General features: G+C 69.8%; 53 protein-coding genes and 3 pseudogenes. 28 read left to right on the forward strand and 28 right to left on the reverse strand.

Annotated features, from left to right (window positions below):
- Together ABTW64_RS15340 and ABTW64_RS13760 are read right to left on the reverse strand one after the other, a co-directional pair.
- Positions 1–93: pseudogene (locus ABTW64_RS15340) on the reverse strand (aminoacyl--tRNA ligase-related protein); the annotation flags it as partial.
- A 232-nt stretch (positions 94–325) separates the two neighbouring features.
- Complete coding sequence (locus ABTW64_RS13760) at positions 326–766, reverse strand: MarR family winged helix-turn-helix transcriptional regulator (protein ID WP_350623376.1); 441 nt, start codon at positions 764–766, stop codon at positions 326–328.
- A gap of 618 nt (positions 767–1,384) precedes the next feature.
- Here ABTW64_RS13760 and ABTW64_RS13765 point away from each other — a divergent pair.
- Positions 1,385–1,870: an MmyB family transcriptional regulator gene (locus ABTW64_RS13765; protein WP_350623378.1), complete on the forward strand. Its 486-nt coding sequence runs from the start codon at positions 1,385–1,387 to the stop codon at positions 1,868–1,870.
- A 57-nt stretch (positions 1,871–1,927) separates the two neighbouring features.
- Here ABTW64_RS13765 and ABTW64_RS13770 read toward each other — a convergent pair whose 3' ends face one another.
- The 6 genes and pseudogenes from ABTW64_RS13770 to ABTW64_RS13795 form a co-directional block, all read right to left on the reverse strand.
- The gene (locus tag ABTW64_RS13770; RefSeq protein WP_350623380.1) at positions 1,928–2,692 is read right to left on the reverse strand and encodes an SDR family NAD(P)-dependent oxidoreductase; all 765 of its coding nucleotides are present in this window, start codon (positions 2,690–2,692) and stop codon (positions 1,928–1,930) included.
- 75 nt (positions 2,693–2,767) lie between these two features.
- Positions 2,768–3,589 carry an alpha/beta hydrolase gene (locus ABTW64_RS13775; protein WP_350623382.1) on the reverse strand — a complete coding sequence of 274 codons (822 nt, stop codon included), beginning with the start codon at positions 3,587–3,589 and terminating at the stop codon, positions 2,768–2,770.
- Positions 3,586–3,762, reverse strand: coding sequence for a hypothetical protein (locus ABTW64_RS13780; RefSeq protein ID WP_350623384.1), 177 nt, complete (start codon positions 3,760–3,762; stop codon positions 3,586–3,588). The genes ABTW64_RS13775 and ABTW64_RS13780 overlap by 4 nt, the downstream gene beginning before the upstream one ends.
- 134 nt (positions 3,763–3,896) lie before the next feature.
- On the reverse strand, positions 3,897–4,922 hold the full coding sequence (locus ABTW64_RS13785) for a zinc-dependent alcohol dehydrogenase family protein (RefSeq protein WP_350623386.1): 1,026 nt from the start codon (positions 4,920–4,922) through the stop codon (positions 3,897–3,899).
- A 36-nt stretch (positions 4,923–4,958) separates the two neighbouring features.
- Positions 4,959–5,279, reverse strand: coding sequence for a carboxymuconolactone decarboxylase family protein (locus ABTW64_RS13790; RefSeq protein WP_350623476.1), 321 nt, complete (start codon positions 5,277–5,279; stop codon positions 4,959–4,961).
- Between the two features lie 45 nt (positions 5,280–5,324).
- Positions 5,325–5,720, reverse strand: a pseudogene (locus ABTW64_RS13795) ((R)-mandelonitrile lyase); the annotation flags it as partial.
- A 316-nt stretch (positions 5,721–6,036) separates the two neighbouring features.
- Between ABTW64_RS13795 and ABTW64_RS13800 the strand changes: the two are divergent.
- The 8 genes from ABTW64_RS13800 to ABTW64_RS13835 all read left to right on the forward strand — a co-directional run bounded on the left by ABTW64_RS13800 (position 6,037) and on the right by ABTW64_RS13835 (position 13,719).
- A complete protein-coding gene (locus tag ABTW64_RS13800) occupies positions 6,037–6,987 on the forward strand; it encodes an aldo/keto reductase (protein WP_350623388.1) in 951 nt (316 codons plus the stop codon).
- A 77-nt stretch (positions 6,988–7,064) separates the two neighbouring features.
- Positions 7,065–7,955, forward strand: a complete 891-nt coding sequence (locus ABTW64_RS13805) for a helix-turn-helix transcriptional regulator (RefSeq protein ID WP_350623478.1) — start codon at positions 7,065–7,067, stop codon at positions 7,953–7,955.
- Positions 7,956–8,030: 75 nt separating this feature from the next.
- On the forward strand, positions 8,031–8,696 hold the full coding sequence (locus ABTW64_RS13810) for an SDR family NAD(P)-dependent oxidoreductase (RefSeq protein ID WP_350623390.1): 666 nt from the start codon (positions 8,031–8,033) through the stop codon (positions 8,694–8,696).
- Positions 8,697–8,770: 74 nt separating this feature from the next.
- Positions 8,771–9,541, forward strand: coding sequence for an SDR family NAD(P)-dependent oxidoreductase (locus ABTW64_RS13815; protein WP_350623392.1), 771 nt, complete (start codon positions 8,771–8,773; stop codon positions 9,539–9,541).
- 540 nt (positions 9,542–10,081) lie between these two features.
- Positions 10,082–10,381 (forward strand): enolase C-terminal domain-like protein, encoded by a 300-nt coding sequence (locus tag ABTW64_RS13820; RefSeq protein WP_350623394.1) that lies wholly within the window; start codon positions 10,082–10,084, stop codon positions 10,379–10,381.
- 218 nt (positions 10,382–10,599) lie between these two features.
- A complete protein-coding gene (locus ABTW64_RS13825; protein WP_350623396.1) occupies positions 10,600–10,791 on the forward strand; it encodes a hypothetical protein in 192 nt (63 codons plus the stop codon).
- Between the two features lie 605 nt (positions 10,792–11,396).
- Positions 11,397–12,647 carry a hypothetical protein gene (locus ABTW64_RS13830; protein ID WP_350623398.1) on the forward strand — a complete coding sequence of 417 codons (1,251 nt, stop codon included), beginning with the start codon at positions 11,397–11,399 and terminating at the stop codon, positions 12,645–12,647.
- A gap of 373 nt (positions 12,648–13,020) precedes the next feature.
- Entirely contained in the window at positions 13,021–13,719 is a 699-nt protein-coding gene (locus ABTW64_RS13835) for a hypothetical protein (protein ID WP_350623400.1), read from the forward strand.
- Between the two features lie 131 nt (positions 13,720–13,850).
- Here ABTW64_RS13835 and ABTW64_RS13840 read toward each other — a convergent pair whose 3' ends face one another.
- Genes ABTW64_RS13840 through ABTW64_RS13855 form a run of 4 tightly spaced genes read right to left on the reverse strand, consistent with a single transcriptional unit; the run spans position 13,851 to position 18,162 of the window.
- The gene (locus tag ABTW64_RS13840; RefSeq protein ID WP_350623402.1) at positions 13,851–14,771 is read right to left on the reverse strand and encodes an anchored repeat-type ABC transporter permease subunit; all 921 of its coding nucleotides are present in this window, start codon (positions 14,769–14,771) and stop codon (positions 13,851–13,853) included.
- Entirely contained in the window at positions 14,768–15,532 is a 765-nt protein-coding gene (locus ABTW64_RS13845; RefSeq protein WP_350623404.1) for an anchored repeat-type ABC transporter ATP-binding subunit, read from the reverse strand. The genes ABTW64_RS13840 and ABTW64_RS13845 overlap by 4 nt, the downstream gene beginning before the upstream one ends.
- Positions 15,529–16,506 (reverse strand): choice-of-anchor M domain-containing protein, encoded by a 978-nt coding sequence (locus ABTW64_RS13850; RefSeq protein ID WP_350623406.1) that lies wholly within the window; start codon positions 16,504–16,506, stop codon positions 15,529–15,531. Before ABTW64_RS13850 ends, ABTW64_RS13845 begins: the two co-directional genes overlap by 4 nt.
- Before the next feature lie 60 nt (positions 16,507–16,566).
- Positions 16,567–18,162, reverse strand: a complete 1,596-nt coding sequence (locus ABTW64_RS13855) for an anchored repeat ABC transporter, substrate-binding protein (RefSeq protein ID WP_350623409.1) — start codon at positions 18,160–18,162, stop codon at positions 16,567–16,569.
- 231 nt (positions 18,163–18,393) lie between these two features.
- Between ABTW64_RS13855 and ABTW64_RS13860 the strand changes: the two genes are divergently transcribed.
- The 4 genes from ABTW64_RS13860 to ABTW64_RS13875 all read left to right on the forward strand — a co-directional run bounded on the left by ABTW64_RS13860 (position 18,394) and on the right by ABTW64_RS13875 (position 23,943).
- On the forward strand, positions 18,394–19,110 hold the full coding sequence (locus ABTW64_RS13860) for a CobW family GTP-binding protein (protein ID WP_350623411.1): 717 nt from the start codon (positions 18,394–18,396) through the stop codon (positions 19,108–19,110).
- Between the two features lie 72 nt (positions 19,111–19,182).
- The gene (locus tag ABTW64_RS13865) at positions 19,183–21,231 is read left to right on the forward strand and encodes a TIGR03773 family transporter-associated surface protein (protein WP_350623413.1); all 2,049 of its coding nucleotides are present in this window, start codon (positions 19,183–19,185) and stop codon (positions 21,229–21,231) included.
- A gap of 54 nt (positions 21,232–21,285) precedes the next feature.
- Complete coding sequence (locus ABTW64_RS13870) at positions 21,286–22,752, forward strand: choice-of-anchor M domain-containing protein (protein WP_350623415.1); 1,467 nt, start codon at positions 21,286–21,288, stop codon at positions 22,750–22,752.
- Positions 22,753–22,899: 147 nt separating this feature from the next.
- Positions 22,900–23,943, forward strand: a complete 1,044-nt coding sequence (locus tag ABTW64_RS13875; RefSeq protein WP_350623417.1) for a WxL protein peptidoglycan domain-containing protein — start codon at positions 22,900–22,902, stop codon at positions 23,941–23,943.
- A gap of 54 nt (positions 23,944–23,997) precedes the next feature.
- Here ABTW64_RS13875 and ykgO read toward each other — a convergent pair whose 3' ends face one another.
- The gene (ykgO, locus tag ABTW64_RS13880) at positions 23,998–24,120 is read right to left on the reverse strand and encodes a type B 50S ribosomal protein L36 (RefSeq protein ID WP_023951906.1); all 123 of its coding nucleotides are present in this window, start codon (positions 24,118–24,120) and stop codon (positions 23,998–24,000) included.
- A 73-nt stretch (positions 24,121–24,193) separates the two neighbouring features.
- On the opposite strand from ykgO, the gene ABTW64_RS13885 reads away from it, so the two are divergent.
- Positions 24,194–25,216 carry a GTP-binding protein gene (locus ABTW64_RS13885; protein WP_350623419.1) on the forward strand — a complete coding sequence of 341 codons (1,023 nt, stop codon included), beginning with the start codon at positions 24,194–24,196 and terminating at the stop codon, positions 25,214–25,216.
- A gap of 10 nt (positions 25,217–25,226) precedes the next feature.
- Positions 25,227–25,619, forward strand: a complete 393-nt coding sequence (locus ABTW64_RS13890) for a Fur family transcriptional regulator (RefSeq protein ID WP_350623421.1) — start codon at positions 25,227–25,229, stop codon at positions 25,617–25,619.
- Between the two features lie 180 nt (positions 25,620–25,799).
- Here the strand turns inward: ABTW64_RS13890 and ABTW64_RS13895 are convergent, their stop codons facing one another.
- Positions 25,800–26,000 carry a hypothetical protein gene (locus ABTW64_RS13895; protein WP_350623423.1) on the reverse strand — a complete coding sequence of 67 codons (201 nt, stop codon included), beginning with the start codon at positions 25,998–26,000 and terminating at the stop codon, positions 25,800–25,802.
- A 142-nt stretch (positions 26,001–26,142) separates the two neighbouring features.
- On the opposite strand from ABTW64_RS13895, the gene ABTW64_RS13900 reads away from it, so the two are divergent.
- Both ABTW64_RS13900 and ABTW64_RS13905 read left to right on the forward strand, forming a co-directional pair.
- Positions 26,143–26,907: an SDR family oxidoreductase gene (locus ABTW64_RS13900; protein WP_350623425.1), complete on the forward strand. Its 765-nt coding sequence runs from the start codon at positions 26,143–26,145 to the stop codon at positions 26,905–26,907.
- Positions 26,904–27,425, forward strand: a complete 522-nt coding sequence (locus tag ABTW64_RS13905; RefSeq protein WP_350623427.1) for a DUF2087 domain-containing protein — start codon at positions 26,904–26,906, stop codon at positions 27,423–27,425. The genes ABTW64_RS13900 and ABTW64_RS13905 overlap by 4 nt, the downstream gene beginning before the upstream one ends.
- Positions 27,426–27,431: 6 nt before the next feature.
- Here ABTW64_RS13905 and ABTW64_RS13910 read toward each other — a convergent pair whose 3' ends face one another.
- Both ABTW64_RS13910 and ABTW64_RS13915 read right to left on the reverse strand, forming a co-directional pair.
- Positions 27,432–27,986, reverse strand: coding sequence for a DnaJ family domain-containing protein (locus tag ABTW64_RS13910; protein WP_350623429.1), 555 nt, complete (start codon positions 27,984–27,986; stop codon positions 27,432–27,434).
- A gap of 58 nt (positions 27,987–28,044) precedes the next feature.
- A complete protein-coding gene (locus ABTW64_RS13915) occupies positions 28,045–28,761 on the reverse strand; it encodes an NRDE family protein (protein WP_350623431.1) in 717 nt (238 codons plus the stop codon).
- Between the two features lie 157 nt (positions 28,762–28,918).
- Between ABTW64_RS13915 and coaBC the strand changes: the two genes are divergently transcribed.
- The gene (gene coaBC, locus ABTW64_RS13920; RefSeq protein ID WP_350623433.1) at positions 28,919–30,130 is read left to right on the forward strand and encodes a bifunctional phosphopantothenoylcysteine decarboxylase/phosphopantothenate--cysteine ligase CoaBC; all 1,212 of its coding nucleotides are present in this window, start codon (positions 28,919–28,921) and stop codon (positions 30,128–30,130) included.
- Positions 30,131–30,168: 38 nt separating this feature from the next.
- Here the strand turns inward: coaBC and ABTW64_RS13925 are convergent, their stop codons facing one another.
- Entirely contained in the window at positions 30,169–32,418 is a 2,250-nt protein-coding gene (locus ABTW64_RS13925; RefSeq protein WP_350623435.1) for an LLM class flavin-dependent oxidoreductase, read from the reverse strand.
- A gap of 87 nt (positions 32,419–32,505) precedes the next feature.
- Here ABTW64_RS13925 and ABTW64_RS13930 point away from each other — a divergent pair, with 87 nt between their 5' ends.
- Both ABTW64_RS13930 and ABTW64_RS13935 read left to right on the forward strand, forming a co-directional pair.
- Positions 32,506–32,976, forward strand: coding sequence for a MarR family winged helix-turn-helix transcriptional regulator (locus ABTW64_RS13930; protein WP_350623437.1), 471 nt, complete (start codon positions 32,506–32,508; stop codon positions 32,974–32,976).
- A 60-nt stretch (positions 32,977–33,036) separates the two neighbouring features.
- Positions 33,037–33,876, forward strand: a complete 840-nt coding sequence (locus tag ABTW64_RS13935; protein WP_350623439.1) for an aldo/keto reductase — start codon at positions 33,037–33,039, stop codon at positions 33,874–33,876.
- A gap of 21 nt (positions 33,877–33,897) precedes the next feature.
- Here the strand turns inward: ABTW64_RS13935 and ABTW64_RS13940 are convergent, their stop codons facing one another.
- From ABTW64_RS13940 to ABTW64_RS13960, 5 genes are all read right to left on the reverse strand, one after another.
- The gene (locus ABTW64_RS13940) at positions 33,898–34,377 is read right to left on the reverse strand and encodes a VOC family protein (RefSeq protein ID WP_350623441.1); all 480 of its coding nucleotides are present in this window, start codon (positions 34,375–34,377) and stop codon (positions 33,898–33,900) included.
- Between the two features lie 128 nt (positions 34,378–34,505).
- Positions 34,506–36,008: an amino acid permease gene (locus ABTW64_RS13945; protein WP_350623443.1), complete on the reverse strand. Its 1,503-nt coding sequence runs from the start codon at positions 36,006–36,008 to the stop codon at positions 34,506–34,508.
- Positions 36,009–36,054: 46 nt separating this feature from the next.
- A complete protein-coding gene (locus tag ABTW64_RS13950) occupies positions 36,055–36,909 on the reverse strand; it encodes an NAD-dependent epimerase/dehydratase family protein (protein ID WP_350623445.1) in 855 nt (284 codons plus the stop codon).
- Positions 36,910–36,942: 33 nt separating this feature from the next.
- Complete coding sequence (locus ABTW64_RS13955; protein WP_350623446.1) at positions 36,943–37,185, reverse strand: hypothetical protein; 243 nt, start codon at positions 37,183–37,185, stop codon at positions 36,943–36,945.
- A 96-nt stretch (positions 37,186–37,281) separates the two neighbouring features.
- Complete coding sequence (locus ABTW64_RS13960) at positions 37,282–38,106, reverse strand: siderophore-interacting protein (RefSeq protein WP_350623448.1); 825 nt, start codon at positions 38,104–38,106, stop codon at positions 37,282–37,284.
- A 131-nt stretch (positions 38,107–38,237) separates the two neighbouring features.
- Here ABTW64_RS13960 and ABTW64_RS13965 point away from each other — a divergent pair, with 131 nt between their 5' ends.
- The 4 genes from ABTW64_RS13965 to ABTW64_RS13980 all read left to right on the forward strand — a co-directional run bounded on the left by ABTW64_RS13965 (position 38,238) and on the right by ABTW64_RS13980 (position 42,099).
- Positions 38,238–39,233: a siderophore ABC transporter substrate-binding protein gene (locus tag ABTW64_RS13965; RefSeq protein ID WP_350623450.1), complete on the forward strand. Its 996-nt coding sequence runs from the start codon at positions 38,238–38,240 to the stop codon at positions 39,231–39,233.
- 79 nt (positions 39,234–39,312) lie between these two features.
- Positions 39,313–40,299 carry an ABC transporter permease gene (locus tag ABTW64_RS13970; protein ID WP_350623452.1) on the forward strand — a complete coding sequence of 329 codons (987 nt, stop codon included), beginning with the start codon at positions 39,313–39,315 and terminating at the stop codon, positions 40,297–40,299.
- Complete coding sequence (locus ABTW64_RS13975) at positions 40,292–41,347, forward strand: iron chelate uptake ABC transporter family permease subunit (RefSeq protein WP_350623454.1); 1,056 nt, start codon at positions 40,292–40,294, stop codon at positions 41,345–41,347. The genes ABTW64_RS13970 and ABTW64_RS13975 overlap by 8 nt, the downstream gene beginning before the upstream one ends.
- Positions 41,344–42,099, forward strand: a complete 756-nt coding sequence (locus ABTW64_RS13980) for an iron ABC transporter ATP-binding protein (protein WP_350623456.1) — start codon at positions 41,344–41,346, stop codon at positions 42,097–42,099. Before ABTW64_RS13975 ends, ABTW64_RS13980 begins: the two co-directional genes overlap by 4 nt.
- A gap of 79 nt (positions 42,100–42,178) precedes the next feature.
- Here ABTW64_RS13980 and ABTW64_RS13985 read toward each other — a convergent pair whose 3' ends face one another.
- From ABTW64_RS13985 to ABTW64_RS14000, 4 genes are all read right to left on the reverse strand, one after another.
- Positions 42,179–42,367 (reverse strand): hypothetical protein, encoded by a 189-nt coding sequence (locus ABTW64_RS13985; protein ID WP_350623458.1) that lies wholly within the window; start codon positions 42,365–42,367, stop codon positions 42,179–42,181.
- Between the two features lie 56 nt (positions 42,368–42,423).
- Positions 42,424–43,407 (reverse strand): DNA-3-methyladenine glycosylase family protein, encoded by a 984-nt coding sequence (locus ABTW64_RS13990; RefSeq protein WP_350623460.1) that lies wholly within the window; start codon positions 43,405–43,407, stop codon positions 42,424–42,426.
- A gap of 49 nt (positions 43,408–43,456) precedes the next feature.
- The gene (locus ABTW64_RS13995; protein WP_350623462.1) at positions 43,457–44,170 is read right to left on the reverse strand and encodes a winged helix-turn-helix domain-containing protein; all 714 of its coding nucleotides are present in this window, start codon (positions 44,168–44,170) and stop codon (positions 43,457–43,459) included.
- 408 nt (positions 44,171–44,578) lie between these two features.
- Positions 44,579–45,139 carry a MarR family winged helix-turn-helix transcriptional regulator gene (locus ABTW64_RS14000; RefSeq protein ID WP_350623464.1) on the reverse strand — a complete coding sequence of 187 codons (561 nt, stop codon included), beginning with the start codon at positions 45,137–45,139 and terminating at the stop codon, positions 44,579–44,581.
- 91 nt (positions 45,140–45,230) lie between these two features.
- Here ABTW64_RS14000 and ABTW64_RS14005 point away from each other — a divergent pair, with 91 nt between their 5' ends.
- On the forward strand, positions 45,231–45,665 hold the full coding sequence (locus ABTW64_RS14005) for a pyrimidine dimer DNA glycosylase/endonuclease V (protein WP_350623466.1): 435 nt from the start codon (positions 45,231–45,233) through the stop codon (positions 45,663–45,665).
- A gap of 21 nt (positions 45,666–45,686) precedes the next feature.
- On the forward strand, positions 45,687–47,870 hold the full coding sequence (locus tag ABTW64_RS14010) for an MMPL family transporter (protein ID WP_350623468.1): 2,184 nt from the start codon (positions 45,687–45,689) through the stop codon (positions 47,868–47,870).
- A 57-nt stretch (positions 47,871–47,927) separates the two neighbouring features.
- Here ABTW64_RS14010 and ABTW64_RS14015 read toward each other — a convergent pair whose 3' ends face one another.
- Positions 47,928–48,446 (reverse strand): hypothetical protein, encoded by a 519-nt coding sequence (locus ABTW64_RS14015; protein ID WP_350623470.1) that lies wholly within the window; start codon positions 48,444–48,446, stop codon positions 47,928–47,930.
- Between the two features lie 103 nt (positions 48,447–48,549).
- Here ABTW64_RS14015 and ABTW64_RS14020 point away from each other — a divergent pair, with 103 nt between their 5' ends.
- Complete coding sequence (locus ABTW64_RS14020) at positions 48,550–48,849, forward strand: GNAT family N-acetyltransferase (protein ID WP_350623472.1); 300 nt, start codon at positions 48,550–48,552, stop codon at positions 48,847–48,849.
- Between the two features lie 53 nt (positions 48,850–48,902).
- Positions 48,903–49,871 carry an SDR family oxidoreductase gene (locus ABTW64_RS14025; RefSeq protein WP_350623474.1) on the forward strand — a complete coding sequence of 323 codons (969 nt, stop codon included), beginning with the start codon at positions 48,903–48,905 and terminating at the stop codon, positions 49,869–49,871.
- A gap of 30 nt (positions 49,872–49,901) precedes the next feature.
- Here ABTW64_RS14025 and ABTW64_RS14030 read toward each other — a convergent pair.
- Positions 49,902–50,155 (reverse strand): annotated as a pseudogene (locus tag ABTW64_RS14030) (hypothetical protein); the annotation flags it as partial.

Consider the following 50,155-nt stretch of genomic DNA (forward strand, 5'->3'; position numbering starts at 1 on the left):
CTGCGTGAACCCGCGCACGCGCGTGAGGCCGTGCAGGGCACCCGACAGCTCGTTGCGGTAGACCGTGCCGTTCTCCGCGAGGCGCAGCGGCAGGTGGTACATGCCGACGAGCAGCCCAGCCCACGTGAAGGCCTCGATGAACGCGATGGCGGCGAAGGCGCGGCCGATGGTGCTCGTGCGAGGGGCGGGCGCGGTGTGGGCGGGCGCGGTGTGGGCAGGGGCGGTCATGGGATGCTCCAGGGCGAGTGGGGGATGGGCGATCCCACACTCTCAGGCCACGGCTATGAGAACGCTCCGCGCCATCCGGAGCCCTGGGGCACGACGGTCAGCCGGTGGGCCTGCTGTGCCGCAGCTTCTGCGTGAGGTCGCGGAGCGTGCGCAGCTCGTCCTCGCTCAGCACCGACATCCGCTCGGCGATCGAACGACCGTGTGCGGTCGCGATGAGGCGGAATTCCTGCGCGCCCTTCTCGGTCGCGGTGACCAGCGCACCGCGCCCGTCTTCGGGATCCGAGCACTTCGTCACGAGCCCGCGCGAGACCATCCGGTCGACGAGGCGCGAGACGCTGGGCTGGCTGATGAGCATGTTCGCGGTGACGTCGCGCAGCCGGGCCGACATGCCGGGGGAGCGCGTGACGGTGAGCAGCACGTCGTACTCGGGCTGTGTCAGCGCCGTGTCGCTGAAGTCGGCCGCGACCTCCGAGAACACCTCGTACTGCGCACGGAACAGGCTCTCCCACGCCTCGACGGCGAGCCTGCGATCAGCCATGACTCCAGCGTATCCGGGAGCCACCTTTTCGTCTCTCATCAGGTGCGGGGACGCGAGGAGGGCGGCAGGGCGTGCGATCGTGCGCGCAGATCGCGAAGCCGGGTCGAGGGATCCGCGACTGGGGCGAAGGCGCTCCCCGCGGGGAGAGCCGCACGGTCCGACCGCAAGAAACCCCCGGCCGGAGAGGCATCCGACCGGGGGTTCTGTCCCTTGCACCAAGAGTGTCCTGCAATCACATGTCCGGCGTCCGCCACAGCAAAACGGCTGCCGGTGGAAGCACTCTATAACGGTGAGGTAACGGGACACAAGGGTTCGTCGTTACTTTTTCGTGATCGCCGAATATCGGCGTGCGCCCGTTCAGTGTCCCGTCTCACGGAAGTTGGCACAGTCTCACGTGGTTGGCACGAATCTCATCGACTTGGCAATTTCTCACGGTTGTTGGCATCGACGTCGGTGTGTCGCGCCGCTAGATCCGCAGAGCGCGCCCTAGCGTCGGTCACGAGTCGGGCATCAACTACTCTCGCCTCGGACGGGCTTCCGGACCGAGGGGCGCGGACCGCCTCACTTCGTCTCGGCCGCCAGGCGATCACCCTTTGGTGTTCGTCGATTGGTGTGCAGATGCTTCTCCTCAGTTCGATTTGGACTCCGCCCAGCGGTGCTGCTGACCACACGCCGCGACGCGTCGAGTACCAGCTCGGAGGTCAACGCGTTGAAGTAGACGCGGACTGGGAGAACGCGACCATCGATGCGATCGGCTCCTTCCGACACCTCGTGGGTGACGACATCACCGACGCCCGCGCTGTCGAGCTCGTGGGGGAGCTCTCGATGGCCAGTGCACGCTTCCGGTCCATCTGGGCTCGACAGGACGTGCGCCAGCTCGCCGGCAACTCCGCGGTCATCCACCACCCATTACTCGGGACGATGCGGTTGCACCGAGAGAAGTTGCCCGTGGACGGGCTGCTCCTGGTCTTGTACTACCCCGACGCCAGTGGCGACGAGGCAGAGAAGCTGCGTCTACTGGCCACCATGGCTGCCAACCATCCTGCAGAGACGGTCCCCGAGACGCCAGGTGCGGGTAACCGCAGCTCGAGCGTGAGGGACTGACGGTGCCAAGCGCCCACAGGGGCCTCGCTTGACACCGCCGGCGATTCCTCCAGCCAGTCAGGCGAGCTGACCACCGTCTACCAGCAGCGATGCTCCGGTGACGAAGCTCGCCCCGGGACTGCTGAGCCAAAGTGCTGCGGCGGCGATCTCCTCCGCTCGCCCCAGGCGCCCGAGGGGAATCGCGGCGACGGACGCGTCGTGATCGAGAGCGCCCGTGCGGACCATGTCCGTCACCATGGGCGTCTCGATGGTGCCAGGAAGGATGGCGTTCACGCGGATGCCGTAGGGGGCGAACTCCTTCGCGGCGCTGCGGGTGAGACCGATGACGGCGTGCTTCGTCGCGTGGTACGCGGCGCGTCCCGGGCCGCCCATGACGCCGCCGATCGAGGAAGTGTTGACGATGGAGCCGGATCCCTGCCCGCGCATGTGGCGCAGCTCGTGCTTCATCGCCGCCCACACGCCGAACTGGTTCACGCCCGTGAGGCGCTGCACATCGGAAAACTCCTCGTCCGCGAGGCCGGCGTAGGGGATCTGGATGCCCGCGTTGTTGAACGCGAAGTCGAGACGGCCAAGATCGGTGATCGTGCGGTGCACGGCGTCCGCCATCTGACTCTCATCCGAGACGTCGCAGGCGACGGTCAGTGCTCGGTGCCCGTGGTCGGCGAGCTCCTGCCCGATACTTTCCAGCGCCGCCGGATCGAGGTCGACGAGTGCCAACGAGGCGCCCGCCTCTGCCCAGGCCTTCGCAGCTGCGAGTCCCATCCCGGAGGCGGCGCCGGTGATCAGTGCGACGGAGCCGGTGAAGTCGTACGTCGGGTTCATGAGTGCTTCTTCCGTTCTGAGAGGGCGGAAAGAGAAGGCGCCGTCACCGAGCATCTCAGTGACGGCGCCTCGCGGTCAGTTCGTCTTGGCCAGCTGACCGGCGGGGTCGAGCGCTTCGGTGAAGAACGACTCGAGCTTGTCGAATGGGATGAGCGTGACATCGTCGTAGAGATCGATGTGACGCGCTCCGGGGACGACGACGAGCTCCTTCGGCTCCGCGGCCTGCTCGTGCACCTTCTCGCTGAACCAGGCGGAATGCGCCTGGTCGCCGGTGATCAGCAGGATCGGGCGAGGGGAGATGGTGTCGAGATAGCGCGCGGGACCGAAGTTGATGTGCGCGAGCCCGCTCGTCGCGGTGAAGGCGCCGATCGACCGCGGGTGCCATCCCCGGCCCTCCCCCTCGACATAGAACTCCCAGAACTCGCCGACGATGGGATTCGGCGCCCCTTCCGGGGGCACCTCGCTCGGGAAGAGCCCGCCATCGAGCGCGGGCTCGCCGGCGTCGACGTCCGCCCAGCGCTGCTGAGCGAGACCGTCCAGCGCCGCGCCGCGGTCCTCGTCGCTGCCCTGATAGAACCAGCCGTCACGGGCGACGCCGGAGATGTCGTACATCGCCGCCGTCGCCACCGCCTTGATGCGGCGATCCATCTGCGCAGCGTTAAGCGCGAAGCCTCCAGACCCGCAGATGCCAATCGCACCGATCTGCTCCCGGTCGACGTAGGGCAGCGTGCCGAGGAAGTCGACACCTGCGCTGAAGTCCTCCGCGAAGATCTCAGGGGACGTGACGTGGCGTGGGGTGCCGCCGCTTTCCCCGTTGTACGACGGGTCGATCGCGAGGGCGACGAACCCTCGCTGCGCGAGCTGGTTGGCGTAGACGCCGGGGCCCTGCTCCTTCACTCCGCCGTGCGGGGGCCGATGACGAGAGCCTTGTGCGTGGCGCTCTCATCGAAGTCCTTCGCACGGTAGAGGTCTGCGGCGATCTCGATCCCGTAGCGGTTGGTGAATCGCACGGCAGTGCGCTGCACCGAATCGGCGAGCGGGAAGATGTATCCGTCTTCTCCAAGAGGCATGTGAGTCCTTTCGCTTCCCCCTGTTGGGGGCTGATTCCAGGTTCGCCGCCGGCTGGGATGCCAGCCAGGGCTCTGCCGCGAGGGGTTTCGCGAGAACCCCTTCTGCTCGCCGCGAGAGCGCGCGAGCTCTCGCGTCAGAAGGTGAGCAGAGCTTTGATCGCGCGGCGCTCGTCCATGGCGCGGTAGGCGTCCGCGGCCTGTTCGATGGGGAGCGTGAGGTCGAAGACCTTTCCGGGGTCGATCTTGCGGTCCCAGATGAGCTGGATGAGCTCGGGAAGGAAGCGGCGCACGGGGGCCGGACCGCCATGCAGGTGCACGCCGGAAAAGAACAGGCTGAGGCCATCGAGGCTCACGTCGTGCGAGACGCCGACGTATCCGACGTGTCCGCCGGGGCGGGTGGACTGGATCGCCTGCATCATCGATTCCTGCGTGCCGACGGCTTCGATGACGCTGTGCGCCCCGAGGCCTCCGGTGAGCTCCTTGATCTTCGCCACGCCTTCGTCGCCGCGCTCGGTGACGATGTCCGTCGCGCCGAACTCGCGGGCGAGCTTCTGACGGTCTTCGTGGCGGCTCATGGCGATGATGCGCTCGGCGCCCAGCTGCTTGGCCGCGAGGATGCCGAGCAGTCCGACAGCGCCGTCACCGACCACCGCGACGGTCTTGCCCGGTCCGGCTTCGGCGGCGACCGCGGCGAACCAGCCCGTGCCGAGGACATCCGACGCGGCGAGCAGAGACGGGATGAGGTCGGCGTCGGGGACACCGGGGGTCTTCACCAGGGTGCCGTCGGCGAGAGGAATGCGGGCGTACTCGGACTGTGCTCCGGTCGGCGCGCCCGGCTGGCGATGGACGCAGTGCGTCTGGTAGCCGGCCTGGCAGATCTCGCAGGTGTTGTCGGAGGCGAAGAACGAGCCCACGACGAAGTCACCGACACGGAGATCCTTGACATCCGAGCCGATCTCCTCGACGACGCCGATGTACTCATGACCCATCGGCATGGGGTTCGTCGCCAGCGGCTCCAGACCTCGCCACGGCCAGAGGTCCGATCCGCACACGCACGCGGCGGCGACGCGGATCACGGCGTCGGTCGGCTCCTCGATGGCGGGGCGATCGCGCTGCTCTACGCGCACGTCGCCGGGGCCGTACATCAATGCTCCACGCATGGTTTCTCCTCTTGGTCAGGGGTGTGGAAGTGGTGGTCACTCGGCGAAGACGCGCTTGGCCACGTCGATCGCGGAGAGGGCTTTGGGCCATCCGGCGTAGAACGCCAGGTGGGTGAAGGCTTCGATGATCTCGGCTTCCGTCAGGCCGTTCTCCCGCCCGATGCGGATGTGCGACTCGAGCTGCACGAAGCTGCCGCCCGTGACGAGGGAAGAGAGGGTCAACAGGCTGCGGTCGCGCTTGGCGAGTTCCGGTCGCTCCCAGATGTCGCCGAACAACACGCTGTCGGTGACCTCGACGATCTTCGGAGCGAAGTCGCCGATCATCTCGCCCAATGCGCTTGGTCCGTTGTCGGTCATCGCTGATTCCTTCCGAATGTCAATCGCATCGGCAGGGCGGACGACGCCTTCGTACTCCGCGTCGGTAATGTGCTCTTTCCACACGGTGGTGGTCGAGGGGTCGTCGCCGCTTTCGAGCATGGCGATGTGCTCCATGAACGTCTCGCCTGCCGCGGCGTGCCAATGTTCCTGCCCAGGTGGCATGTAGAGGGTCTGCCCGGGATGAACTTCGAGGACGTTGCCCTCGCGGTCTCCGAATCGGGCGACGCCCTGGGTGACGCGTAAGTACTGGCCGCGCGCGTGCGAGTGCCAGGCTGTTCGGGCGCCGGGTGCGAACTTGACGATGGCGACCGACATTCGCTGGTCGGCTTCGTGGGGGACTGCGACCATGTCGACCCAGACATCGCCGGCGAACTGCTCGGGCGGGTTCTTCGCCGTTGGGCTTGCCGGTTCAACGTTCATGACTGCTTCCCTTCGCAGTGAGCTCAATGTCTCCCGTCGGACCCCTCGAAAGGGAGGGACAAGAGGTTCGCTCTCATCCACATTGAGCGCGCCTCCGTGCTCGATGGGAGTTCCTGGGTAGACGGGTACCGACAGGGCCCCCCTTCGCTCGACACGCGGCGGTGCAGAGTTGTCGTGACCGTAACGGGGCTGGGCGAGAGCTGCCAGGTTCTGCGAAAACCCGTCGCGACAGCACCCCTTTCGCGGCACTGAGAAGCGGCCGACGTGATCCGCGGCGCCCTAGCGTGAAAGGCGGCAACCGACGAATGGAGCAACCATGCGCACAGTGCCTTTCGGCAGCGACGCCCGACCGGTATCGAACATCATCGCGGGGATGATGCGCATCGCCGGCAGCAGCGACGAGGAGATCCGTGAGATCTACTCCACCGCCCGCGACGCCGGCATCGACTTCTTCGATCACGCGGATCTCTATGGCTTCAACCACCCCGGCGGCCGACCGCATCTCTGCGAGCAGCGCTTCGGCGAGGCGCTGCGGCTGACCGCGTCGGAGCGTGAGCAGATCGTTCTGCAGACGAAGACGACGATCGTCGATCAGGACTGGCACTACGACTCGTCCTACGAGCACATCGTCAACTCCGTCGAGGAGTCGCTGCGCTCACTGGGAACGGACTACATCGACGTGCTCCTGCTGCACCGGCCGGACGCCCTCGTCGAGCCGGAGGAAGTCGCCCGCGCGTTCACCGATCTCGAAAGCAGCGGAAAGGTGCGCTGCTTCGGAGTGTCGAACCACACGCCGCGACAGATCGATCTGCTGAAGACAGCGGTCACCCAGCCCATCGTCGTCAACCAGATCCAGCTCTCGGTGACGCACTCGACCATCGTCGCTCAGGGGTTGTCCTCGAACATGGCGGACGAGGATGACTCCGTCACTCGCGATGGCGGCGGCATCGTCGACTACTGCCGTATCGCGGGCATCCGGATGCAGGCATGGTCGCCCTTCCAGAAGGGGTTCCAGGATGGCGTCTTCCTCGATTCGCCGGAGTACCCGGAGCTGAACGCGCGGCTGCGGGAGCTGGCGGAGAAGTACGACGTCACGCCGACCGGCATCGCGACCGCATGGATCACCCGGCACCCGGCGCAGATCCAGGTCGTCCTCGGCACCACCACGCCCCAGCGGATCCAGGACGCCGCGGTCGGGTCGGATATCCCGCTCACGCGAGCCGAGTGGTACGGGCTCCTTCAGGCCGCCGGGCACAACGTCCCCTGACCCTCCCGGAGGGCTCAGGTCAGACGGGTTACGTCAGGCCCTCCCACCCTTCGCGGCGCAGACGTAGCGTGGAACGCATGGATAACCGATCCGAGGTGCGGGAGTTCCTCATGTCCCGCCGAGCACGCGTCACGCCGGAGCAGGCGGGCGTGGAGACGTTCGGTGACCGTCGACGGGTCAGCGGATTGCGTCGTGAGGAGGTGGCGCGGCTCGCGGGTGTGAGCATCGACTACTACACCCGACTCGAGCGCGGAAATCTGAAGGGCGTCTCCGACGCCGTTCTCGACGCGATCGCGCGAGCATTGAGCTTCACCGCTGCCGAGCGGGACCACCTGTTCGACCTGGCACGTACGGCCAACCCGGTCGGGGTGCAGCCGCAGCGCGCACAAAGGGATACCCCCTTGCGCCCTCAGCTGCAGTATCTGCTCGACGCCATCACCGCGGCGCCGGCCTTCGTGCAGAACAACCGCATGGATTTGCTCGCGGCCAACGCGCTCGGATACGCCATGTACGCTCCGATGTTCAAGGGCACCACCCGCCCGGCCAACTTCTCGCGCCACATCTTCCTCGACCCCTCCGCTCACGACTTCTACCCGGACTGGGATCGCGCGGCCTGGACGAATGTGACGATTCTCCGGCGTGAGGCAGGACGCAACCCGCACGACAAGCGCCTGCACGCGCTCATCGGCGAGCTCTCCACCCGGAGCGAACGCTTCCGCGAGCTCTGGGCGGCGCACGATGTGCGGCGACACTACGCCGGGCAGAAGGTTTTCCATCATCCGGTCGTCGGTGAGCTGGAGCTGCACTATCAGACCGTCGAGCTGGAAGGTGACCCCGGCCTAGGGCTGACGGTCTACCTCGCGGCACCGGGATCTCAGGCCGAGGAGTCGCTGCGCCTTCTCGCATCCTGGGCCGCGTCAGAACGCGTTGCGGACCAGGAAGCACCGGGGCGCCTCACCGCCTCCTGACTCCGCTTCGCGTGCACGTACTGCGCTTTGCGGAGCGTTGACTCCGGCCTCCACCGGCATATCGAAAGGATCCTCATGACCACTCTCGCCATCGTCGGGGCCGGACCCGGCCTCGGACTCGCAGTCGCTCGCCGATTCGGTCGTGAGGGCTTCTCCGTCGCCCTCATCGCGCGCAACCAGGAGAAGCTCGACGACCTCGCCGACAAGCTCGCCAGTGATGGCGTCCGGGCATCCGGCTTCTCGGCCGACGCGCGCGACCGCAGCGCCCTTCGCGCAGCGCTCGACCAGGCCGCCGAGGAGCTCGGGCCCATCGAGGTGCTGCAGTACAGCCCTGTTCCGGCGCGGGAGTTTATGAAGCCGGCTCTCGAGACGTCGCCCGACGATCTCCTCGGACCGATCGAGATGTCGATTCTCGGACCGGTGACGGCCGTCCAGCAGGTGCTGCCGGGTATGCGAGAACTCGGCCGAGGCACGATCCTGTTCCCGAACGGAGCCAGCGCCGTTCGGCCGCGCGGAGCAGTCACGGGAACGTCGGTCGCCTTCGCTGGGGAAAGCGCCTACGCGCACGTCCTTCACGACGCTCTGAAGCCTGAGAACGTCCATGTGGCTCAGCTCATCATCCCGCTCGGCATTGGCGGGGGCGAGCCGGACCACGAGCCGGCGGCGCTGGCGAACCGGCTCTTCACGCTGCACCAGGAGCGGGGCCAGTTCCGCACTTTCGTGCGTCCGCTGGAGAGCTAAGCCGACATCCCGGCGCGTCCTGTCGACGGCTCTCCCCGCGGACGCACCGCCACTGCAACCACAGGAGGATTGTCTTGTCCATCAGCTTCGACTTCACAGACAAGACCGTGTTCATCACCGGGGCGGGATCCGGCATTGGACGGGCGACCGCCGAGGCCTTCGCCCGCGCCGGTGCCGACGTCGCCGTGACCGGCACTGCCGAGGAGCCGTTGCGTGAGACTGCGCGGCTCGTCGAGAAGCACGGACGCCGTGCGCATGTCGTGCTCTGCGACGTCACCGACGGCGAGAGCGTCCAGAAGGCAGTGACCTCCACCGTCGACGCGCTCGGCCCGATCGACGTCGGTGTGAACAACGCGGGGATCGAGCAGCCTCCGAAGCCACTCGCCGAGACGAGCGACGACGAATGGGATCGGCTGATGGCCGTGGATCTCCGAGGCGTCTTCGTGTCGATGAAGCACGAAATTCTCGCTATGGGGGACTCGGGCGGATCGATCGTCAACATCTCCTCTGGAGCCGGTGTCGTGGGCATCAAGGGCCAAGCCGCCTACGCGGCGGCCAAGCACGGCATCTTGGGGCTCACCAAGTCGGCTGCGCTCGACTACGCCGACAAGGGCATACAGATCAACGCCATCTGTCCCGGAATCATCGAAACCCCGATGATGGATCGATTCTCCGGCGGCACTCCCGAGGGGCGCGCCCGCGTGATCGCTCAGGAGCCGATCGGACGGATGGGCACGCCCGAGGAGATCGCCTCAGCCGTCCTCTGGCTCTGCTCCGACCTGGGCGGCTTCACCATCGGCCACGCCTTGGTCGTGGACGGCGGTCAGACCGTCGGCATCAGTTGACCGCGCCCGAGCACGTGGTCGGCCGCTCCTCCGAGACGACCAGCTAGGGCGTGCCTTTCAACTGACCTGGCTGACATAGGGATGCCGGTTGGATGTCGTTTTTCCGGTTACTTTCGGACGACCAGTTCACGGTGATCGCTGACCTGCAGTCCAGCCCCACGGGGGCCGAAAGGGCGACCATTCGCGGACGGTGGAAGCATGGCCGGAGGCGTGAGCTACCGGTACCGGACGGCATCGAGTGGTGGGATCTGCCGCGCACGTTTCCGCCGCGGCAAACGGCGTGGGCATGGCATCGACGGCTTGCTGCCGCCGGCACGTGGGACGTCGTGCTCGATCGGCTGCTGACCGCGGCTGGCACGGTGGATTGGCCGGTGTCGCGGATTCCACGACCGCTCGGACGCATCAGCACGACGAGTACCATCCGCACCACAGGGGGCTTCAGCGAACAACTATAGGGCGCTTGTACGGAGTATGTCCGCTGTGAACGAGGGCGAACCGCGCGACAGGATCACCTCATGACCGGAACTTCTCGTCCGGAGAGTGACGGTTCGAGCACCTGTCTTGTACACGGGGTGTCGCGCTCCGCCCGTGGGCATGGCCGCAGCGATGCATCTTGGCCTAGCCATTCACAACTTCGGCATCCAGGAATACATGCGACACGGGGAGAATACAGACAGCGTCTTCCAGCAGAGCCTCACTTGGTCGGACGGCTACCTGCATCCAGGCGACGAGCCGGGACTCGGCGTCAACCTCGATGTGGACGCCGCGGGCAGGTACCCCTACGTCCGCGCCTACCTGCCCTACAGCCGGCTTGCCGACGGAACCGTCCATGACTGGTGACGCGCCCTTCTTTGCGTTCCGCACGATCGCAGAGTGTCTGCGCAAGCGCGATTCGCAACTGTGTGCTGTGCGACACCGTCCCTTGAGCTCGGAGTGAGGTCGGCTCGAACGGCGGCTGGCTGCTGGGAGAACCTGCGTGTGACAGTGAAAGCGGTGGAACGGGAAGAGCGCGGCGCTTCTGAAGGAGCGGATCTATCTCACCCTCACGGCTCTCGGTCGTGCTCACGCTGAACAGCCACGGGTCCCTGGACCCGGGGGAGGCAGCTCTGACGCTGCTGGTGACCGTCTTCGGAACCCTGTCGGTCGTTTTCACCGCGGATCTCATTTCGCACCTCGTGGCGCATGACCGGTTGATGACGGCAGCGGAGCTACGCCATGCCGCCGCGACGACGTTCGAAGCGTGCCATTGACCATTGAGCGCTCGACTGTCTATCGAGCCCTAGAGCGCCCAGACAACAAGCAGTACAGTCACCGTCATGACGACCGAGCCGCGCGCCGAGGGCTTACTGTCGGCTGCTGAGGCGGCATACCTGGTCGAGTAGAGAGAGGCCGCCATACCCCTTTCTCGGGTCTCCCGCTCTTGCCCGGCGAGTTCGCCACGCGCGACCGCCGCCAGCGTCTCGGCTAACTCCTCGGCCGTGAAGAGTCCCCTCCACCCCGCCGCGTACTGGCATCAGCGGTTAGCCGCGCGCGCGTTAGGCGCGATGCCGGTGTTCGCTTGAGCCCGGCGTTAGCGCGTTCCTCGCCTAGTAGCGGACGAGCGAACGCCGCTAGCTGCTAGCCGCTTGTTCCTGTCATTGGAGGCGCCGGCGGAGAGTCGCGGCGGCACAGCATTGCTCTCCGGCAATAGCATCGCGCTAACGAAAGGGCGCGCGGCAATGCAGAAGGAAATGTCTTTCCTCATCGACACGAATGTGTTATTGCTGCAGAGCCATTCGCCGGCAACCTGGAGTCGCTCCACTCGTCGGTCGGGCAGTTCCTTCGGACGGCCAGCGAGCACGGCCACAAGGTCTATGTGCACCCCGCAACGCTCGATGATCTTCGCGAGACGAAGGACGCTACACACCGTGCCCAAAACATCGCCGCATACGGGAAGTACGCCGCCCTCGCCGAAGTTGAGGTCCCTAAGATTGTGCGCGCCGTTTTTCCGGAGCAGCCGGGCCTCAACGATCGACGAGACGCGAGGATCCTCGCGGCGCTCCATGCGGATGCGGTTCGATTCCTAGTCACGAACGACGAAAAGCTTCGACGACGTGCGATTGCTCTAGGGCACGAGCCCCGGGTGCTGCGCCCCGGGGAAGCCGCGGCGCAACTTGCGGCATGGCATCCATCAGCACCACCTCCGCCGCCTTCGGTCGAAGAACTGAAGACTTACCAGCTCGACACGACGCAAGGCATCTTCGATTCGCTTCGCAAGGATTACGCCCCTCATTTCGACAGATGGATCGCGACGGTGAAGCAGGAATCCGCCGCGCGGCGCGCGTGGGTGGTCCGTGACGCGGAGGGAGCGTATGAAGCGATCGCGCTCGTCAAGATGCGCGACGCGCACCCGACCAAGCCGGGTTGGGACGCGATCAAGTTGTCCACCTTCAAGGTCGGCGAGCAAGCATCTGGGAGGCGGCTCGGTGAACTCCTGCTCAAAGCCGCGCTCCGCTGGGCCGCCGCGGAACCGGGGGCACCGAGCGAGATGTTTGTCGAGGTCAAGGACAAGCAGGACCGACTCGTCGAGTTCCTCGGCGATTTCGGGTTCGAACGCGCATCTGACAAGGCGGAGGATGAGGGTATTTACTTGAAGGCGCTCAGGCCCGGCAAGCCCACGGCCTCACTCGACGGACTCTCGCATCACATCGCATACGGCCCGCCTGCCATCCGCGCCGGTCAGCCGATCTTCGTCATCCCCATCACACCGCAGTGGTACGAGGATTTGTTCCCAGACGCGACGTATGTCAGTCCCTCTCGAACCGTCCTTCCGGGAACGTTCACGTCGCCGAAGGCCCATGGCAATGCGATCCGCAAGGCATACCTTTGTCACTCCCCGACGAAGCGCATCCCTCCGGGAGCGACGCTCCTCTTCTATCGCTCACAGGGCAACGTCCCTGGTGACGGAGCTGTGGTCGCCGTCGGCGTGGCAGAGCGGTCCCTACGCTCGGACGATCGGAGGCCACAGCCGAGGTCACGGTGTCCGGCTTCATGCGCACGGACGAGTACACGCAGGAGTACTCCGACGTCGTCGAATGGACGCACGGAGAACTCTACGAGCCGATGATCGGCGTCGACGTCACCGAGACTGTCCGTATCGAGGCCGAGGTGCTTCTGTCCGTTGACGGCGAGCAGGCCTGGGTTGAGACGTACACCCTCCAATGGGTGAATTAGCGGGCTTCGCGTAGCGCAATCTGACGAGGAGCTCCGAGCGTACATCCCCGACAAAAGCGAGCCCGAGTTCCTTCGAGACGCAGTCGAGTCAGAGCGCGTTGTGCACGACTTTCTGCGGGATCTGTGCACACTCGGGACCTGCACAAGCACTTAGCCCTCCGTGGGCGTCGATGCGCGGCGTTCGTTCAGTCGGAAGTGAGCGCGCGGGGATGTCGGTAGCTGCCGTTACCTTCAGGAGCCCGAGCTAAGGAGACGCCGTGTCGTCAGTGTCTTACAACTACCCGGTCGCGATCTCACGTCTCACGGACGGCGAGCTATCTCGTGAGCCGCAAAACGCTCGCGCAGTCCGTTGGCTGCTGGAGCAATCCGGCGGCGCGGTGGTCGTGGTGACTCCCCGGCGCGAGGTGGATAGCCCGGTTCTCCAGCAATTGATCGCTCAACCGAGCGTGCGGCACGTGACCTGGCGGGGATTCTCCATCGGCATGCTGTCGGGGCGAGTCCTCCACGCCTGGCCAAGTCGCGAGCACTTCCAGAAGCTCTGGGGTCACGACCTCGACGCGCTTGCCGTGATCGAGTGGAACGAGGACGAGGCTGCTGAGTGGATCGAAGATGCGAATCCCGTCCAGTTGTTCGCGGACCGGACCGTGGAGCCGGTCGCGAGGCGGGATGAGGTCGAGTGCGAACCGCTACCGAACGGCGTCGACGGCATCCTCGAGTACGTCGCGGCGATGGCGGCCGGATACTCGACCGGTCTCAAGTGGAACGAGGAGGACAAGCTGAAGGCGGACATGATGAACCGGCCCGATCGCTGGGTGCCGATCACCGTCGACCAGGTGCGCGCGAAGTGTCGTGCGCTGAAGATGCGTCCCGATGACATCGACACGATCGCCGGCTTCCTGCAGCGACGCAAGGAAGGGCGACGATTCAACGTCCGCAGTAGCTACAAGACGTTCTCGTTCAACTAGCTTGTGCGAGCCCCGAACACAGTTGCTGACATGTTTCGTGAGAAAAATCGCGGCGGGCCGCTGCCGTAGCGCCCGCGTGATTCCGCGCGCGATCCGTCTCACTCATTGCCAACCTCCTTGAGAAGGGACATTCAGGATGCCGGGCCGCTCATCGCCGGCACGGCGGCCCGGGCGGCCCCGGCGGGGGAGTGCTCCGCGGTGCGCGAGCGCTGGCGACGGGCGATCAGGCCCTGGCGCGGGCTGAGGAACCAGGCGGCCAGGAAGACGACCGTCAGCACCAGCACGATGGTGCCGCCGGTGGGCAGATCCCAGGACCACGACACGTAGAGACCGACCAGCGCGGCCAGGCCGCCGATCGCCGGGGCGAGCGCCATCATCACGCCGAGCCGATCCGTGAGCAGCCGCGCGGTCGCGGCGGGCGTGATCAGCAGCGCCAGCACGAGGATGTTGCCGATCGTCTGCACGGAGATCACGACGGCCAGCGTCACCAGCACGTACAGCACCAGGTCGAGCCAGAACACCGGCACGCCGAGCGCGCGCGCCGACTCGCGGTCCAGAGAGATCGTGACGAACTCCTTGTGCAGGCCCAGCACGGCCGCGATGACGACAAGGCCGGTCGCCGCGACGACGATCACGTCGGAGTCGGGGATGCCCGTGATCGCGCCGAACAGGAACTGCTGCAGGGAGCCGGCGTACCCGGGGGCCTGCGAGATGATCACGATGCTGAGGGCGAAGGCGGCGACGAAGAACACGCCGATGATCGAGTCCTCCTTCAGCCGCCGGTTCTGCGAGAACACGGCGATCAGGATCGCCGTCGCGATCCCCGCGACCGTGCCCCCGAGGACGAGGTTGCCCGAGACGACGAACGCCACGGCCAGGCCGGGGAACACCGCGTGCGCGACGGTGTCGCCGATGAAAGCCATGCCGCGCAGCACGACGTAGCTGCCGACCACGCCGCACACGATCGACGACATCACCGCGACCGCGAGCGCCTTGGGGAGGAAGGCCAGGTCGGGATTCAGCAGGTCGGCGAGGAAGTCCAGCGGGTTCATCGGGCCACCGCCGTCATCATGCGCACGAGCGCAGAGTCGGCGCCGACGCCGAACGCGGTCATCCAGGGCGACGGATCGGCGACGAGCTCGGCCGGGGTGCCGTCGGCGATCACGGTGCGGTTCAGCAGCACCATGCGGTCTGCGGAGTCGGCCGCGTTCAGCAGGTCGTGGGTGGTCATCAGCACGGCGCGTCCTTCGTGGGCGAGGTCGGCGAACAGGGCGGACAGCAGCTCCTGCGTCGGGATGTCGAGGCCGGTGAACGGCTCGTCCAGCAGCAGCACCGACGGGCGCAGGGCGAGGGCCCGTGCGACCAGGACGCGCTGGCGCTGCCCGCCCGACAGCTGCCCGACGGGGCGATCGGCGAGCGTCGTCATCCGCACTCGGTCGAGCGCGTCGGCGACGGCCTCCCAGTGCGCGGCGCCGGGACGGCGGAGGAGCCCGAGCCGGCCCGTCAGACCCGTCGCGATCACGTTCGCGACCGAGATCGGGAAGTCCCACGCGAACTCGTGGCGCTGGGGCACGTAGCCGACGGGCACGCGGCCCGGCCGGGCGGGGCGTCCCTCCACGAGCAGCCGGCCGCGCGCGGCGGCCTGCAGCCCCAGGATCGTGCGCAGCAGCGTGGTCTTGCCGGCGCCGTTCGGGCCGATCAGCGCCACGAGCTCGCCGCGGTCGACTGTGAGTTCGACGTCGTGCAGCACGCGCCGGCCGCCGAGATCGACCGCGACGTCCTCCACCCGCAGCGCGATCTCGGACGGGGTCATTCGCCGCCTCCGCCCGGGGCCTCGCGGATATCGCGGCTCCCGGCGGTGCGCTCTGCGAGCACGCGCCGCCGAAGGCGGCTGCCGCGCACCAGCGCCACCACGACGACCACGATGGCGGCGGATGCGACGACGATGGCGACGATCGCCACCGGGCCGAGCGCATCCTGCGACACGTCCCCCGTGCCGTGGCCGGTATCGCTGCCGGCTTCGGCCCCGGCGGACGGCGCATCCTGTGCGGTCTGGCCGCTCCAGCTCTCGGCGAGCGCGTCATCGGGCGACGTCGCGCTGCCGACCGCGAACCGGATCCGCTGCGCGTCGGAGACGTGGCTGCCGTCGATGAGATCGGCCTCGGCGGTGAGCTCGAGCAGGTAGACGCCCGGCTCGGTGAACACCCAGTTCGCGTGGGTGTGCGTGTTCACATCGACCCAGACCGGCTGCGGCTCCGTCACGCGGGAGTCCCACAGCAGCTGCGGGTCGCCGAACGAGCCGGACTGCAGGTACGTCGTCACGACGCCGGGTCCCTGCACGCCCGTGAGTGACAGGGTGATGCCGCGGTCGATCGTCTGCATGACCTCGGGGTCCTGCGTGTTCCATCCCAGCCAGACGACATCTGGATTCTGGGTCTGCGGCACGACGTACACCTCGCTGCCCGCGTCGGCGCCGATGAAGGCGTAGGCCGGATCATCCGGCACGGTCAGTCGCGCGGAGTCGATGACATGGAGCACGGTCTCGTCGGGGTAGCGCCAGACGCTGGTGGCGTCCGCATCGGCGCGCGCGACGTCGTCGTGGATGAGGAAGCGCCAGGCGCCGTCGTCGAACTTCGGCCCCATGTCCACGTGCCCGACGTCGAGCACGCGCTGGCCGTGCACGACCTCCAGCTCGTCGAGCGTCTGGTCCAGATCGGGCTCGTCGGTCGCGCCGAACGCGGCGGAGGGTGTGAGCAGGAGGGCGGCTGTCAGCGCAGCGGCTGCCATGGCGCGGCGGGATCGCGGTGGGCGGGTCATCGGGGCGGTGCTCCTCGGTCGTCGGGGCGTTCATCGGGGGTCGGTCTCGGTCAGGCAGTCGCGGAGCGAGTCGGCGTTGGCGCGCATCATCTGGACGTAGCCCGTCACGGCGGAGTCGAACGTGTCGCCGTAGATCGGGCAGACGGCGATGCCCTGCTCCTCGGCGACCTGCGTGAGCGTCGAGGAGCGAGCCGCGAGGTTCGGCTCGAGGAACACCGCCGGGATTCGCAGCGTGCGCAGCGTCTCGGTGAGCTTCTTCCGATCCGACAGCGACTCCTCGGCCGACGGGTTCGGGGTGACGAAGCCGGCGACGTCGAGGCCGTAGGCGTCGGCGAGATAGCCGAACGCGTCGTGCGTGGTCACCAGGCGGCGATCCTCCTCGGGGATCGCGGCGAGCGTGTCGCGCACATACGTGTCGGTGTCCTCGAGCTCGGCCAGGTAGGCCGCGGCGCCCGCCGCGTAGTCCCGCGCGCCGTCGGGGTCGGCGGCGATCAGCGTGTCTCGGATCAGCTGCACGTACGCCATGGCGTTGCGCACGTTCTGCCAGAGATGAGGATCGATCTCCCCGTGCACGTGCTTGCCGAGCACGGCCTGCGCGAGCTGGTACACCGGCTGGCCCGCTCGCCCGAGGAAGGAGAACTGTGTGCCGCCCGGGATCTCGGCGAGCGCCCTCGCCGGAACGTCGATCACGACCTCGTCGGCGGCGTACGCGTGCTGCGTGTGCTCGCCCCCGCCCTCGGGGTCGAAACGCACCTCGAGGCGGTCTTCATCGACGTTCGCCGTGAGATCCGCGTGTCCCTCGTCGAGGATCACCGCGTCGGCGATGCCCTGCTGCCTCGCGGCATCCGACGGGTCGACGCCGACGGCGAAGGTGAAGGTCGCTTCCGAGAGGTCGATCGGCCGCTCGGTCTCGGCGACCTGGAGCTGCGCTCGCAGGGTGAGCGTGTACACGCCCGGCTCGGTGAACGCCCAGGAGAGGTGCGTGTGCGCATCCGCGGGCAGCGACATCGTGTCGTCGCGGTAGCCGTTGGCTGCATCGAACCCGTCGGACGAGTCGAAGTAGACGTCGGTGTCGCCGAACGAGCCGGTGAGGTAGGCGTACACGTCGCCTGGACCTGTCGCGGAGGTGGCGGACAGCATCACCTCGGACGTGCGCGTCGCGCCGTGGCGGGCTCCGTCGCCGTGCGCGCGGAGGCCGAGCCAGACGGTGTCGAGGTTGACGTTCTCGACGAGCGGGATGATCTCGGCCGCGTACTTCACGGCTTCCTCCGCGAGCGACACGCTGACCGCGTCGTCGCGCAGGTTCGCATCGAGCGTCTTGATGACCGCCTGCTCCTCGAGCATCGCGTAGTTCGAGAAGGCGACGTCGGCGTACGCGACGTTGCGCGCGTCGCGCAGCGTCGGCTCGTAGGTGTGGGGATCGCCGTTGTCCGGCACGAGCGAAACGACGTCGATGCGATCCCCTCCCACGTTCTCGACGAGGTCGCGCAGGATGCCGGTCGTGGTCACAACGCGGACGCCGTGGGAGTGCGCGGGCAGCAGCGGCTTGGTGGCACAGCCCGCGAGGAGCAGGGCCGCGGCCGCGGCCGCGGCCGCGGTCGCGGCTCTGCGCGCACGCGGGGACATCCCACCACGGGTGGACGTGAGGGCGGATCGGATCATCGCGGCTTTCGGTGTCGGGCCGCCGGGCGCGTGGGCCCGGACGGATGTGCGGAACGTGCGGCCGCTCCGTCCGACCCCGACAGCAGGGCGGAGCGGCCGCTCCCCGGCGAAGGTCCCCACCTGTGCCGGCCCCGGGCGGTCGGGGCACGCAGAGGTCGGCCACCGAGGTCTAATGAGAATCATTATCATCTGGATGTGGCGATTCGGCAAATGCGGCAGGCCGCGCTCGAGGGGAGGCGGTTCATGCGCGCGGAACGGATTCCGGTGATCGGCGTGACCGGTTACCTCGGGGCGGGGAAGACGACGCTGCTGAATCACCTCCTGGCCCGGCCCGGAGCGCGCCTCGGGGTCGTCGTGAACGACTTCGGGGAGATCAATGTCGACGCCGCGCTCGTGACCGGGCAGATCGACGAGGCCGCGTCGATCGCGGGCGGATGCATCTGCTGCCTGCCGGATGCGGGGGGCCTCGACGATGCTCTCGCGCGGCTCACGGACCCCCGGCTGGGCCTGGATGCGGTTCTCGTGGAGGCCAGCGGGGCCGCCGACCCGCTGGCCCTGGCGCGTCTCATCCGATTCAGCGGCGTGGAGCGGGTGCGCCCGGGCGGCCTCATCGACGTGGTCGACGCGCGCGAGCATGAGCGAGCCGTCGACACCGGCGCGGTCGCTCCCGCGCGGTTCGCGGCGGCGACGCTCGTCGTCGTCAACAAGCTCGACTGCGTGCCGGCAGCGCGGGCTCGTCGCGATCGGACTGCGACTGGACCAGGCGCAGGTGCACGCGCGCCTGCAGGCGGTCCTGCGCCCCGTGGGCTCGAATGCCGTCGGCGTGCAGGAGGGGGTGCGGCGCCTCGAGAGGCACCGTCGGCTGAGCGAGTGGGCCGCGCTCGGGGACTTGCTTACGGCGGCTGCAACTGATAATCATTATCAATAACGTTTGCGTTCCCTGGCAATCGTGTGCGTCCGATCGATGACTAGAGAGACCCGTGCATGTCCGTGGTGAGTCGCCCATCCCTCCGTTCCGCTTCTCGCCGGCGCTTCCTCGCGCTGGTGGGGGCAGCCTGCGTGCTGCTGTCGTCGGTCACGGGTCTGGCCGCGGCCCATGCCACCGAGAACCGCCTGGTGCTCGACAAGCAGCACACCGACGCGCTGAGCGTGCGCTACGACGACGGATCGCTCGTCCTGAAGACGCGCGCCGACCTCGATTCGGGCTCAGGCCAGGTGCTCGACCCGCAGAGCGTGCTGTTCCACGTGACGGATGCGCTGAAGGACACGGCGCCCGACCTGCCGGAGTTCTCGTTCCTCGGTGAGCCGGGGACGCCCATCTGGAAGATCCCGCAGACGTATCAGCCGGGTGTGCTGTGGGCCGGGTGGGAGACCGAGAGCCTGCCGCGGGGCGAGTTCACGGGCGAGGTCGTGCGGATCGCGCTTCAGGATGTGACGGGGCCGGGGCGCGTCGAGCTGTACGTGAACGACGTCGAGGGGCCGCGCCGCGTGCTCAGCTCCACGGAGACGAGCCTGCGCACGATCACGGAGAACGTCGGCGCGCACACGCACGCGAACTGGGTCTTCACCGCGGCCGGGACGTACGTCTTCACGTTCGTCGCGGAGGCCGACCGCGTCGGCGGCGGCGTGGCGCGATCGCAGCCGCAGACGTACACGTTCCAGGTCGGGACGGCCGACGCGTCTCCGTCGCCGGCGCCCACCTCCAGCTGGTCGGCGACACCCGTGCCCACGCCGGGCGCCACGGAGACTCCGACGCCGAGCCCCACGGCCTCTTCGCCGACGACGCCGACTCCGTCGGCTCCCGCCCCTTCGCCCAGTGTGCCCGCCCCCTCGGCGCCGGCCGATCGGGATCCGATCGCGATCGACCCGACCATCGCGCCCTCCGAAGCACTGCCCGCGTCCGATCCGGCATCTCTCACCGAGGGGTCGCGCGGCGATGTCAGGCTGTCGGCTGAGAGCGTCGCGCCCGGCGGGCAGATCACGGTCACCGTGCCGACCGCCCATGCCTCGCACTGGGTGTCCGCCTGGCTGCTCTCGACCCCGACCGACCTCGGGTGGAAGCAGGTGAACGACGCCGGGACGTTCGCGGTCGCCGTGCCGCCGGACGCCGAGCTCGGCAGCCACCGTCTGGTCGTGCGCGACCGCACGGGCTCCCTCGTCGGCTGGAGCGAGCTGCAGGTCGTCGCCGCGCCCGCCGCGGCCGCCGCGCAGTGCGTCGCCGCGCCGGCGGCGACCACGACCGTCGAGACCGGCAGTGTCGATGTCGTCACCTCGGGGCACTACGACTTCGGGCCCGTCGCAGACGGCTCGGGCCTGCGGGCGCTCGTCAAGGACGACCGCACGTCGCCCGCGCAGTGGGTGGATCCGAGCACGCTGGTGTTCCACCTGACCGACGATGCCTCGGCGCAGGCGCCTGGTGGGGCGTTCGACTTCCTCGGCTCGGGCACGGTGTGGCAGATCCCGCTGACGCAGCAGCAGGGGGTGCCGTGGCTCGGCTGGAACACCCAGCACCCCTCGATCGCCGGCAACGCCGCCGGTCCGGTGACGCTCACCCTCGACGGCCTCGAAGGGCCCGGCGAGCTGGCGGTGTACTCGGTCGACTCGTGGGGCCAGATGGGGGAGCGCTACTTCGGGACCGTCAGCGGTTTCCCGCGCAGCACCAGCATCGAGGTGGGTGCCTCCGGCGTGCACGTGCACGGCATCTGGGCGTTCACTCAGCCCGGGGCCTACTACGCGGATCTGACGTTCGCGGGCACGATCGGCGGACAGCGTGTGAGCGCGACGTCGACGCTGACGTTCTTCGTCGGCCCGGGCGACGCGAGCTCGGCCGCCCGGCAGCAGACCGTCACCACGCAGGCCGCCCCGACCGCGGATGGAGCGGATTGCGCGCCGTCGCTCGCCCAGACCGGATTCGCGGACTCGAACCTCGCCGACGACCTGATGAGCGTCGCCGGGATCGCCATGCTCGTCGGCCTGGCGCTGCTGGGCGCCTCCGCGCTCGCCCCGCGGCGCCCCGAGCGCCGCGTGGTGTGAGCCACCCCACGAACCGAGAAGTACGTCACCACCAAGAAGAAAGGATGTCGCACCATGACATCGCTGTTGACCAGGCCGCGCCCTGCCGTGGCCACGGGGGTCGGGCTTGCCCTGGCCGCCTCCCTGCTGGGAGCCACGGCCGCGCACGCGGCGGGCCCCTATGACGATCGGAATGTCCTGTCGCAGGGGCATGCGGACGCGTTCTACATCGAGAAGGACGCCGCCGGCGAGCCCGCGCTCGCGATCCACTCCGACGAGTTCGGCACGCACGCACCCGAGGAGTTCGTGATCCAGGGCAAGCCCTCGGTCGCGTCCCGCACGGCCGGCGCATCGGTCGCCTCCGTGCTCGGCATCGAGTCGGGCGCGAGCTACTACCTGCTGCCGCAGACCAACCAGCCCGGCCAGGTGTTCCTGGGCTTCGGATACGACACGGCCGACTACCCGGCGGGATCCATCGAAGTCACGCACACGATCACCGACTTCGAGGGCCCCGGCACCTTCGCGGCGTGGCAGAACGGCGACGAGGGGCCCGTGGAGTGGCTGAACAGCGCCAAGGACGACTGGTCGTTCACGAGTACGGCCAACCACGAGCACCTCAACTGGGGCTTCACCGCCGAGGGTGAGTACACGTTCGACGTGACGTCGACGTTCAGCGACGGCGGCGTCGAGAAGATCGCCGGCCCGCAGACGTACACGTTCTTCGTCGGCGAGGACCTGCCGCAGGACGCCGAGCCCGAGCCTGGCGCCACGAGCCTCAGCATCAGCGGAGTCGCGGCGCACTACCACACGGGCAATGTCGCGTCGCTCACGGCGGTGCAGTCGCCCGAGCCGGTGTCGGACCACTTCCACTGGTTCACGCGAGCGAGCGCTGACGCCGAGTGGACCGCCGTTGACGGCGCCTACACCGACTCCTACGGCTTCGTCGTGACCGGCGAGCAGCAGGTGAAGGCCGTCGTGTACGACCACGACCACAACGCGATCGCCGAGAGCGACCCGGTCCAGATCCACGTGGACGACCACGGGAGCACCCCGGGTGTGGGGCCGGAGATCGCGGTCAGCCTGAAGGACACCGAGGGTGCGCTGGTCATCAGCGTCGCCGCGGACAGCAAGCGCAGCGAGCTGAGCGACCTGAAGCTGAACCCGCAGGCCGACCGCTACGTCTCGGACGGCGCGATCGGCGGCATCACCGTCGCCGACACGCGTGCGGGCAGCCCTGGCTGGTCCGCCTCGGGTCGTGTGCGTGAGCTCGGCACCGTCGACGGCGCCGTGCTCAGCGGCAAGTACCTCGGCTGGACCCCCAAGGTCGTCAGTGCCTCCGACGGGCAGCAGGTCGCTGCGGGCCCGTCCGTGAGCACGGGCTTCATCGAGGGCAGCGGCATCAGCGGCTGGAGCGTGCTGGGCTCGGCCGCGGCGGGCTCGTCCACGGGTACCGCGGTGCTCGGCGCCGATCTGCACATCGAGGCGCCGACCACCACGCAGGTGGGCGACTACGCGGGTGTCGTGCTGATCACCGTCATCTGAGCACCGTCATCTGAGCACCGTCATCTGAGCACGTCCATCAACACCGTCGTCGGGTGTCAGCGAGCCTCCGGGCCGCTGGCACCCGACGCGCACGTCAGGAGCACCCCCGCGATGTCCCTCTTTCGCACCGCAATCTCTCACGTCGCCGTGACCGCCGCGATCCTGAGCTCTGCCCTCCTGCCATCGGCGGCGGGTGCCGCGACGCACGTCGCGACCGGTCTCGCCCCAGCGGCCGCCGGTGCGATCGAGGAGGTGGCCGAGCCGGAGGGCCCGGAGGCATGGGCCGTCGCTCCCGCGAACGCCGAGGGGCCCGATGGGCGGTCGAGCTTCGACTACGTCGTCGAGGCCGGCGACACCTATGAGGATCACGTCGCCGTCCGCAACTTCGGCGAGGAGCCGATCACGGTCGAGCTCTATGCGCAGGATGCCGTGCAGACCGTCGAGAACGCGTTCGAGGTGCTCACTCCGGATGAGCGGGGTCGCCGTGTCGGCGCCTGGCTCACGCTGCACAGCACGGAGGTCACCGTGCCGCCTCGGGAGAACGTGGTCGTGCCGTTCGCGATCGCCGTCCCTGCGGATGCCGAGCCCGGCGATCACGCCGGCGGCATCGTCGCGGTGAGCGAAGCCGTGGAGGGCTCCGGCGCGTCGATGCAGTACCGGGTCGGTGCCCGCATCCACCTGCGTGTCGCGGGCCCCGTCGAGGCGGGGCTCGAGGTCGACAGCCTGGCGGGCCGGCACGACACCCGGCTTTCCCCCTTCGCCGCAGCCCCTCTCCACGTCGACGCGACGCTGGAGAACACGGGAAACGTGCGTCTCAGTCCTGACGCGCTGGTGCGCGTCGACGGGATCTTCGGGTGGTGGTCCGCCACCGCCCCCGTCGAGGGCATCGAGGAGATCCTCCCCGAGGGAGCCCAGGCGGCCTCCGTGACCGTCGACGAGGTGCCGCCGATCGGCCCGCTGTGGGTGACGGTCGAGGTCGCCGGCGTGCAGTCGACGGGACAGGATGTCACCGAGCTCGCCGAGATCACGACCCGCACGATCGTGGTCTGGGCTGTGCCGTGGGTGCTGGTCGTCGCGGTCGCGCTGCTGCTGGCCGCGGTCGTCCTCGCGATCGTCAACCTGCGCAGGCGTCGCCGTGTCGCCCGCACGGAACAGGCGGAGCCGGGGGAGTCGTCCGAGCCGGGGGACTGAAGAGCATGGCCGCGCGATCCCGCGACGCGGGGTCGCGCGGCCATGGTCGCGATGTCAGCCCTGGCGCCCCTTGAAGCGCGGGTTGAGCTTGTTGATGACGTAGACCCGTCCCCGGCGGCGCACCACTTGCGCGCCGGGCTGGTTCTTGAGCGACTTGATGGATGCTCGTACCTTCACAGTTACCTCCTATTGATAATGGTTATCATTAGACCATGTGTGTCGCGATGACGCACGCGTGAAGGGGGAGCTGATGGATCAGACGGATGTGGTGGCGGTCGTAGGGACCTGCGGTGCGGAGCGCCTGCGGCACGCGAAGCGCCTCGCGGTCGGCAGCGGCCGCGCGTTCGTCCCTGCGCAGCGGCTGCGCAGGGCGGAGGATCCCATCGCCGAGTCCCTGGCGCTCGCGCGCTGGAACGCGCGAGACGACGGAGTGGTCGTAGAGTTCCCCGACGACGCGCCTGTCGCGGAGATCATCGGCGCGTTCGCGGAGGACGACGCGACGCGCCTGACCGGCATCCTCTGCATCGTCGACGCCGCGCACCTGCTGGCGGACCTCGGCGCCGGCGTGTGCCCCCGCGCCGGGCGCCGTCCGCCGCGCGCGGCGGACGGCGCGCATGCGATGCGCACTGTCGCCCAGCTGGAGTACGCGTCGACGATCGTGCTCGTGAGCTGGGAGCGACTCGACACCCACGCGCTCTCCGCCGTCATGGCCCTGGTCTGCCACCTCAGCCCGCACGCCCGCTTGCGTCTGCACCGCGGTCCCGTCGAGCCGACGCAGCCGAGGAGCGACTACGACGCCGAGCAGGAGCGGCCGGGATGGATCAGCCTGCTCAACGGAGAGTTCGATCCGCACATGACCGACCCCCGGGTGAGCGCTTTCCGGTACGAGAACATCCGTCCCCTGCACCCGCTCCGGTTCAAGCACCTGCTCGACGAGCGGATCGAACGCGGCGAGTTCGGCACGGTCGTCCGCTCCGCCGGCTTCTGCCGGCTCGCCACCCGCCCGGAGGTGACGGCGCTGTGGAGCCACGCCGGCCACGCCATCTCGCTCGAGCCGGCTGGATCCGACGCGGACCTGAGCGACGACGAGGAGATGCTGGCCTGGGGGCAGGACCTCGCATTCATCGGGCTGGACTTGGATCATGCGGCCCTCCGGGCCGCGCTCGATCTGGCCGCGCTCAGCGACATCGAGCTCGCGGCCGGTCCCAAGGCGTGGGTGCGCTACGAGGACCCGTTCCCCGTATGGCGGCACAGCCCCGACCACGCGGAATGAGGAGGCCGCCATGACGGGTGATGAGCGCAGGACCGCGCAGAAGGAGGCGGTGCGGCGAGCGCTGCGGCAGGCGCCCGGCTTCGTGTCGGCGGGCGAGCTGCACGAGCGGCTCGCCGCGGGCGGCAACGCGGTCGGGCTCGCCACCGTCTACCGGCAGCTCAACGCTCTCGCCGAGGACGGGCGCGCCGACACGATCCCCGGGCCGGGTGGACGTCTCTTCCGTGCCTGCGAGGCGCCCGGCGTCCACCACCATCACCTCGTCTGTGAGGCCTGCGGCAGAGCCTTCGAACTCGATGCGCCCGACGAGGCGTGGATCCGCGACGCGGCCACTGAGCATCGGTTCACCGTCACCCGCCACGTGCTCGAGGTCTTCGGGCGGTGCGCGGACTGCCCTACATACTGATCGCGGTTCGTTCCGGAAAGGCGGTGAGGCTCCTCCGCAGGTCATCGTCGCGAGCCTCGCGCCTCGGCGGTGATGGCCGCCCTGATCGTGGCCGCTCCGGCCGCCGCCGACTCCGCGGATGCGCTCGATCGACGCCGTGCCGACGCCGTGCCGACGCCGTGCCGACGCCGGGGTAGCGCGTCACGCCCCCTGCTGCGGCGGGCGCGCCAGGCCGTGGCGGCCCGGCTCGTCGGGTTCCTTCGCCGTCTCAGGCGAGACGGGCGAGCCGCCGGCCGGCGCGTCGGCGCCGGGGTACGAGGGCTGCTCGATCTCGTCCGCGTCGCGCTCGTCCTGCGGGGGCAGGTGGTCGAGGGGCTTCTTGGCGTCGTCTCGATTGCTCATGCCGACAGGCTCCGTCATCGCGGCCTCCGCGTTGAGGGGGTTGCGATGAGTCGTTCGTCGTGCTCCCCTCGCCGGCCCCGATTCCGTCGCCGGCCCCGATAGTGTCGTGGCGTCGGGCTGGATCGAGAGTGGGAGCGCACCGATGAGGATCGCCGTCGCCGGAGGCACGGGTGTGCTCGGCCGCCATGTGGTGCGCCTCGCTCGTGAAGGCGGGCACGAGCCGGTCGTCCTCAGCCGCTCTCGCGGCGTGGACCTGCGCGAGGGCGGCGAGAGCCTGACGGCGGCGCTGGCGGGCTGCGACGCGGTGGTCGACGTCGCCTCGGTCCAGACGCTCTCGGCCAAGGAGTCGACGCGGTTCTTCCGCGCGGTGACCGAGAACCTGATCCGGGCCGAGATCACCGCCGGCGTTCGCCACCACGTCGCCGTGTCGATCGTGGGCGCCCTCGCCATCGACGACGGCTACTACGCCGGCAAGGCGCTGCAGGAGCGCCTCGTGACGGCGTCGGGCACCGGCTGGACGATGCTGCGCGCGACGCAGTTCCACGAGTTCGCGGCCCAGACCGCCCAGACGGGCCGGATGCTCGGGGTGCATCTCGTGCCGCAGATGCGATCGCAGCCCGTCGCGGCAGCCGAGGTCGCCGCCGAGGTGGTCGCGCTCGCGACCGGCGCGCCCCGCGGTCTGGTGGCCGACCTGGCCGGGCCGCGCCAGGAGAGCATGCCCGACCTGGTGCGCCGCTTCGTGCGTGCCTCGGGGTCCCGACGGCCGGTGCTGTCGTTGCCGCTCCCGGGCAGGATGGGGCGCGGCCTCCGCGACGGCACGATCCTGCCGCGAGAAGGCGCTCGTCTCGGCACGCAGACGTTCGACCAGTGGCTCGCGGAGAGCCAGGGGGCCGGGGCGGCGCGATGACGCTGCCCGGAGATCCCGACTGGCGTCCGATCATCGCCGCGCTCGCGAACCCGGACAGCCGTCAGGTGATCGGGCTGCTGATCCTGGGGGAGGACCCGACGCCGTTCCTCGCGACACGGCCGCCTTCCCGCCGCCGCCACATCGTCGACAGCCTGCGCCGGGCGGGCGTCATCGCCGAGCAGGATGACGGATCGCTCGCGCTGGTCGACACGGTGTTCGAGCGCGCGCTGCGCCGCGAGCCGGCGCGCAGGGCCACCGGTGTGGAGCGGTTCCTGCGCGACGGGCGCATCCTGCAGTACCCGGCGAATCTCGCCGAGCGCGAGAGTCTGCTGCGCTGGGTGGCAGAGCGCGCGCTCGCTCCCGATGAGGTCGTGAGCGAGCGCGGCATGAACGAGAGACTGCGCGCGTTCTCGGACGACACCGCGGTGCTGCGGAGGTATCTCGTCGACTTCGGCATCGTCGAACGGCGCCGCGACGGCACCGAGTACGCGCTCGCGGAAGAGCCCCCGGGGGAGTAGGTACGCTCAGCGCTCGCGGCGCCAGAACCGCCGTCGTCGGCGCGGCGGACGCTCGGCCTCCGCGGCGGCGCGGGCGGCCTCGGCGCGCTGCTCGCGGCGTTGGCGCCACGCGGCGACCTCGTCGTCGACGTCGCGCAGCGCGGTGACCACCGGCGGCCCGCCGAGCAGCTGCATGCGGGCGTGCTTCACGCGCGCGTTGAAGTCGTCGAGCGTCGCGCGCACGTCTTCCTCGCGCGTCAGACGATCGAGACGGTCGTGCATCTCGGCGTCCTCGACCCGCAGTGCGAGCGCGGGCGGGCCGAGACCGCGTAGGTTCTCGCGCTCGATCTTCTGGCGGATCCACCAGTCGGGGTCGTGCCCGCGTCCCAGTCCCGTCAGGGGCTTCCCCGCGCCCGGAAGATCGTCGAACTCGCCCCGCCGCATGGCGTGCTGGATCGCCTGCTCCACGACGGCCGCCCGCTCCTCGGGCGTCGACCACGTGGTGGCCCGCTGATCGTCGGCCTCGGCTGCGCCGTCGCGTTCCAGGCGGTATCGCTGCGCGGCATGCCGCGGATCGGACATGGGCACCTCCGGAGAACTCGGACGTCCATCCAGGGTAAGCGCGCGACGGGGTGCCGGCTCAGTGGAAGGTGAGCGGGTTCCAGCTGCCCGGACGGTCGAGCTCCGCGTAGCGCACCGTGGCCCGCCCGGGCCGGATGCTCGCCACGCACGCGAGCAGCGAAAGCGTCGGGTAGCCGTGGGCATGGTTGTCGCGCACGATCGCGCGGTCGTCGGAGGGCGACATCCTGCCGCTCTCGGCGAGCACGTCGAGCCACGCGCCCCACCAGCCGTCGTCGGGACCGTCGGCCGGCGCGTCCTGGAACGCCCGATGCCACGCGGCGATGCGCGGCGTGGCCGGATCGTCGACGTCATCGTGGGCGAGCATGTGCGTGCCGGGAGCCAGGGACGTTCGGCGCAGCTCCGCACCGTCCCACGTCGTCACCGTCACGCTCGGGCCCGCGACCTCGACCAGGTTGAAACCCAGCGTGCGGGGAGTGCCGTCAGGCGACGCGCCGTCCACCGCGGCGAGCACGATGCCGCCGCGCGACTCGAGCTCCTCAGCTCGCACGTCGGCCGGATGGCCCGCCCGGTTGAGCAGCACCGCGAGCCGGTCGCCCTGGGTCGCGAGCCAGGCGCCGCCCGCAAGGCGATCCTGCACGCCCACGACGCCCGGACGATCGGGCCACCACTCGCCCAGTGGATTCCACGGACGGTGGGGATCCTCGTCGCGCACCGCCAGCAGGCGCACGGGATCGGATGAGCCGGGCTCAGGAACGCGGACGATGACGGTGCACATTGCTCATAGTGTCTCGCACGCGTTCTCATGGCGCGCTGCTCGCGCGTCCCGCACGAGGTCGGGCTGGCGCGCTGCTCGCGCGTCTCGAGCGGGGCGAGACATGTGCGGGAAGCTCGCGGGGAGGGCCGGGGGAGGGGAGAGATGGGAGAATCGGCGCGTGAACATCGTCGTGGGCGTGACGGGCGGCATCGCCGCGTACAAGGCGGTGCAGCTCGTGCGGCTGCTGGTGAAGGACGGGCACGACGTGCACGTGGTGCCCACCGACGATGCGCTGCGCTTCGTGGGCGCCCCCACGTGGGAGGCCATCAGCCGGCATCCCGTCACGACCTCGGTGCACGACGACGTGGCACGCGTACGGCACGTCGCCCTGGGGCAGGAGGCCGACCTCGTCGTGATCGCCCCCGCCACGGCGAACACGATCGCGAAGATGGCGGCGGGCCTGGCGGGCGACCTGCTCGGGACGACCCTGCTCGCCACGCGCGCGCCGGTGCTGATCGCCCCCGCCATGCACACCGAGATGTGGCAGCACCCCGCCACGCAGGCGAATGTCGCGACACTGCGCCAGCGCGGCGTGCGGCTGATCGGCCCCGACAGCGGACAGCTCACGGGAGACGACAGCGGGCCCGGACGGATGAGCGAGCCCGAGGCGATCCATGCCGAGGTCACGCGGGCGATGGTCGCGGGACGCGACCTGGCCGGCGTGCGCATCGCGATCTCGGCGGGGGGCACACGCGAGCCGATCGACCCCGTGCGCTACATCGGCAACCGATCGAGCGGACGCCAAGGTGTGGCGGTCGCACTCGCCGCAGCCGACCGCGGTGCCGCCGTGACCCTGGTGGCGGCGCACATCGACGAGGGCGTGCTGGGGCAGGTGAGCGCGCATCCGGGCATCCGGATCGAGCGGGCCGGCACGGCGGCCGAGCTGGGGGAGCGGATGGACGCTCTCGCGCACGAGGCGGATGTGGTGATCATGACCGCCGCGGTCGCCGACTACCGCGTCGCGTCGGTGTCCGACCACAAGCTCGCCAAGGAGGACGGTGCGCCCGTGCTCGAGCTGGTCGAGAACGACGACATCCTCGCGGGCCTCGCCGCCGCACGCCGGCCCGGACAGCTGATCGTGGGCTTCGCGGCCGAGATGCCCACCGCAGACGAGAGCGTGGTCGAGCGCGGCATCCGCAAGCGCCGCCGCAAGGGTGCCGACCTGCTCGCCGTCAACGAGGTGGGGTGGCAGGCCGGCTTCGAGCGTCCCGACAACACCGTGTCGATCATCGGCGCGGACGACACGGTGATCGCGACGGCCACCGGGTCGAAGCGCGAGGTCGCCGACGCCCTGCTCGACGCTGTGCGCGACGCGCGCGGACGGGCCTGAGCATATGAGCGCCGTGACGAGCACGGCGCCCGCGGCCCCTACGCCGGCGGCGTCACCGGGAAGTTGGCGCGGAAGACGTTCTCCGGATCCCACGCGCGCTTGACCTGGCGCAGGCGAGGCAGGTTCGGGCCGAACGCGTCATCGATGCGCTCGGGGCGCAGGTCGGTGTCGAACGACAGATAGAGCCCATCGGTGTGCGGGGAGACCAGTCCGTCCCACAGCGGATCGAGCTCGGCGTGCGAGCGGCCGAGAGCCGTGAGCAGGAAGTTCTGATGCCGGTGCGGGTATGCCGTGGCGTCGGGCGCCAGGTCATGCGCCGCTCCTCCCGTCGCCCGCACCTGAAGGAAGTGGGCCGCTCCGGAGCCGGCGAGATCCGTGAACGCCCGCGCGGCGGCGCGATCGAGGTGCTCCACGAGCCCGGTGCGCGAGACCGGGTCGCCGCCGCCGGTGTGCTGGCGCTGGCCGGGCTGCCAGCCGATCGCCCGCAGCACGTCCGCGTAGGGCAGGAGATACGCCTTGTGGTCCAGCAGAGGGCCCGCGTCGGCGAGCGCTTCGAGCGCCGTGATCGCCGCGCTCGTATCGTCGCCCGCGTACACGGTCATCAGCTGCGCGACGGCCTGCTGCCCTGGCCGGATAGGCGACAGGATGAGGAAGCTCGTCAGAGCGCGAGGCGCCCGCTCGACCGCGGCGCCCCACCGCTCGAGCAGACCCGCCGTGTCGGTCGCGTCGAAGACCATCTGCGAGTAGACGACCTTCCCGAGTCTCATGGCCTCGATCTCGACCGCCGTGACGACACCGAGATTGCCGCCGGCCCCGCGCATACCCCACAGCAGCTCAGGGTTCTCGTCCGCGCTCGCGCGCACGATCCGGCCGTCGGCGGTCACGACGTCCGCTGCGACGACGCGGTCGATCGTGAGCCCGAAGCTGCGGCCCAGCAGGCCGATGCCGCCCGTGGTGGCGAGCCCGCCGACGCCCACCCCGCCGTAATCGCCGGAGCTGATCGCCAGGCCGCGGGGCGACAGGGCCTGCGCCACCTCGCCCCACGTCGCGCCGGCCCCGATCCGCACGCGGTCGCCCTCCGCGTCGATCGGCTCGATGGACGAGAAGCGCCGCAGGTCGATCACCACTCCGCCGTCGTTGGTCGAGCGACCGCTCACCCCGTGACCCCCGGATCGCACGCCGAGCGGCACATCCTGCGCACGGGCGTAGCCGAGCGCCTCGGCGACCTCCGCGGGCGTCGACGGCAGCAGGATCACGCCGGGCCGCCCCGAGCGCAGGTAGTTGTGGCGCATCCCCTCGTAACCGCGATCGCCCGGCTCGACCGCGCTCGCGGCGAGCGAGGCCGGCACGGCGTCGTAGTCGATGCCCTCGCGGCGCAGCGCGAGCGCGGTGGACCCGCGGCGTGCGGACGCGGCCACCGTTCCCTGAGCGCGGCGTTCGCGCGCCACGGCCTCGCGCACCGCCGGCGCGATCTCCTCGCCGAACGACTGCAGGGCGGCCGGGTCGTCGCTGGCGAGGATGAATGCCGAGACGCCGTCGTCGAGCGCGAAGCGGGTGAGCTCGTCGGTCCACCGGTCCCGGTCGCCCCCGGGCGCGATGTTCAGCAGCCGGCGGATCTCGGCGGGGCTGCGTCCGGCCTTCTCGGCCGCCTCATCGATCACCGCGTTGCCGCGCCGGAGGTCGCCCGGCTGCATGTAGGCGAGCGACGGCAGCCAGCCGTCGGCCTTCGCGCCCGTCAGGCGCAGCATGCGGGGCTTGTACGCGCCGAGCCAGATCGGGATGTCGTGCGCGGGCTGAGGGCCGCGCTTCGCGCCGTGCACGCGGTGGAACTCGCCGTCGACGCGCAGCGGGCGGCGCTCGCCGGCATCCCAGATGCCGCGGATGATCTCGATGCCCTCGCGCAGGGCGGTCACGCCCTCCCCGGGCGTCAGCTTCCTCGCCCCCATGGCCTCGATGGCGTCCCAGAACCCGCCGGCCCCGAGCCCGAGTGCGAAGCGCCCGCCCGAGAGAAGGTCGAGCGACGCGGCCGCGCGTGCGAGAACCGCGGGCTGGCGCAACGGCAGGTTGAGAACGTTGCCCGAGACCGTGATGCGCGAGGTGCGAGACGCCACCCACGTCAGCAGCGTCCACGTGTCGTGGAACGACGGCCGATAGGGGTGGTCCTGGAACGTGACCAGATCGAGCCCGGCCTGCTCGGACACCTGTGCCAGCCGGACGGGCTGGTGCGGATCGCCGTTGATCGGAGTGATGAACGAGCCGAAGCTCAGGTCCTGACCGTAGTCGGGCATCCGGGTGCTCCTCGCAAATAGGTTGTCTGCCAGATCGTATGTCCGACAACTCATCTACGCATCATCCTATTCCGATACCATGGGGCCATGGCCGCCGTCTCCCGCGCTCGTCCCTCCCTGCTGGGGTGGTCGCTCACCGCGCTGCTGCGCGAGTGGAAGGCCCGGGTGGCGGCCGTCGCCGCCGACCTGCCCCATGGCGAACGCAGCTACCAGGTGCTCTCGGCGGCGGTGCACGAGGAGCCCCCGACGCAGGCGGCACTGGCGGCCCGGCTCGGCATCGACCGCACGGTGATGACGTACGTGCTCGACGAACTGGAGAGCGCCGGGCTGATCGAGCGGCACCAGGACCCGGCCGACCGCCGTGCCCGCCGCATCGTCGCGACGCCCCGCGGGGTGGATGCCGTCGACGACCTCGACGCACGTGTTCGCGCCACCGAGCGAGAGCTGCTCGGAGGGCTCTCGGCCGAGCAGCGCGACCTGCTGTGCGGACTGCTCGAGCACGCGGCCACGGGCGTCGCACCGGGCGACGACCGCTGCGGCGCGGTCGCCCGCGGCTGACCCGGGCGTTCTGCGTCAAGCCCCCGCAGGCGGCCCGTGCACGCCGTTAGGCTCGGTCGCATGGCGACCATCGACATCCCTGCGGTCACGCTCAACGACGGCACCGCGTTCGCCGAGCTGGGCCTCGGCACGTACAAGCTCACCGGCGAGGACGGCATCGCCGCGATCGCGGCGGGCATCAGGTCGGGCTACCGAGTGATCGACACGGCCGTGAACTACGGCAACGAGCGCGAGGTCGGCGAGGCCGTGCGTCGCAGCGGCGTCGACCGCGACGAGCTGGTCGTCACCACGAAGATCCCGGGCCGCCACCACGGCTACGACGAGGCGATCGCGAGCGGCCGCGAGTCGAACGCCACGCTCGGGCTCGGCCGCATCGACCTGCTGCTGATCCACTGGCCGAACCCCCGCGTCGACAAGTACGTCGACACGTTCAAGGGAATGCTCGCCCTGCGCGAAGAGGGCCTGGTGCGCTCGGTGGGCGTCTCGAACTTCACCGAGTCGATGCTGCGGCGCCTGATCGACGAGACCGGTGTCACCCCCGCCGTGAACCAGGTCGAGCTGCACCCCTACTTTCCCCAGGGCGCGCTGCGCGCGTTCCACGCCGAGTATGGCATCCGCACCGAGAGCTGGAGCCCGCTCGCGCGCCGCAGCGAGCTGCTCACCGAGCCGCTCATCCGCGACCTGGCCGCGGCCTACCAGGTCAGCCCGACGCAGGTGGTGCTGCGCTGGCACGTGCAGCTCGGCGCGACGCCCATCCCGAAGTCGGCCGATCCCGAGCGTCAGCGCGAGAACGCGGATGTGTTCGGCTTCGCCCTCGACGACGAGCACGTCGAGGCCATCTCGGCGCTCGAGCGCGGTCGGCTGTGGGACGGCGACCCGGAGACCCACGAGGAGTTCTGAGCCCCCGGCGGGAGCGCCGGTTCACACCACGTCGTCGAGGTCGTCCTCGTCGAAGTCCTCGTCCTCGTCTTCGTCGTCCTCGTCGTCGAAGTCGTCCTCATCGAGGATCGAGATCATCCACTTCACGCCGAAGCGGTCGGTGAGCATCCCGAACAGGCCGCCCCACTCGGGCTCCGACAGCGGCATCGTGATGGTGCCGCCCTCGGACAGCGCCTCCCACCACTCGCTGAGATCCTCCTCCTCGTCGCCGCTGATCGAGACGGAGAAGCCGCCCGGCCCCTCGTACGGCATGCCCGAGGGCGTGTCGCTCGCCATCAGCACCATGCCGTCGGGCGTCTCCAGCACGGCGTGCAGCACCAGGCCGGCATCCGCCGGGTCGTGGTCGAGCTCGCTGTCGTCGAAGGTCTCGATCTCGAGCTGTCCTCCGAACACCGAGTGGTAGAACTCCATCGCCTCGCGGGCGGTGTCGCGGAAGACCAGATACGGGTTCAGCACGGGCATGGCGGCATCCTGACTTCTTCGTGGATGGATGAATCCGTGGCCGGAATCGGCCCCAGTCTCGCCGCCTCGCGGCTCGGGGGGCAAGAGAGCAGGCCCGGCGTGTCCGCCGAGCCTGCTCTCGTGTGCGGTCAGCCGCGCTCGACGCGGTCGGACCCCGCGCGTTCAGCCGCGCCCAGCCGGCTGTGGCGGCGGGAGTACAGGAAGTACACCACCACGCCGATCGCGAGCCACACGATGAACCGGATCCAGGTGTCCAGCGTCAGGTTGAGCATCAGGTAGAAGCAGATCACGGCTGAGATGATCGGCAGCACGGGCACCCACGGCACGCGGAACGCGCGCGGCAGGTCGGGGCGCGTGCGCCGCAGCACGATCACGCCGATCGAGACCAGGACGAACGCGGCGAGGGTGCCGATGTTGACCAGCTCGGCGAGCGTCGACAGCGGCACGAACGCCGCCAGGACGGCCACCACGACGCCCGTGATGATCGTGATGCGGTACGGGGTGCCGAAGCGCGGGTGCGTCTTGGCGAGCGCCTTGGGCAGCAGGCCGTCGCGCGCCATCGCGAAGGCGACGCGCGTCTGGCCCATGAGCAGGATCATCGACACCACGATCAGGCCGATGCACGCGCCGATCGCGATCAGCCCGCCCATCACCGGCAGGCCGGCCTGCACGAAAGCGGTCGCGAGCGGCGCGCCGTCCTCGGGGTCGATGTCTCGGTAGTTCTGCATGCCGGTGATCACGAGCGACACCGCCATGTAGAGCACGGTCACGATCGCCAGAGCGCCCAGGATGCCGCGCGGCAGGTCGCGCTGCGGATTGCGGGTCTCCTCGGCGGTGGTGGCGACCACGTCGAAGCCGATGAAGGCGAAGAACACCATGGCAGCCGCTGCGAACACGCCCCCGATGCCGTACACGCTGGGGTCGAGGCCGAAGATGCCCTGCACGATCGGCAGGTGGAACACATCGCCCCCGCCCTCCGCGGGCGCCTCGGCCGGCGGCACGAACGGCACCCAGTTGGAGACCTTCACCAAGAAGGCGCCCACCACCACGACGACGAGCACGACCAGCACCTTGAGCCCCGTGACGATCTGGTTCAGGCGGCTCGACAGCTTGATGCCGCCGACGGTGATCGCCGTCAGGCCCAGGATGAGCAGACCCGCCGGCAGGTTGAGGAAGCCGTCTTCGGCTGTGGCGATCGCGGGCGGGATGGCGAACCATGTGTTCTCGAGCACGACCCCGAGGTACTGGCTGAAGGAGGTGGCGAGCGCCGCCGCTCCCACGGTGAACTCGAGAACCAGGTCCCAGCCGATGATCCATGCGAGCAGTTCGCCGAGCGTCGCGTAGGTGAACGTGTACGCGCTGCCGGCGACCGGAACGGTCGACGCGAACTCGGCGTAGCAGAGCGCCGCGAGCGCGCACGCGACCCCCGCGATGAGGAACGAGATGGCGATCGCAGGGCCCGCGTTCGTGGCGGCCGCGTGCCCCGTGAGCACGAAGATGCCGGCGCCCACGCACACGCCGATGCCGAACAGGATCAGGTCGAAGACGCCGAGGTTCTTCTTGAGCTGATGCTCGGGCTCTTGGGTGTCGGCGATGCTCTGCTCGATCGACTTGGTGCGGAACAGGCTCATGGTTCTCTCCTCGATTCCGGCTTTCTCTGGGGTTGCGGGTGGGGCCTCAGCGACCGTCGCGCCACGAGTGGTGCGGCTCGTAGCCGAGCAGGCGGCGGGCCTTGTCGATCGACAGCAGGGTGGGATGCCGGCCGTCAGCGCCGTCGATGTCGCCGCGCACGGGCACATCCGGGAAGACCTCGGCCAGCAGCTCGGCGTTGGGCCGGGTCGTGACGGTGTCGGCCGCCGCGATGATGAAGCGGTCGAAACCGGCCGGCGCCACCTCGAGGGCGCGCTCGATCGCCTGGGCGCCGTCGCGCGCGTCGATGTAGCCCCACAGGTTCCACTTGCGCTCGAGCGGATCGGCGTCGAACGGGAAGTCGGCGTAGTCCTCCGGCCACATCACGTTCGAGAAGCGCAGGCCCGTGATCGAGAGGGTCGGGTTCCAGCGCACCAGCTCGATCGCCAGCTGCTCCTCGAGGTGCTTCACGAGCGAGTACACCGACTCGGGGCGCGCGGGGTAGTCCTCGTCCACCGGCACGTAGGGGGGAGGCACGTCGAACGGCAGGCCCAGCACCGTCTCGCTCGAGGCGTAGACGATCCGGTCGATGCCCAATCGTGTGGCCGCCCAGAACACGTTGAACGTGGTCGCCATGTTGTTGTGGAACGTGGCGACGTCGGGTGCGAGGCCGGGTGCGGGGATCGCGGCGAGGTGCACGAGCGCGTCGAAGCCGTCGTGCGTGTCGCCGACGGCGGTGAGGGCGTCGACCACCTGGCCGTAGTCGGTCAGATCGACGCGGACGAAGTCGCGGTCGCGATCGCCCACGCGGTCGAGCCCGACGACGCGGTGCCCGGCTGCGCGCAGCTCGCGCGCGACGACGGATCCGAGTTTTCCGGACGAGCCGGTGAGTGCGATGCGCATGCCCACCAGCCTGTCATGCGCGGGCGCGTCGGATCAGCGCTTGACGCCGCCGACGAAGTACGCGAGGGGGCCGATCCAGTTGATCAGGATGATCGGGATCCACGCGGGCTTGGTGAGCCGCACGTCCTTGGCGGGGCGCGCCCACAGGTCCGAGAACGCGGCGAGAGCGAGGCCGACCTGCACCACGCCGACCAGCGAGAGCAGGATGCGCCCGGGCACCGACACGGGCTTCTTGGCGGCGACGTGGGCCGGCGTGTGGGTCTTGGTGTGAGTCATGGATCCTCCTCGGCAGATGTCCCCATCCTCATGCGCTCGGGCGCGTCGCGCATCCCCCTTGCGGCGGACGCCCGGAGATGTCAGCGCCTCTCGCGCTCAGCGCGCGCCGGGGCCGTGCGGCGCGTGGTATTCGGCCTCGCCGCGCTTCCAGTAGCCCTTCACCACGACGCGGTCGGAGTCGAGGCCCCAGCGCTCGCACAGGAGTGCGCGTCCGGTCTTCACGATCGCCTGCTCGGCGGCGACGAAGCCGAACACGTCGCCCGAGGGGCGGTCATCGGCCGTGATGCCGTCGAGCCGTGCGGCGAGAGCCGTCCCGGCGGCGGCGTCGCCGCGGTGCACGTACTCGACCGTCACCGGGGCGTCGATCGCGACCTCGTGCGCCTCGTCCTGCACCTCGACGAGGATCGTCGCAGGCGCGCCATCCGGGATCAGCGCCGCGAACCGGCGGATCTGCGGCACGGCCGTCTCGTCGCCCGCGAGCAGCCACGCGTCTGGCGTGCCATGCACGCTCATCGAGCCGCGGGGACCGCCGACGCCGGCCAGTGAGCCGAGGGGAGCGTTCGCAGCCCACACGCCCGCGACGCCCTCGTCGCCGTGCACGGCGAACTCGAGATCGAGCCACCCCACGGTCTCGCCGTCGGCGCTGTTCGAGGTTCCCCAGTACAGCGGGGTGAGCTCGCGGCTCGGGAACGCGCGCATCTCGTCGACGGTGTCGGCGGGCCCCTGGGCGAAGAAGACCCGGATGTGGTCGTCATGGCCGGGAGTGCCGAAATCGACGAGGTCGGCGCCCTCCAGCCGCACGCGCACATAATCGGGCGCGAGCCATTCCCGCGCGACGAGCCGGGCGAAACGGAACTTCAGGTCGAGCTTCTCGCGCCCGAGCGTGAAGCTCTGCGGGACGCCGGTCGTCGCGTTGGTCATGAAAGTTAGGCTAGCCTACCCATTGGCGGGTGAGGTTCGCCTAACCTGAACCCGGCAGCACGCTGAGTGCCCCGCCGATCCCTCACCGATGGACCGCGGCTGATACCGCGCTCTGAAGACAGGAGCTCCCCATGCCTGCACTCCGACCGATCGCCGCGCTCGGCATCGCCGCCGCGTCGGCCCTCGCGCTCGCCGGATGCGCCACGACGCCCGCCGAAGGCGACGCCGCCGAGACGCCGGCCGCCGCCGCCCCCGCCTCGGTCGAGGTCGAGGACAACAACGGCACGCACACGATCGCGCTGCCGCCGAAGTCGGTCGTCGCGACCGACAACCGCACCTTCGAGACGCTCGCCGACTGGGGGGTCGAGCTGAAGGCCGCCGCCGTGGCGCTGATGCCCGAGGGCAACCCCTACAAGACGGATGACGCGATCATCGACCTCGGCAACCACCGCGAGCCCGACCTCGAGGCCGTCGTCGCGGTCGAGCCGGACCTGATCATCAACGGCCAGCGCTTCGCGCAGTTCCACGACGACTTCGTCTCGCTGGCGCCCGACGCCACCGTGCTCGAGCTCGACCCCCGCGAGGGTGAGCCGCTCGACGCCGAGCTGGCGCGTCAGGTCACGGTGCTGGGTGAGATCTTCGGCAAGCAGAGCGAGGCCGACCAGCTCGTGGCCGACCTCGAGGCCGCCATCGCGCGCGCCAAGGAGGCGTACGACCCTGCGCAGACGGTCATGGCGGTCAACACCTCGGGCGGTGAGATCGGCTACATCGCCCCGGGCGTGGGCCGCACGCTCGGTCCCGTGTTCGACCTGCTCGGGCTGACGCCCGCCCTCGAGGTCGAGGGCGCGAGCGACGACCACCAGGGCGACGACATCTCGGTCGAGGCGATCGCCGAGTCGAACCCTGACCTCATCCTCGTGATGGATCGCGACGCCGCCGTGGCGGCCGCCGACCCCGCGTACAAGCCGGCCGCGGACATCATCGAGAACTCGGAGGCGCTCGCCGACGTGACCGCCGTGAAGGAGGGCGACATCCTGTACATGCCCGCCGACACGTACACGAACGAGGGCATCCAGACGTACACCGAGTTCTTCAACGCGCTGGCCGACGCGCTCGAGGGCAAGTGACATCCCGGGTGGCGGGGCCGGAGCGCCCCGTCCCCGTCACCCGCACCTCCCTCAGACCGCCCGTCGCCCGAAGGCACCCATGACCATCACCGCAGCCGAACCCCGCGCCCGGTCGCGCGCCCGGCTCTTCGACCCCTGGCTGAGCGTCGGCATCGCCGTCGTCGCCGGTCTGCTCGTCCTGTCGCTGTTCACGGGTGTCTACGACGTCGTGGGCGCCGAGGACGGCGCGCAGATGTTCCAGATCACGCGCGTCCCGCGCACCGTCGCGCTCGTGCTCGCGGGAGCGGCCATGGCGATGTGCGGTCTCGTGATGCAGCTGCTGACCCAGAACCGCTTCGTCGAGCCCACCACGACCGGCACCACCGAATGGGCGGGGCTCGGCCTGCTCGCGGTCATGATCGTGGCGCCGACGGCGGGCATCCTGCCCCGCATGATCGGGGCGATCGTCGCCGCGTTCATCGGCACGATGGTGTTCTTCCTGTTCCTGCGCCGGGTGTCGCTGCGATCGTCGCTGATCGTGCCGATCGTCGGCATCATGCTCGGCGCCGTGGTCGGCTCGGTCTCGACGTTCATCGCGCTGCAGACGAACATGCTGCAGAACATCGGCGTCTGGTTCGCCGGCAGCTTCACGTCGGTGCTGCGCGGGCAGTACGAGGTGCTCTGGATCGTGCTCGCGGTCGTGGTGGCGGTCTTCATCGCCGCCGACCGGTTCACGGTCGCCGGCCTCGGTGAGGACGTCGCCACGAACGTCGGCCTGAACTACAACCGCATCATCCTGATCGGCACCGCGCTCATCGCGGTCGCGACCGGCGTGGTGACGGTCGTCGTGGGCAACCTGCCGTTCCTGGGGCTGATCGTGCCCAACATCGTGTCGATGTTCCGTGGCGACGACCTGCGCAGCAACCTGCCATGGGTGTGTCTGCTCGGCATCGCCACCGTCACGGTGTGCGACCTGGTCAGTCGCACGATCATCATGCCGTTCGAGGTGCCCGTGTCGCTCATCCTGGGCATCGTCGGAGCCGCCGTCTTCATCACGCTTCTGCTGAGGCAGCGTCGCCGTGGCTGAGCCGATCACCTCGCTTCGCGCCTTCGCCCCCGACGGGGCGCCGCTCGAGCGCCACGCCGGTTCCCTGCCCACGCCCCGTGCGCGCCGGCGGTACGCCCTGATCCTGGGCGCGCTGATCGTGCTCGCGGTGCTGTTCGGCTTCGGCCTGCTGGCGTGGGACAACCCCATGCCGTTCGGCACCGACGGGTTCTGGAAGATTGCCGAGCTGCGCGGCAAGGCGGTCACCACCATGGCGATCGTGGCGTTCGCGCAGGCCATCGCGACCGTCAGCTTCCAGACGGCCACGAACAACCGCATCATCACGCCGTCGATCATGGGTTTCGAGGCGCTCTACGTGGCGGTGCAGACATCGGCCGTCTACGTCCTCGGCGTGGCCGGTGTGGTGGCCCTCCAGGGACTCGGACAGTTCGCGCTGCAGGTGGCGCTCATGGTCGGGCTCGCGCTGCTGCTGTACAGCTGGCTGCTGTCGGGGCGCTACGCGAACCTGCAGATCATGCTGCTGATCGGCATCGTGCTCGGAGGAGGGCTCGGCTCGGTCTCGGCGTTCATGCAGCGCCTTCTGACGCCCAGCGAGTTCGATGTGCTGTCGGCACGGCTGTTCGGATCCATGGCCAATGCCGATGCCGCGTACTTCCCGCTCGCGATCCCGCTCGTCGCCGTCGCGGGCGCGATCCTGTGGTCGCGCGCCCGTCGGCTCAATGTGCTCGCGCTGGGGCGCGACGCCGCGATGGGGCTCGGCCTCGACCACCGGCGCGAGACCATCCTCGTCCTGCTGCTCGTGTCGGTGCTCATGGCCGTGTCGACGGCCCTCGTGGGGCCGATGACGTTCCTCGGCTTCCTGGTCGCGACGCTCGCGTACCAGTTCGCCGACACGTTCGACCATCGTCTCGTGTTCCCCGTCGCCGTGCTGACCGGCTTCGTCGTGCTGGCAGGCGCGTACTTCGTCATGAAGAACGTCTTCTACGCGCAGGGCGTCGTGTCGATCATCATCGAGGTCGTCGGCGGCACGCTGTTCCTCATCGTCATCCTTCGGAAGGGCCGCCTGTGATCACCCTGCGCGACGTGCGAAAGGACTACAGCACCGAGGTCGCGATCGGTCCCGTCGACCTGCAGATCCCCGCGGGCGGCATCACGGCGCTCGTCGGCCCGAACGGCGCCGGCAAGTCGACGCTGCTGACGATGATCGGCCGCCTGCTCGGCATCGACGCCGGTGCGATCGAGATCGCCGGGTACGACGTGGCGAGCACCGCATCGAAGGATCTGGCGAAGATCGTGTCGATCCTCCGCCAGGAGAACCACTTCATCACGCGCCTGACCGTGCGCCAGCTGGTCGGATTCGGGCGCTTCCCGTACTCCAAGGGGCGACTGACCCGCGCCGACGAGCAGATCGTGTCGCGCGCGATCGACTTCCTCGACCTCACCGAGCTCGAGGGCCGCTATCTCGACCAGCTGTCGGGCGGCCAGCGTCAGCGCGCCTACGTCGCCATGGTGCTCGCACAGGACACCGAGTACGTGCTGCTGGACGAGCCCCTCAACAACCTCGACATGAAGCACTCGGTGCAGATGATGCAGCACCTGAAGAAGGCCGCCGCTGAGCTGGGCCGCACCATCGTGATCGTGCTCCACGACATCAACTTCGCCGGCCACTACGCCGATCACATCTGCGCCGTGAAGGACGGGCGGGTCGTCGAGTTCGGGCCGCCCGCGACGATCTTCACCGACGACGTGCTCACGCGGGTGTTCGACACCCCCGTGCGCGTGATCGACGGGCCCGACGGTCCGCTCGCGGTCTACTACTGAGCCGGCCCACTACAAGCCGGCCTACTACTGAGCCGGCCTGCTACGAGCCGGCCGCGGCACCCGCGCACCGGAGGTGCGGCTAGAGTCGCGCGCCGTCGTCGTACTCGTCGCGTCCCGGGCGTCCGCCCTTGCGCGCCTCGAACGCCAGGAACAGCCCCAGCGAGGAGAGCAGCCCGATGAGCAGTCCGAGCCAGACGTTGTCGAGGTACGCGGCGCCGAGGATGCCACCCGCGGCGAGCACGGCGATCGTGCGCAGGATGAGCCACATGCCCTCAGGCTACGCGGGCGCGACCCCGACCGGTGGGGAGGCCAGGCGGTCGCGCATCAGCGCGCGCGATGGTCCTCGGGATGCAGGCGGGGAGCGCGGCGCGGCTCGCTCACGCCCGACGACAGGATGAGCCGGATGACGCGCTGCCGGTGGCCGACCCACGGCGCGAGCAGTTCGAGCATCCCGTCATCCTCCACGCGGCTGCCCGTGAGGGCGTAGCCCACCTGGTGGGCGAGGTGGAAGTCGCCGACGCTCACGGCGTCGGGGTCTCCGAGCGCGCGGACGCGCGTCTCGGCCGAGGTCCAGGCGCCGATGCCCGGAAGGCTCGTGAGAGCGGCGTCGCGGCTCGGCCCGTCGGGCGCCGCGTCGACGGCGCGCACGATCGACGAGCCGCGTCGCGCCGCCTCGACGATCGTGCGGCTCTGCGGCGGCTCGAGGCCCGCGCGATGCCAGGCCCAGGACGGGATGCGCCGCCAGCCGTCGATCGACGGCGGTGCGTACATCGGCTTCGGCGTCGGGCCGGGCGCCCGCTCTCCGAACCATGTGACGAGACGACGCCACGCGGCGAACGCCTGGATCGCGGTGATCTTCTGCTCGGTGATCGACTGCACCAGGGCGTCGAAGATCAGATCGCTGCGGCCGAGCCTCAGGCCCGGATGGCGACGTCGGGCGTCGGCGATCAGCGGATGCAGCGACGCCTCGAAGCCTGTGTCGTCATCTTGCGCACCGCATAGGGCGGGCACCTGGGCGATGGCCCATTCGCGGCCGGGTCCCCACGCGGCGGCTCGCACGGATCCGTCGGCGGTCTGCCGCAAGGCGACCGTGGCGACGCCCTGCGGTGTGCGGGTCGCGCGCCAGATGACGCCCGCGCTCCAGGCCTGTGCCGCATCGCCAGGTCCGCGCTGGAACACCGCCACCGTGGCGTACAGGTCGAGAGGCCCGCGCGGCCGGTACACCGTCTCGAGCCGCGGTCCCGCATCCGGCCGCGGAGCGCGCTCGCGCACAGGATGGCGCGACACGAGCGCGGCGGACGGGATCATGCCGCCACGCTACGCGGGGCGTCTGACAAACCCGTGCTGGTCGTCTCGGTCAGAACCGGTCGGGCGACGGGGCCCCGGCGCCATAGCGCACCGAGACGTCCGCGTGACGGTCGAAGCGGTAGCCGACGCCGCGCACGGTGCGCACGATGTCCTGGAAGGCGCCGAGCTTCGACCGCAGGCGGCGCACGTGCACGTCGATCGTGCGCTCGCCCGGGGCATCGGCGTCGTCCGCGTCCCACAGCGATGAGACGAGCTCGGCGCGCTCGATGGTGCGCCCTTCGCGCAGCACGAGGTACTGCAGCAGCTCGAACTCCTTGAAGGTGAGCGCCGCCGACTCGCCGTCGATGATCACGCGCTTGCGCGAGATGTCGACGACGACGCCGCGGGCGGCCTCCGCCTGCTCGTCCGAGTGCGCCTTGGTGCGCGCGACGGCGGCGGGCTCGTGCAGAGCGAGCCGCACGACGTCGATGTCGCGCCCACCGGCCTGCTGCGGCGCGAGAGCCACCGCGGCGTAGGTCTCGGCGCTCGGGGCGAGCTCGGCGATGGTGCGGCGCAGCGCGTCGACCAGCACCGGCAGGCTCACGCCGTCGACGGCTGCCTTGAGCTCGTCGATGCCCACGTACAGGGCGAAGCCGCGGGGGGCGGCCTGCGGCCGGGGGGCCGCCGCCGCGACGGGGGTCTGCTCGGCGAGCGGCGGAAGCGGGCGCAGGTGTCGCACGGGGGTGGCGGCGGGGCGGTCGAGGAAGGCGGTGACGTTCGACATGATGATGAGTTCCTTGGGGGGATGCACCGCTGAGTGGTGCGGGTGTGTGCGTCGTTCGGCCGATCGCGCTCAGATGGCGTCGGCCGGATGGTGGGCGTCCCGGGTGCTGGATGCCCGGATCACGCGCAGCCGAACGGCAGGCGGATCTGGATCCCTGTCAGGGAGTGCGGCTGGGGAGATTCGTCTCAGCGGCACATTCGACAGCACATGACAGCGCGCCCGGGCATCATCATCCCGGTCGTCCCGTTCGCCTCCAGGGCGGACAGAAGCGTGGCGTTGTCAGACATGGCGACAATTGTGACCGCGCGTGTCGCGCCGTGTCAAACCGTTTCAGTGCGGGGCCCACTACATGACGCAATGTGACACGACGGGGCGGCGAATCGGTGTCGAAGTGCGAGGGCGAGCCTCTCAGCTGGTCGGGTGGTGGTCCTCGTCCGCTGTCGCGGCCAGATCGCGGAGGAAGCGCGTTACGACCTCCCGCTGCGAGGGAGTGAGCCGTGCCGCGACGTCGAAGCGGCGGGCGTGGCTGCGGCCGACGGTGTCGCGGGCGGCGCGTCTCGTCTCGTCCCGCACCTCCACTGCGACGCTGCGGCGGTCGGACGGATGCGGCAGGCGGCGCACGTGTCCGGCGGCGGCGAGGCGATCGAGCAGCTTGGTGGTGGAGGCCGTGGAGATGCCGAGGTGCTCGGCGATCGCGCCGGGTGTCACCACCATCCCGTTCTGCTGTCCCGCGATGATGAAGCGCAGTGCGCGCATGTCGGTGTCGCCGAGCTTCATGTAGCGGCGCGATGCCTCGCTCATCCGCTCCTCGGCCTCGCGCCACAGCCGCAGCGTGCGCAGCAGCTCGACGATCTGGTCGATCTCGGCGTCGTCCATGCCGCGGAGCGAGACGACCTCCTGATCGGGGTCGAGCACGCGTGGATCGAACATCGACGGCTCGTCGCCCCTGTCCATCCGCGCACGTGCCATGCGACGATCTTACGACCGGCCATTATGTAGCCTTGTATGTATCTAGCTAAGCTAGAGAAACATCGTTCGCCGAGTCGAAGGGAAGCGCCACGTGAGGCTCTGGTCGCTGCACCCGTCGCTGCTGGATCGCCAAGGCCTCACCGCGTGCTGGCGTGAGGCGCTGCTGGCGCAGGCCGTGCTGCGTGGCACGACCCGCGGCTACACCGCTCACCCGCAGCTCGAGCGGTTCCGAGCGACCGATGATCCGGTCGCCGCGATCAGCTCCTACCTGCACGGCGTGCGCGCGGAGGCGGAGCGGCGGGGCTACCGCTTCGACGGCGAGCGGATCGCGCGACCCGCGGACCCGCGGACGCACCTGATCCCCGTGACGCAGGGGCAGGTGGATCTCGAGTGGCAGCACCTGCTGCGCAAGCTCGTGCAGCGCTCTCCGGCCGACCACGCTCGCGTCTCCGCCGGCGGGCCGTCGCCGCATCCCCTCTTCTTCGTCGTTCCGGGCGCGGCCGCGTCGTGGGAACGCGCTCGCTGACCGCCGCACGTGAGGAGAACCATGAACGCGCACCCCCGACCGAAGGCGCTCGACGACGCACACGCCTCGGGGACGCGGGTTCCCGCGTGGCTGCGGGTGCTGCTGCCCGCGGTGCTCATCCTCGTCTGGCTGACGGCCGCCGCGATCGGCGGACCCTACTTCGGACGCGTCGAGGAGGTGTCCTCGAACGATCGCACGGCATACCTGCCCGCGACGGCGGAGGCGACCGAGGTGCAGGAGCGGCTGCCGGGTTTCACCGAGGGCGACGCGATCCCGGCCGTGGTCGTGTTCGCGTCGGACGAGGAGCTGGCGCCGGGCGACCTGGACGCGATCGGCGCGCGCCTCGCCGACGTCGCCGAGCGCGAGATCGTGGACGGCGAGGCGTCGCCGCCCATCCCGTCCGAGGACGGGCTCGCGGTACAGGCGTTCGTGCCCCTCGACGGCGACGCCGACCTCGGCGATGCCACCGCCGAGCTGCGCGAGGCGGTCTCGGAGGACCTGCCAGAGGGGATCGACGTCTTCGTCACCGGGCCGGCGGGCTTCACGAGCGACCTCGCGGGCGCCTTCTCCGGCATCGACGGCCTGCTGCTCGCGGTCGCGCTCGCCGCGGTGCTCGTGATCCTGGTGGTCGTGTACCGATCGCTGCTGCTGCCTCTGGCGGTGCTGGCGACCAGCATGTTCGCGCTGTGCGTGGCGCTGCTGACGGTGTGGTGGCTCGCCAAGGCCGAGGTGCTGCTGCTGAGCGGCCAGACGCAGGGCATCCTGTTCATCCTGGTGATCGGGGCCGCCACCGACTACGCCCTGCTCTATGTGGCCCGCTATCGCGACGAGCTCGTGCGCACGCCGCGCCGCTGGACCGCCACGGTGCGCGCGCTGCGAGGCTCGATCGAGCCGATCGTCGCCTCCGGTGGCACGGTGATCGCGGGGCTGCTGTGCCTGCTGCTGAGCGACCTCCGCTCCAACAGCTCGCTGGGGCCCGTCGCGGCGATCGGCATCGCGTTCGCCATCCTGTCGGCGCTCACGCTGCTGCCGTCGATGCTGCTGGCGCTGGGGCGCGTGGCCTTCTGGCCGCGCCGGCCCGTATACGACCCCGATGCGCCTGAGCTCGAGCGGTCGAACGGACCGTGGGCCCGCCTCGCCCGCGCCATCGGGCGCCGCCCGCGCAGGATCTGGATCGGCACCGCGGTCGTGCTGGCCGTCGGCTGCCTGGGCATCACGCAGCTGCAGGCGTCGGGTGTGCCCCAGTCCGAGCTCGTGCTCGGGGCGTCGGAGGCCCGGGAGGGGCAGCGCGTGCTCGGCGAGCACTTCCCTGCCGGCTCGGGGAGCCCGGCGTCGGTGCTCGTGCCCGAGAACGCCCTGCAGGAGGCCGCCGATGTGCTGCTCGCGCACGACGGCGTGGCGGAGGTCGCCGTGGTCGTGGACGGCAGGGGGATGACCGCGCCGGTCACCGAGGAGGGCATCGGAGCGTTCGGTCCGCCCGGTACCCCGGCGCCCGAGCCGGTGATCTCGGAGGGCGCGGTGCTGCTGCAGGCGACCCTCGCCGACGCGGCCGACTCGCTCGCCGCGGAGCAGACGGTGCGCGACCTGCGGGTCGATCTGCGCGGCGAGGTACCGGAGGCGCTCGTGGGCGGCAGCACGGCGACCGATCTCGACACCAACGATGCCTCGATCCACGATCGCAACCTGATCGTGCCGCTCGTGCTCGCGGTGATCCTGGTCATCCTGATGCTGCTGCTGCGATCGGTGCTCGCGCCGATCCTGCTCGTGGCGACGACCGTGCTGTCGTTCGGCACCGCGATGGGAGTCGCGGGGCTGGTGTTCGAGCACGTTCTCGACATGCCGGGAGCGGATCCCGCCGTCCCGCTGTACGGCTTCGTGTTCCTGGTGGCGCTCGGCATCGACTACAACATCTTCCTCATGTCGCGTGTCCGGGAGGAGGCGCTCGCGCACGGCACCCGGGAGGGCATCCGGCGCGGCCTGACGTTCACGGGAGGCATCATCACGTCGGCCGGGCTCGTGCTCGCGGCGACGTTCACGGCGCTCGCGGTGATCCCCGTCCTGTTCCTGGTGCAGATCGCGTTCATCGTCGCGTTCGGTGTGCTGCTGGACACGTTCGTGGTGCGGTCGCTGCTCGTGCCGGCGCTCGCGACCGACATCGGCCGTGCCATCTGGTGGCCCTCGAAGCTCGCGCGCGGCAAGCGCTGAGGACACGGGCCGTTCAGGACGCCGGCGGCGAGCGGCGGTCGGCGAGGCACGGACATCTCACCCCTCGCAGATGTCGGAGGCGGTCTCTCGCTCCTCGGAGATGACGAGGATGCCGGATTCGTCGCGCGTCAGGACCACGAACCGCGCGTAGCGGCGAGCGTCGTATTCGCCGGCGAGGGAGTCGCCGACGCCGTCCACCTGGTCGACCAGCGTGGCGTCGACGCACGCCTCGGCGGTGACGGCGTCCTCGGGAGGTGGGAGCGCGCCGGACCCCTGCGGCCTCTGCACGATCCGGAACGCCACGATGTGGCGATATCCCGTCTGCCGTGCACCGGCGAGCATGTGGTCTACCACGCTGAAGCGGGGCGCCATGAGCACGTCGTCGCTGCTCAGCCGGCGGAGGGTGGCGGCCGTGTCATCCGTGACCGTGCGGCGGCGGATGTCGTCGGCTGCCGTGAGCCAGTCGCGATAGTTCTGCTCCGCCTCGGAGAGGGGGTCGGAGCGGGACGCGCAGGATGTCAGCAGCGCGATGACGCCGAGAAGGGCGAAGGTGGCATGGGCGGGACGGAGCGGCATGTCGCCGACGCTAGGTCCGCGCGGGTCCGCGCAGCGGGTCGTCCACAGCGAATCGCCAGCGCGGAGACGTCCGGACGGCTGTGGACGGACGTAACCTCGCATCGTGACTGAGTTGACGTTCACGAATGACAAGGCCGCGTCGCGCTACGAGCTGCGTCGTGGGGACGATCTGGTGAGCGTGCTCGACTACCGCGACAACGGCCGGACCGTCGCGCTCACGCGCGCGTTCACGAATCCGGCGCATCGCGGACACGGGTACGCCGCGATCGTCACGGAGCGCGCGGTGGATGACATCGAGGCCGCCGGTGATCGCACCGTGCTGCCCGTCTGCTGGTATGTGGCCGAGTGGTTCGACCAGCACCCGGAGCGGGCGGGCGTGCTCGAAGGCGCCGCCGCGCGCTGAGGCGGATCTCCCGCTTCGCGCCACCGGGTCAGGGGGGCGATAGCGTGACCGCCATGCGCATCCTGATCATCGGCGGCACCGGCAACATCAGCACGTACGTGACCCGACTCGCCGTCGAGCGCGGGTATGACGTCACGGTGCTCAATCGTGGGCGCAGCGACCTGCCCGCCGGCGTGCGCGGACTGATCGGCGATGCGGGCGACGCGTCGTCCATCGCGCGCGCGGTCGGCGACGAGTCGTTCGACGTGGTGGCGAACTTCCGCAGCTTCTCGCCCGAGCAGGTACGGGACGACATCCGGATCTTCGCCGCACGCACGCGTCAGTACCTCTACATCTCGAGCGCGTCGGCCTACCAGAAGCCGATCGCGCAGCTGCCCATCGTCGAGTCGACGCCGCTCCGCAACCCGTTCTGGCAGTACAGCCGCGACAAGATCGCCAGTGAGGACCTGCTCGTCGCCGCCTACCGCGAGCAGGGCTTTCCGGTGACGATCGTGCGTCCGAGCCACACGTATGGCCCCTCGCTGGTGCCCCTGGAGGGCGGATGGACGGCGCTGCAGCGCATCCGCGACGGTCGGCCGATCGTGGTGCACGGCGACGGCACGAGCTGGTGGACGCTCACGCACTCGCGCGACTTCGCCCGTGCGTTCGTCGGGCTGTTCGGCAACCCCCACGCGATCGGGCAGCCGGTGCACATCACGAGCGACGAGAGCCTGACATGGGACGAGATCGCGCGGCTGCTCGGGCGAGCGCTGGGGCGCGAGCCCGAGATCGTGCACGTCGCATCGGATGCCATCGCACGGGAGATCCCCGCGATCGGCCCGGGGCTGGTGGGCGACAAGGCGCACTCGGTGCTGTTCGACAACACGCGCATCAAGCAGCTCGTGCCCGGGTGGGTGGCCACGACGCCGTTCTCCGACGGTGCGAGGGAGATCGTCGAGTGGCACCTCGCCGATGAGGCGCGCCGGCAGGTGGACGCCGAGCTCGACGCCGCGTTCGACCGGCTGATCGACAAGCACGGCTGAGGCGGTCCGCGCGTCGGCTGACACCGGTTTTCAGGTGGCGGGGCAGCCGGGGCCGTGGGGGTCTTCGATGCAGTCGTGTTGGACGAGGGCGGTGTGGACTTCGACGATGCGGATGTGTCGGGGTGGGGCGGGTGCGGTGATGTGGCCGTCGATGGTGCGGGTGCCGTGGGTGCCGAAGTCGACGGTGGCGGTGTAGAGCGCGGTGACGGTGAGGGGGTAGGTGCCCTTGGCGGTGTAGGCGTGGCTGGTGTCGGTGGGGGTGAACTGCGCTTGCCGGAGGGTGT

Origin of the sequence: Microbacterium sp. NPDC096154 (genome assembly GCF_040302945.1) — a bacterium.
Lineage (GTDB): Bacteria > Actinomycetota > Actinomycetes > Actinomycetales > Microbacteriaceae > Microbacterium.

Bases quoted from the DNA above. Each gene is read 5' to 3' on its own strand.
- ABTW64_RS13760 (WP_350623376.1), bottom strand. From the start codon at position 766: ATGGCTGATCGCAGGCTCGCCGTCGAGGCGTGGGAGAGCCTGTTCCGT.
- ABTW64_RS13765 (WP_350623378.1), top strand. From the start codon at position 1,385: ATGCTTCTCCTCAGTTCGATTTGGACTCCGCCCAGCGGTGCTGCTGAC.
- ABTW64_RS13770 (WP_350623380.1), bottom strand. From the start codon at position 2,692: ATGAACCCGACGTACGACTTCACCGGCTCCGTCGCACTGATCACCGGC.
- ABTW64_RS13780 (WP_350623384.1), bottom strand. From the start codon at position 3,762: ATGCCTCTTGGAGAAGACGGATACATCTTCCCGCTCGCCGATTCGGTG.
- ABTW64_RS13785 (WP_350623386.1), bottom strand. From the start codon at position 4,922: ATGCGTGGAGCATTGATGTACGGCCCCGGCGACGTGCGCGTAGAGCAG.
- ABTW64_RS13790 (WP_350623476.1), bottom strand. From the start codon at position 5,279: ATGACCGACAACGGACCAAGCGCATTGGGCGAGATGATCGGCGACTTC.
- ABTW64_RS13800 (WP_350623388.1), top strand. From the start codon at position 6,037: ATGCGCACAGTGCCTTTCGGCAGCGACGCCCGACCGGTATCGAACATC.
- ABTW64_RS13805 (WP_350623478.1), top strand. From the start codon at position 7,065: ATGGATAACCGATCCGAGGTGCGGGAGTTCCTCATGTCCCGCCGAGCA.
- ABTW64_RS13810 (WP_350623390.1), top strand. From the start codon at position 8,031: ATGACCACTCTCGCCATCGTCGGGGCCGGACCCGGCCTCGGACTCGCA.
- ABTW64_RS13840 (WP_350623402.1), bottom strand. From the start codon at position 14,771: ATGAACCCGCTGGACTTCCTCGCCGACCTGCTGAATCCCGACCTGGCC.
- ABTW64_RS13845 (WP_350623404.1), bottom strand. From the start codon at position 15,532: ATGACCCCGTCCGAGATCGCGCTGCGGGTGGAGGACGTCGCGGTCGAT.
- ABTW64_RS13850 (WP_350623406.1), bottom strand. From the start codon at position 16,506: ATGGCAGCCGCTGCGCTGACAGCCGCCCTCCTGCTCACACCCTCCGCC.
- ABTW64_RS13855 (WP_350623409.1), bottom strand. From the start codon at position 18,162: ATGTCCCCGCGTGCGCGCAGAGCCGCGACCGCGGCCGCGGCCGCGGCC.
- ABTW64_RS13865 (WP_350623413.1), top strand. From the start codon at position 19,183: ATGTCCGTGGTGAGTCGCCCATCCCTCCGTTCCGCTTCTCGCCGGCGC.
- ABTW64_RS13870 (WP_350623415.1), top strand. From the start codon at position 21,286: ATGACATCGCTGTTGACCAGGCCGCGCCCTGCCGTGGCCACGGGGGTC.
- ABTW64_RS13885 (WP_350623419.1), top strand. From the start codon at position 24,194: ATGGATCAGACGGATGTGGTGGCGGTCGTAGGGACCTGCGGTGCGGAG.
- ABTW64_RS13890 (WP_350623421.1), top strand. From the start codon at position 25,227: ATGACGGGTGATGAGCGCAGGACCGCGCAGAAGGAGGCGGTGCGGCGA.
- ABTW64_RS13895 (WP_350623423.1), bottom strand. From the start codon at position 26,000: ATGAGCAATCGAGACGACGCCAAGAAGCCCCTCGACCACCTGCCCCCG.
- ABTW64_RS13900 (WP_350623425.1), top strand. From the start codon at position 26,143: ATGAGGATCGCCGTCGCCGGAGGCACGGGTGTGCTCGGCCGCCATGTG.
- ABTW64_RS13905 (WP_350623427.1), top strand. From the start codon at position 26,904: ATGACGCTGCCCGGAGATCCCGACTGGCGTCCGATCATCGCCGCGCTC.
- ABTW64_RS13910 (WP_350623429.1), bottom strand. From the start codon at position 27,986: ATGTCCGATCCGCGGCATGCCGCGCAGCGATACCGCCTGGAACGCGAC.
- ABTW64_RS13915 (WP_350623431.1), bottom strand. From the start codon at position 28,761: ATGTGCACCGTCATCGTCCGCGTTCCTGAGCCCGGCTCATCCGATCCC.
- ABTW64_RS13925 (WP_350623435.1), bottom strand. From the start codon at position 32,418: ATGCCCGACTACGGTCAGGACCTGAGCTTCGGCTCGTTCATCACTCCG.
- ABTW64_RS13930 (WP_350623437.1), top strand. From the start codon at position 32,506: ATGGCCGCCGTCTCCCGCGCTCGTCCCTCCCTGCTGGGGTGGTCGCTC.
- ABTW64_RS13935 (WP_350623439.1), top strand. From the start codon at position 33,037: ATGGCGACCATCGACATCCCTGCGGTCACGCTCAACGACGGCACCGCG.
- ABTW64_RS13940 (WP_350623441.1), bottom strand. From the start codon at position 34,377: ATGCCCGTGCTGAACCCGTATCTGGTCTTCCGCGACACCGCCCGCGAG.
- ABTW64_RS13945 (WP_350623443.1), bottom strand. From the start codon at position 36,008: ATGAGCCTGTTCCGCACCAAGTCGATCGAGCAGAGCATCGCCGACACC.
- ABTW64_RS13950 (WP_350623445.1), bottom strand. From the start codon at position 36,909: ATGCGCATCGCACTCACCGGCTCGTCCGGAAAACTCGGATCCGTCGTC.
- ABTW64_RS13955 (WP_350623446.1), bottom strand. From the start codon at position 37,185: ATGACTCACACCAAGACCCACACGCCGGCCCACGTCGCCGCCAAGAAG.
- ABTW64_RS13960 (WP_350623448.1), bottom strand. From the start codon at position 38,106: ATGACCAACGCGACGACCGGCGTCCCGCAGAGCTTCACGCTCGGGCGC.
- ABTW64_RS13965 (WP_350623450.1), top strand. From the start codon at position 38,238: ATGCCTGCACTCCGACCGATCGCCGCGCTCGGCATCGCCGCCGCGTCG.
- ABTW64_RS13970 (WP_350623452.1), top strand. From the start codon at position 39,313: ATGACCATCACCGCAGCCGAACCCCGCGCCCGGTCGCGCGCCCGGCTC.
- ABTW64_RS13985 (WP_350623458.1), bottom strand. From the start codon at position 42,367: ATGTGGCTCATCCTGCGCACGATCGCCGTGCTCGCCGCGGGTGGCATC.
- ABTW64_RS13990 (WP_350623460.1), bottom strand. From the start codon at position 43,407: ATGATCCCGTCCGCCGCGCTCGTGTCGCGCCATCCTGTGCGCGAGCGC.
- ABTW64_RS13995 (WP_350623462.1), bottom strand. From the start codon at position 44,170: ATGTCGAACGTCACCGCCTTCCTCGACCGCCCCGCCGCCACCCCCGTG.
- ABTW64_RS14000 (WP_350623464.1), bottom strand. From the start codon at position 45,139: ATGGCACGTGCGCGGATGGACAGGGGCGACGAGCCGTCGATGTTCGAT.
- ABTW64_RS14010 (WP_350623468.1), top strand. From the start codon at position 45,687: ATGAACGCGCACCCCCGACCGAAGGCGCTCGACGACGCACACGCCTCG.
- ABTW64_RS14015 (WP_350623470.1), bottom strand. From the start codon at position 48,446: ATGCCGCTCCGTCCCGCCCATGCCACCTTCGCCCTTCTCGGCGTCATC.
- ABTW64_RS14025 (WP_350623474.1), top strand. From the start codon at position 48,903: ATGCGCATCCTGATCATCGGCGGCACCGGCAACATCAGCACGTACGTG.